This window comes from Streptomyces sp. NPDC088197 (genome assembly GCF_044741185.1).
GTDB lineage: Bacteria > Actinomycetota > Actinomycetes > Streptomycetales > Streptomycetaceae > Actinacidiphila.
In genome coordinates this window covers 1-53,529 of the sequence record NZ_JBIUSD010000025.1, presented here as the reverse complement: position 1 = coordinate 53,529, position 53,529 = coordinate 1, and the positions used below count along the sequence as shown (strand labels likewise).

Sequence of the window (53,529 nt, the reverse complement as noted above, 5' to 3'; positions counted from 1 at the left end):
CACGGTTCAACCCGGCTCGAAGCGTCTATAGCGTCCGATACGAGCGAAAGGAATGTCGGATGCGCACCTCTTTAGCAGCCCGCGCGCTCGCTGCTGCGGGTATCAGCACAACGCTGCTCATGTTGTCGGTGCCGCAGGCGCACGCTGAAGGCTATGTAAAGACCTACTGGAACAACGCGTGGGCTGGGAACGAGAGCCGGACGTGGACAGACAAGAACACTGATGGGACCTGGACTACCCTGCGGTTCACTTCTTGCAGGGTGAAGTATGCCACCAGCGTCACGGTCGTCGTGAAGCTGATGAAAGAACGCATCGGGCCAGATCAAAATCGCGGCAAGCGCACTTTCCACTGCGCCAGTTCATCCACGCAGAATTGGGGGCGCCAGCCGAAGGGCAAGTATCACTACACGATCGACAGCGTCAACGGCCGCGCTGATGTGACCCTGCGAAGCAGCACCGTGCAGTTTTGGTACTGATCTCACCCCGGAGGAGTCGGCAAGCCTAGATGCCTGCCCAGCGGGCGGAGACATACTGGGCAGGCATCGCCCGGCCGGTGCGTCATCCCCTCGGGCGTGATCGGCACGATGTCCAAGTCCGCGAGATCCAGCACCTCGAACAGCGCCGCCGCCACCCGGCTCTCACCCATGGGGTTGTCGCCCCAGTCCGCATCCGGGCTGATCTCCAGGAAGCCCGGAGTCTCGACGAAGACACGCTTCCGGCTCGCCTGGCCTTTGAGCTCGCTGAGGAGCCCGACCTTCCCACGTGTCACGACGTAGTCGAACGGCAGCGCCTCTTCGGGCACGTTGTCGGCCCAGTCCTCGATGCTGCCCTGAGGGCAGATGCCGGCCGCGACGACCGCGGCGTCCTCGAGCCGCGCGGCCGACAGCCAGGCACTTGATCACCTGCCCGACCGTCTGCGGGACATGGTGCAGACGTTCCTGCCGCACTGCGGACTTTCACGGGACAGCGAGTAGGCAGGGGCCGTACGGGACGTCAGAACCGTCGTCCTGCCCGGTGCTTCCTGGGGCAGGACGACGGTCTCGTCCGGCGGTCCTTCCAGGTATCGGGGTGTAAGAGCGGGTGAACGTCGGTGTGGGGCGGGCAACCCTCGTCCACTACCTAGTAATGTTTGGCCACATGAGCATCCCGAACCCGCGAGGGGACCGAGAGAAGCTAATCACCTCTCTCACACCCCAGTTGCGCAGGCATCTGAAGATCCGTGCCTTCGAGCACGGCATGGACATCCAGGACGCCACCGAGCATGCAATCAAGGCGTGGTACGCGGCTGATGGTCTTCCCGAAGCCGAGACTGCCGGGGCGAAGACCTGGGGCACTTTCCTGCCTCCAGGCGAGCCGGACCAATTCAAGGCGGTGTGCGCGGACCGGGGCGTGACGTATGTACAGGGGCTCGCACAGGCGTTGACGCTCTGGCTCGACAACCACCCCTCCCCCACTGCGCCTTTGGTGGCTCAGCCGGTGGTGCGGGTGATAATTGCGAATCAGAAGGGCGGCGTCGGCAAGACGTTCCTGGCCTCCGGGATGGCGCAGGCTCTCGCGGAAGGCGGCCACCGGGTCCTGTTGGTCGACTACGACCCGCAGGGGCACCTCACCGCGGAGCTCGGCTTCGAAGACCTCATGTACGAGGACGACGTCGAAACGCTGATGATGCACATGGACGGCACCGCGAAGGGCGACATCCGCGACCTCCTGGTCGCGCTGGACGGGGACGTTTTCGGCGGCCGGCTTCACCTGCTGCCTGCATCCGACGACGCGTTCATGCGGGACGTCGCCCTGTCCAAAGTCAGCTTCAGCGAGGCCGCGCTCGAGCGAGCACTGGAACCACTCGAAGCGGACTACGACATCATCCTCATTGACGGGCCGCCCAGCCTCGGACTGAACATGGACACCGCGCTGTACTACGTGCGCCGGCGCGAAGGCGAGCTGGCGGACCGGTCCGGCGTCATCACGCCGGTGTGGGCGAACCGGGCCTCACACCGCGCGGTGAGGCTGCTGAAGAAGCAGAAGGACGACTTGTGCGCCAAGGGGCGGATCCAGGTCGACTACCTGGGCCTGATCATCAACGCCTACGACAGCCGCCGCGGGAAGCTCGTGCAGGAGAACCGTGAGCAGTGGGAGAAGAGCACCACTCCCAGCGTGCTCGCCGTGATCGGGGACTTGAAGGAGGGGCGTGAGGCGGCCGACGGGGAGATCCCGCTGCTGGAGTACGCGCCGGACAGTGAACACGCGCAGGCGATGCGCGATCTCGCGAGGGAGCTTGCCGTATGACTGACCGCCGACGCATCACCCGGGGCTTCGAGATCAGCGAAGAGGGCGAGGGTGGTACTCCCCCGCCGCGCAAAATCCGTACCCGTGAGCAGATCATGAAGGGCGAGGGGAAAAGGCCGCCGGCCTCGGTGAAACTGACCGTGTTGGCGCACAATCCGTTCAATCCGCGCGAGGAACTCACCGACGTCGAAGAGACCGCGGAGTCCCTGCGTGTTCGCGGACAGCTCCAGCCGGTGGCCGTGGTGCGCCGTGCCGCTTTCCTGTCCGTTCACCCGGATCAGGAGAAGGCGATCGGCGCGGTGGAGTACGTCGTCATCGACGGCAACCGACGCCTCGCAGCAGCAGCCTTGGCGGGCCTGCCGGAACTTCGGATCGACGTCAACGACGACCTCGCGACCAGCGCGGCAGACATGCTGGAATCGGCGCTGATCGCGAATATTCACCGTGTGGACGTGCCGCCGCTGGATCAGGCCCGTGCCATACAGGAGCTGCTGGCCAAGCACGGTTCGCAGGAGGAAGTGGCGCGTCGGCTGGGCAAGTCCGGGGCGTGGGTGTCACAGCGGCTGGCTCTCTTGTCTCTGCAAGGCGACTTGCAGGACAAGGTCGCGAGCGGGGAGCTGACGGTCAAGGACGGTCGGCGTATTGGACGGCTGCCCGCTGAAAAGCAGCGGACCGAGGCAGATGCGGCTCTTAACCGGGTTAAGGCTCCGCGGAAGCCGCGAACACGCATCGCTCCGCAGGAGGCGGTCGAGGCAGCGCCGTCCTCGGGTACCGGTCCCGCCACGAGCGTCGAGGTCGCGGATGTATCCGTGCCGACCCAGACGAGCGGAACGGATCGTGCTGGAGGCAGCAAAGCGTCGGGGCTTAACCCGGTTAACGGTGCCACTGTCGACGAGGCCGTGCCGGACCTTCCCTGGGACAACCCGGCATGGTTCGACCGCATGCTTCGTCTGTACATGGCTCCAGAACAGCGGGAGGCTCTGGCCTGGCTGCTCCAGGCCGACAGATAGGTCAGAACGGAGCACGGCACCGGACTCCCGACGCATCCGCCCCTGTCGCCAGCCTTAACCCGGTTAAGGCTGGCGTGCTTCCGGAAGGCCGTCCGTATCAAGGCCATCGGGGCCAGGCTTCGCGCTCCACACAAAGAGGCCCCGTCCTCAGCGATTTCGCGTCGCTGGGGACGGGGCCTTCGATGTGGTGCTCGTGTGATCAGGTTGCCCAGACTGCGGGTGCACCTGTGTCGGGGGCAGGGATGCCAGCCGCGGTACTCGGGGCGGCGGGGCGGCGCATGGCGCTGATCGGCACGGCGCCGGTGTCGGTCGTCTTGCCCATACTTCGCGGGCTGATGTTGGCGATGAGCACGGCGGGGACTCTCCTCATACGGTAACTACCTTCCGCATGTTGTTGGCAAGTCTCCCGCTTCCCGAGGACGGGCACCATGTCACAAGTTGCAACCGCGCAGCACCAAACCGGTCCTGAACGCACGAAAGGCCCCGGACCGCAGCGGAGTTGCTGCGGCCCGGGGCCTCGTCAGTGCCGACGTCGGACGCCGTAGAGCTTCTGCAGGGCGGTGGCGAGAGCTCGCGGCTTGCGGGCGATGTCGCCGACGTTGATCGCATCCGGGCGTACGGGGTCGGCTTGCTGTGGGATGTTGACAGGCGGCCCGGGGGCGGGGGCGCTGTCCGAGGGGTCGTCGGCGGCGCGCCTGATGGGGATCAAGGGTGTGCACTCCTTGGATCAGATGTCGCCGTAGGCGCGGCGCTGGTGGGTGTGGATGAGCGTGGTGGCAGTGTCGGGATAGACGGCTGTGCCGAGCAGGTCGCCGGCCTCGGTCCACACTGTGTCGGCGCACAGGTCGGGGTCGGACCAGACGACGTAGGGCCCGTACCGCTCGAGTCGACCGACGTCGGAGAGGGTGTCTCTGTCGACCGGGACCGCCGGGTCGGCGGCCGTCGTGGTGCAATCGTCGTCGGCCTGGTCGTCGCGGGCGTCGTCGTCCGGGAAGTCCAGGGGCGGGGTGTCCAGCAGTTCGAGGGTGAGCACCTGGAGCCACATCGGATGGTCGCTGATGCGCGGCAACCCGAGGTGTCCGGTGACGCGGACGTGGTCGCCCGGGCGCAGCTCGTGCAGGACGGCGGCGGTCAGTTCGGAGGCGCTGACGCTGCACGGCAGCAGCATCTCGTCAACGAGTTCGTCGGTGGGGGAGACGATCAACCGGAAGCGGGCGCGGGTGCCGGTCTTGTCGTCGGCAGCGACCTCTTCGTCCAGGTAGCCGTCAAGGACTATCGCGTCTGCCGTCATCGCTCAGCCCGCCTTCGCCAGTGTGGCCGGCTGCGGGTGGGCGGCGTCGTATGCCTCCACGATCGATGCTTTGATGACGCCGGCGACGCCGACGTGGTGGCCGTTGGCCCGGGCCCACGTGCGGATCGCGGTGAGTTCCTCGCGGGAGCGCTTGGCGGGCTGAGGGCGGATCGGGGTGGGTACCTCGATCGCCGCGGCGCGGCTGCTGGCCTTGAGCTGCCGCAAGTGCTCCTCTTCGGCCTGGAGGTCCGCCCGGAGTTTGGCGATACGGGCCTCGACCTCAGTGGTGGCCTTGTCAGCGGCGCGGCGCTGGTCCAGGTCGGCGAGGTCCTGGCGGATGCGGCTGGCTGTGGCGCGGACGCTGGCAAGCGTGTGCTGCTCCGCCCACAGCAGCAGCACGTCGACGTCGGTGACGTCCGGCACAGTAGGCGTGGGCTTCGAGGACGGGGACTCCGGGGTGGGGGAGACCGCGTCATACGTGGCGGTGTCGTGGGCGGGTTCGGTCGGCTTCCCGGCCGGGGCGGCGTCGACGTCGTCGGTGGCCGGTTCGGAGGTGCCGGTGAAGGCGACGATGAGGTTCTCGACTTCCTGGCAGGTCATGCCGGTTGCCTCGGTGATGGCGAAAACGTCGGCGCCGGCGTTGTGCATCGAGATCGCCATCGCCTCAAAGGCGTCGAGGCCGGTAGTCGGGGGCTGGTCGGGCATTGCGGGCTCGTCTCCTGTCGGTTCGGGGTCTGCCGGGGAGTCGTCGGCCGGGGCGGGGATGAGGGGGAGCAGGGCGGTGACGGTGTCGATGTCGTCGGGCAGGGCGAGGGCGGCCAGGAGGTCGGCCAGGTCGTCCTTGTCACGGGCGTGGCGGGCGGTCATGTGGGCGGCGGCGCCTTCCTCGGTGGCTCCGAACACGGTCAGGGGGATGGATTCGGCTGCTGCGTGGATGTCGAAGTTGTCGTACATCTCGCCTCCTACGCGCCCGGCTTGCGGCGGGCGCGGGGCGGGTCGGACACGAACCGGGTCTCACCCGGGTGTGCGGCGTTCCACGCTTCGGCGCAGACCTTGTGGACGTCTTCGCCGGAGTGGGACTGCAGGACGGTGTAGTGGCCGCACAGGACGCAGCGGCCGCCACCGGTGAAGTGACGGCCGTCATGCCAGTCCAGGAGCGCTCGCTGCTGGACCGGCCTGGTCATGCGGCCTTCTTCAGCCCTAGGGCTCGGGCGAGGGTTTGCCGGTTGGCCGCGGCGCGTTCGGGGGTGATCGGGGCCCGCCAGGGCTCGTACGGTGCGGGCCGGGTGGGGATGAGCTCGAGGGCCAGGCGCTCCAGGGCTTCGCTGCGTATCGGCGGCGGGTCGACCCGGGCGCGCTGCCGGCGCTCGGCACGGCGGCGGTCGGCGGCGGCGACCTTGGCGACCCAGTCCGGTCCGAGGCGCTCCACCTGACGCTTGCGCAGTGTGGTGCGTTCGCGCGGGGTGGTGGCCGCCCACACGCCGACCGGGGTCAGCGCCGGGTTGGCCAGCGCCCATTTCAGGCAGTCGTTCACCAGCGGGCACTGCGCGCAGTCCCGCTTGGCGCGGCGGATGTCGACCGCGGTGTCGGACGACCCGGTGGTGCTGCCCTTCTCGTGGGAGAAGCGGCCGGGGTTGCTCTGGCAGGCGGTCGGGCTGTCGCTGCGGGGGAAGGGGATCTCCGTCGCCGCCTCGGTGATGTCGCTGCTGCTCACGAGGTCGCCTCCCGGGTGGGGACGCGGAGGCGGGCGAGTAGCTGCAGGGCGCTGGTGCGGGAGGTGTACTCGGTGACGGCGGGCCGGTTGCAGACCCAGCAGTCGGTGTGCGGGCCTGCCCAGGTGACGGCGCAGTGGGCGCAGGCGTAGTGCCGGGCGCCGGGACGGCGGCGGCCCAGGGCGCGGATCTGCGCGGCGGCCAGCAGGCGGGCGGTGGTCGGCTTCGTCATGCCGCGACCTGCCCGCTGGTGTGGGTGCCGGGGCGGTCGGCGCGGCGGCCGTTGACGGTGGGGACGTCGCGGTGGCCGGGGCCGGCCAGGACGGTGCGGCCGCTGTGCTTGCCCGCGTACATCGCGGCGTCGGCGGCGCGCAGCAGGCCGGACAGGTCGCGGGTGCCGACCAGGTCGGGTGCGGCGGCGCCGACCGAGACGCCCGGGGTGAGGTGCGTGCCCTCCAGCGGCAGGGGGGCGGTCAGCATCGTGTCGAGCTGGTCGACGCGGATCTGGCGGCGACCGGCGCCGATGTAGGCGGCGACGGCGAACTCGTCTCCACCGAGGCGGCCGACGACACCGCGGGAGCCGGCCCACTGGGTGAGCCGGTCGGCGACGGAGGCCAGGAGCTGGTCGCCGCTGGCGTGCCCGAAGCGGTCGTTGACGGTCTTGAAGTCGTCGACGTCGGCGAGCAGCACCAGGACGTCGTTGCCGTAGGCGCGCACGAGCCGGTCGGCGCGGGTGGTGAAGTCGTCGCGGCGCAGCAACCCGGTGAGCGGGTCACGGCGGGCGGCGGCGAAGCGGCGGTGCCAGATGACGGAGTGGACGGTCCATCCGGCCAGCGGGACGGCCGCCGCGGTGACGGCGGCGGCCGCAGCCGGAATGTGGGCCATGCGGCCCGTGACGTGCACGGTGGAGGCCATACTGAGGCTCCCTCTCGTGTCGGTGATGCGGGGTGGGTGCCCGGGGCGGCCGGTGAGGTTGACGGCCGCGGCGGCCGTCCCGGAGCGCAGAGGATCTGGGAGCGGTCAGGAGCCGGCGGTGGCCAGGTGCTCCGAGAACCGCGGGGCGTCGGCGGTCGTCGTCCACTCGCCGTCGGTGATGAGCCGGCCCCTGGAACCGAAGCCGCGGCTGGGGGACTTGGCGGCGCCGTGGAACAGGTGGAGGACCGGGACGCCGCCGGACCAGTGGTCGAAGTGCTGCCAGGTGAACCCCGGGTGCTCCGGGTCGTCGTGGTAGAACTCGCCGGCGGGGACGTACGCCGCGGTGAGGTCGAAGACGGCACCGGTGTCGGGGTGGGTCCACTGGGTGCGGCCGATCTCGGTCTCGGGGACCGGGTGGCCGGCGGCGTCGACGCGGCGGTCCACCCACGTGACGGTGACCAGGCAGCCGGGGTGGTCCCAGGTGTTCGGGTAGGGCTTGCCGGGGTTGTAGTAGTCGATGTGGACGTCCCGGTCGGTCAGCGCCTGGCGGCCGCGCAGCTCGCTGCGGACCAGCCGGGCGCGGCCGGCCGGGACGGGCTCGGTGTACCGGTCGGTGACCGTGCCGGTGCCGGTGCCGTTGGCGAGCCAGCCGCGGATCGAGGCGTAGATCCGGCCGTCGGTGTCGGGGGCGTTCTCGGTGACCTGCCAGTCGGCGAGCACCATCGGCAGGTAGCCGGCGAAGACGAGCGTGCCGTGGTCGGTGTCGGCGATGTGGTGGTCGGGGGTGTTCCAGTCCTTCATGCCGATGTCCCTTCCGTCGTGCGGGCCGGGCTGTCCGGTCCTCCGCACCGCCCCGGCCGTGCAGGCCGGGGCGGCACAGGGGTCAGGCAGTTCGGGCGGTGACGGCGTCGGCGAGGATCGCGGCGTGATCGAACGCGAGGTCCGGGAGGTCGGCCAGGGGCCACCAGCGGGCGGCGGCCGCGTCGTCTCCGGCCGTCGGCTCGGCGAGGGCGGGCAGGGTCGCGGTGTAGGCGGCGGTGACGTACCGGCCGCGGGGGTCACGGCCGGGGGTGTCGTAGGTGCCGACCGGCCGGAGGTCGGCCGCCGGGACGGCGATGCCGACTTCTTCCTCCAGCTCGCGGACGGCGGCGGCCAGGGCGCTCTCGCCGATCGAGACGTGCCCGCCGGGCAGGGCCCACTGGCCCTTGTGCGGGTCCCAGCCGCGTTCGATCAGCAGGACGTGGTCGGCGGCGAGCAGGACGACGTCGGCGGTGTACCGGATCGTCTCGTCGGGGTCGGTGTACGGGGCGGTGATCCGGTCCAGGGAGAAGCGGATGCGCTCCGCGGCTGCCAGCACGTAGTCGCGGTGCCGGTTCTCGGTGTCGGTGCCGTCGTACCCGGCGGCTTCCGCCTGCGGGGTGCCGGCGTTGAGGGCGAGGCGCTCGAGGTGGAAGGCGGCGGCCGTCATCTCGGTGAGCATCGGCGTTTCAACGGCGGCGACCCGTGCGGCCAGGGCGCATTCGGGGCGGGTGCTGCGGGCCCGGCGGGCGGCGCGGCGGGCGGTCTGATCGCTGGTGGCGCTGGTCACGGAGGGGGTGTCCCTTCATCGTGCGGGCCGGGCTGTCCGGCCCCTGCGCACCGCCCCGGCCGGGAGAGTCGGGGCGGCACGCGGGGGTCGTCAGTCCCGGGTGGCGAACTGCCCGAGCAGCTGCTCGGCTTCGTCCTCTTCGGCGCGGGCCTGCTTGAGGAGGTCGTCGTGGGCGCGCTTGGACAGCCGCCGGTGGTGCATCTCGTGGCGGACCAGGGCGATGCGTCGCTCGCGGGCGCCGTGGCGGATGAGCTGGTCGACCTCGATGAACGCGTAGACGAGCGTGGCGTCGGTCGCGGATGTGCGGCGCAGCCGGCTGCCGTTGAGGAGGATCCGCACCATGCCCTTGGGTGCGATCACGACGGCCGCGTACAGGTCGGACGGGCGGCGGGTGATGCTCAGGGGGTGTTGGTGCCACAGGTTCTTCGGGACTCCGGCGGCGGCGCCCTGCGCGGCGGCGGCGAGGTCGGGCAGGGCCTTGGGCTTGGCGATGACGAGGTGGATGCCGGCCAGGGGGCGGCGTTGGAAGTGGTTCTGCACGAGCCGGGCGGCGCCGGGCGCGCGGTCGGTGACGGTGCGCTGGGTTCGGCGGGAGGCGCCGACACGCTGGATCGTCATCCGGGAGCTGAGGGAGGCGGGCGGCATGGTGCGGGCTCCTGTCTGGTGGGCTGACGGGCGGCCGCGCCGTCCCGGCCGGAGGGGCCGGGGCGGCACGGTCACCGGTCAGGCCGCCTTGAGCGCGGTGTCGGTGTCGTCCTCGCTGTTGGTGGCACGGTCGGCGTAGTCCGCCATCAGGCGCTGGAGCTGCTGGACGTCGGTGACGGGGACGGGGTTGTCGGCCTCGCCGGTGACGAAGGTGAAGACCATGCCGGGGGTGATGCCGTCGGCGTTGCTGTCCCGCCAGTAGCGCAGGTACGCGCCGGGCGCGAGGTGGAAGGACGCGGTGCCGTCGGGGTATCCCTGCCACCGGTCGACGTCGGTCAGCAGCACCTGGCCGCGGTCGACGCGGTAGGCGTCGGCCGCCGCCCGGGACGCGGCGTCGGCGCAGGCCGCCTCCCGGAGCTGGATGAGTCCCTCGTGCGCGGTGGCCGCGGCGGTGGCCGGCTCCGTGCTGTACCGGCTCCCGGTCGGGCGGGTGTCGGCCAGGCGGCGCAGCGGTGCGACGACGTCGTCCAGGAGGTCCTCGAAGCCGACGGCGAAGGCGAGGGCGCCGATGCCGGCGAGGGCGGCCTTCCAGCCGGTCGCCCACGAGTCGGGGGCGGCGCCGAATCCGATGTAGCCGCCCACGCCGGCGCCGATCCAGGTGAGGGCGTTGATGCCGAGTTCGGTGAGTGAGGCGCCGATCGCGCGGGCGATGCGGCGCGTGAGGCTGGTCTTGGTCATGATGGGGCGTACTCCTTCTGCTGGTTGGGGGAGTGGAACCCCGCGGGCTGGCCGGGTTTGGTGACCAGGCGGCCGGCCCGCGGGAGTTGAGGGTGAGCCGGTCACCAGGCCGCGCAGGCGGCGGCCAGGGCGAGCAGGGCGAGCGCGGCCAGGCTGACGTCGACGGCGCGCCGGAGCCGGGTGTACTTGCGCAGCGCGATCCCGGACAGTGCCCGCAGCCGGGTCTCCTTGGAACTGCTGGTGACGGCCGCGCGGACCTGGTCGTCACCGGTGAGCGTCGACCAGTAGGGGAAGCTGCCGTGGTCGTCGTCGCGCAGGTGCGGGCGGACCACCAGGAGCAGCAGCACGGCGGAGACGGACAGGGCGCCGATCGCCGCGGCGCCGGCCAGCGTGCCGAGGGCCGGCAGCGGGGTGTCGGCGACGGAGGCGAGGCCGGCCAGGGCGGCCCCGTCGAAGGCCAGCAGCAGCGATGCCTTGTTGTCGGTGCGGCTGACCTGCGCGTCAGTGTCGGCGATCGCACGGTCCAGGGCGGCTTCGAGGTCCGGCGCGAGAGCGCTCGGGGAGGCTGCGGTCACGTCAGCGGGATGGCGCGGCAGGCGGCGGCGTGCGCGTTGGCCTTCTCGCGGATGCTCGAGAGGGCCTCCTGCTCCGGAAAGCGCGAGTTGACGTACCGGATCTGGAGGTTGGCGGGGCGGTGGGGCTCGGTGAAAGCGGTGCGGACAGCGGTGTCCATGGCGGAAGTCCTCTCGGATGAGGTCAGCGGTGGACGACGGGGAGCGCGAGGTCGCGGTGGACCACGTCGACGGGCCAGTCCTGCTCGAGCAGGTCCCGGTAGACCTGGTCGGCGATGACGGGCGCGCGGTGCCGGCCGCCGGAGCAGCCGATGGCGATGGTGATGTCGGTGTCGCCGGTGATGAGCTCGAACGCGGCGGCGCGGGTCACGCTCTCGATGACCTCGGCGATGCCGGGCGTGGCCAGCACGGTGTCGACCACGATCTGGTCGTGGGCAGTGAGCTCGCGCAGCTCGGGGCTGACGTGCGGGTCGCGGTAGGGCCGTAAGTCGAAGGTCAGGTCGGCGATCGGCGGGGCGCCGTGCAGGAAGCCGAAGCTGACGAGCGTGATGTCGGGCACGGGGTTCCTTCCTCCAGGGCCGGGCTGTCCGGCTCTCCTCACCGCCCGGCTGGGCCGGGCGGATCGGGCAGCCGCCAGTGGGCGCGGTGTGGTCAGGCCGCCAGTCCGGGGGCAGGGCCGGGGGCGGCGAACATGACCAGGCGAGGGTCGAGGGGGATGCCGGAGTCGCACTCCAGGCAGCTGCCGAGGGTCTTGAGCGGCAGACAGCAGATGAAGCGGCGCTGGCACTTCGGGCAGGTCTGCCGCTTGGCCATCGCGGCGTCGAGTGCGATTTCCTTGGCGAGCGTCATCGGCCGTATCGGCAGGGCGAGGTCGACGCGGTACAGCCACGCCCACCGTGTGCCGCCGCGGCACTCGATCCGGGCGACGGGGGCCTGGCCGCCGGGGCGCAGCCGCTTGGCGCGTAACTGGCGGCGGGTCGCGAGGCCCTTGTAGCCGGCCTGTTTCCAGGGGAAGACCGGCAGGGAGCCGTCGCCGGGGTCGTACGGGTCGACGTCGACGACGGGACTGTCCGGCGGCTGGGCCGGGACGGGTTCAGCGGCGGCCACGGTTGTGGCCGCGGCCGGTGTGGATCTGGACGTTCGCGCGGCCGCGGGCGTTGACGCTGACGCGGGTGCCGCTGCTGCGACCGGCGCGGCTGACCGCGGACAGCACGGCGATGACGGCGGCACCGCCGGCCACGACCGCGATGAGCATGGTGAGCGCCGCGATGAGGGTGGCCAGCGCCATGGCGAGGAAGTAGATGCCGACACCGCCGGCGGCGAGGATGAACGCGGCGAGTGCCATCTTGGCCATCAGCGGGGAGATCAGCGGCTCGCTGGGGGAGGGGGCGGACTGGGAGTAGTAGGCGACGGGCCGCCCGTACTGGTCCGGCATGACGGTGACGCCGTCGATGCCCGAGGACGGCGGGTAGACCATCGTCGGCTGGGGGAGGGGGCGCTGCCCGTACGGCTGGACCGGGTCGTGGACGTACGGGGCCTGGACGGGCATCGGCTGGTAGTAGGCGGGCTGTGCGTCGTCGCCGTAGGACGGCATGATGGGGTCTCCTCTGTTGAGGGAGCCAGGCGACCCACTCGAATGCGACGCCTGGTTGAGGCTCCGGCCTCTTCACCGGCCTCCCGAGGTGCTTCATTCATCTCGGGGGGCCAGTGGAGCCGCCGGAACAGCTGCTCGGTGGGCTGCGTGCTCAGTCGGTCAGGGACCGGAAGCGGGTGGCGAGCATCGCCGGGTGCTCCGGGTCGCGGCGCAGGATCGTCGTCGGGTGGCCGGGGCTGGTGTCCGCCAGGAGCAGCGGCGGCCGGTCGCCGGGGACGAACCCGAACGTGAACGTGGGCGCGGTGTCGTCGGTCTCGAAACCCATGTCGTCGTCTTCTTCCGTCTCGCGCGGCCGGCCGCTCATGCGGCGCCGGCCGCGTCGTCGTTGGTGAACCCGTCCAGGGCGTTGGCGGCGCGGACGGCTGCCTCGAAGCCGGGCTCTTCCGACAGGCGCCGGCGGGCGGCACGCTGCCGGTCGCCGCACCAGGTGTCGGCCTTGCCGTAGAACTTCGCGAGTCCCTCGAGGTCGGGGGTGACGCTGTCCAGGAGGCACTTCGCGACGTACCGCTCGGCTTCGTCGCGCTGTTGCTCGCGCACATCGCGAGGCACCCGGCCACTTTCCGAGGTGGCCGTCTCGCGAACCGCGATGAGCGCGGCCCCACTTTGCGAGGCACTTTCCGAGGCGGCACCGCCAGAAATCGAGGTGCGGCGACCGCCACTTTGCGAGGCGCTTTCCGAGATGGCCCGGGTGCGGTTCGCGGCCCGCTCCAGGGCGCGCTGCTGCCGGGCCCGCTCTGCTTCCTCCAGGGCGCGGGCCTCGGCTGCTGCCTTCTCCCGCAGGGCCTGGGCTTCGGCTTCCGCCCTGATCAGCTCCGCCTGCCGGGCCGCCTCACGGTCCCGTTCGGCCTGTGCGATCTCGGCGTCGGTGCGGCGCCGGGCCGCCTCGATCTCTGCCGCGCGCCGCTCGCGCCCGGCCTCGATTTCTGCCGTCTGCGCGGCCAGGGCGACCCTCTCGCGTTCTGCCTCGATTTCTGCGGCGAGCCGCTCGCGTTCGCGCTGCGCCTCGCGTTCTGCCGCCTCGTTTTCTGCGATGCGCGCCGCCTCGCGTTCTGCTGCGGCTCGCTTTTCGGCGTCCTCGCGGTCGCGCAGTTCGCGGGCGCGGCGGACCTCGCTGTCCTTCTTCTCGGCTTCCGCGGCCGCGAACCAGTCGATGATGTCGGCCAGTTCGACGCGGCGGGCGGAGACGTAGCGGCGGTAGCCGGCGGCGGCCTCGCTCAGCAGGATGAGCAGGGCCGGTGCGACGGAGTGGAGCAGGATGCCGCCGGCGTCGGGATGCTGGGGGATCGGGTGGAAGCGGCCGTCGGGGTACAGCGACGTCCAGCAGTTCATGATCCAGGTGGACAAACCCGCAGCCCAGCGCAGCATGAACGGCCAGCCGGACGGCTTGTAGGTGCCGCCGTGCTCCACCAGGACGCCGTCGACGTACAGGACGGTGATCAGGGCGACGCTGGCCAGGGGGTCCAGCATCCAGGCGATGTACGCCGGGATGTCGTGGCTGGTGGCGAAGCGGGTGACGTTGACGCAGGTGAAGACCAGTGCGCCGCCGCCAAGGGCGAGCAGGGCCTTGGTGACCAGGGCGCCGACGCGCTTGAGGTGGTCGATCGAGACGCGGGCGGCTTCGGCGTCCTGCTGGGTGACGGGGGCTCGGGGAGTGGACTGGCCGGGCGGGCCGGCCACGTGCGGCGCAGCCATGGCAGTTACCTTCCGTAGTGTTCGCGGGGAGTGTTCGGCGAACAGTTCGCCGGGGGCAAATCAGGATGTTCACGACTTTTAGGCGCAGTGTTCTGGGGATTTCCTTAGGGACCCCCGGGGGCGGACAGTTCGGCGGTCGCGAACTGTCCGCCCCGGCTTCCGCTACTTTCCGTCACCGTCGAGCGGGGAGCGGAGCAGGTCGTAGCGGCCGTACCCGTCCTCGGAGTCGTCCTTGGAGATGACCCCGTCGTCCAGGAGCTGGGCCTTGAGGCGGTTCCACCAGGAGCGCTGGCCGGCCAGGTCGACCGCCATCCACAGGTCGTTGAGCTCCTTGGGCTCGAAGCCGTCCTTGCCCTCGCGGTGCCACTGGTCCAGGCGGGCCAGGATGGCGTCCCGGCAGGCGTCCGGGGACATGCGCTGGGTGTCGGCGACCAGGCCGGGCAGTTCGAAGACCGGGCTGTCGTCCGCGGGGGCGGCGACCTCCTGGTCCACGTCCAGGTCCTGGTACTCGCCGGGCTCGGGGTCCTCTTCGGTGAGGATCCGGCGCAGTTCCTCGTCCAAGTCCTCGGTCTCCTTCGCGAGCAGTTCCTCGTCGACCTCGATGTCCATGTCGTCGTCCTCCTCGTACTCGCCGGCCTGGGTGGCGCTGTACTGGGAGGCCGTGCCCATGGTGGGCGGGTGGGTGGGCTTCTGGGGGAAGGCGCCGGTGCCGGCGGCGTCGTCGGCCTCGAGCAGCGGGGTGGTGTAGAAGGTGCGGTTGGTCCACAGCGGGCCGAACGCTTCCGCGGTCGTGGCGTCCATGGGGGTGCGGACGTTCAGTCCCGCGGTGACGGCGGCCGCCAGGGTCGGGCGGTCGACGTCGAAGGTGCGGGCGGTGACCGCCCACCGCTCCTGGTCGATGCCCATGCCGGCCGCGTACAGGTAGCCGGGCTTGCGGTTGCTCCAGCCCGGGAACGCCCCGGCCTCGATCGCCTCGGGCGGCAGCACGTACTGAGCTTCCGCGCCGTCGGACAGGCCGTAGGCCATGCCGGCGGGGTGGTTGGAGCGCGCCGTGGTGTCGATCTGGTCGTGCGTGGCGCGCTGGATCGAGGACAGGAACCAGCCTCCGGTGGAGCGCAGGGTGCGCAGCACCTTGGCGTAGGCGTCGCCGTCGGCGAAGTCGGCGGCCTCCTCTCCGATGATCAGGAGGAAGTTCAGGCCGCAGCCCGGCTTCCACTTCGACAGGCCCTTGGCGGCCAGGTACTCGCCGCGGGCCTTGATGACCGGGGCCATCTGCTTGAAGAACCGGCGGGCGTCCTTCTCGGTGTCGATCACCATGTCCGCGACGTGCCGGATGTGCCCGTAGTCCTGCATGAACTTCGAGCAGTTGATGATGATGACGCTGACCTCGGTGCGGGTGCCGGCCTCGGTGGCGATCAGCGCGTTGCCGACGGTCTTTCCGGCGCCGTTGACGCCCTGCGCGATGCAGTGCTCGACGTTGCCACCGCCGGCGACCTCCTGCGGGTCGTTCAGGACGCCGGGGAGGTTGAGCTTGAGCGTCTCGCCGTCCTCGTAGCGGCCGATCTGGATCGGCATGTCGCCGAAGCCCGCGCCGAACGCGGACGGACCCGGCCACCGGGTGCCTTCCTTGAGGAGGTCGGCGACCTGGACGCGCATGGTGATCTGCGAGGCGTCGTCGTCATCGACGGTGTGGGTGATCCGGCCGGTGCCGAGCTTGAGCGCGGACGTCATCGCGGGGATGCGGCGGGCGAGTTCGTCGGCGGTCGCGCCGTCCTTCGCCTCGATCTTGGCGAAGACCGTGCCCTTGCCGTTGGACTTGGCCTCCTGCAGTTCGTGCTTGGCCAGGCCGATCTCCGCCTCCAGCGTGGCCCACTTGCCGCCGGTCTTCTCGCCTGCGGCCTTCTTGTGGAGCTTGGACCACAGGTTGTTGCCGATGGACAGGCCCGCCCCGACCAGCAGCCAGCAGCCGATCGTGGTGCTGGACTCCAGCCCCACGACCGTGCCGAGCGTCGCGCCGGCGGTGACGGCGGTGGTGTTGACCAAGTGCAGGACCCGGGTGTCCTTGTCGCGCTTGGCGACCTCATCCATCCGGGCCACCAGCTTGGTCAGCCCCGTGCCCATTCCCGCGACCCCGAGGGCCGCCAGGGCGAGCGAGGTGGGCTGCTGCGCGAGCACGGCGTGGGCGGTCTCCACCAGGAGCGGGCCGCCCACGGTGACGGCCCACGGGCCGCCGTAGGTGAGGTAGAGCTGCCGGTCGCTGACCTGCTCATCCTCGGTACGGACGTCGATCTTCTTCGACGCGGAAGCGCGGCGGGGCATCAGGCGACCCTCCCGCCGGCCTCGCCCGGACGCCCGGCGGAGCCGGTGCTGGGCTTGTCACCGATGGAGAAGCCGGGCTTCTTGCCCTTGCCCTCGCGGGCCTTCTTCTCCGCGTCCAGCTCGGGCTGGATGAAGTGCTTGACGAAGCTGGCGTACATCTTGATGCCGCTCAGCCCGAGCACCTTCGCCGCGGACGCGCCGGTCTTCAGGTGCGCGCCGACCAGCTTGCTGCGGACCTTGGACTGCACGCCGAAGGTGAACCACTTGCCCTTGTACTGCGCGAGGATCGCGGACACCATGTCGGCGTCCATCGCGACCCGCATGTGCAGCTCCAGGCCGATCGCGCGCAGGATCCGCGCGTACTGGTAGAGGTCCCGGTCGGTCCGGAACTCGATCTTCTCCAACTGCTGTACGAGCTGGGCCAGGTTGCTGGCCAGCTTCTCGCCGTCGCTGTCGCTGTCGCTCATTGCGGTCCTTCCAGAAGGGGGCGGGACGGAATTCCGGGGGCTGTCACCTCCCCGCGGCGCCGGGCCGGGGCCCGGCACCACAGGCAGGCGGCAGGTTCACCGGTGGCTGCGGGTGTAGCTGGCCGGCTGCGTCGTGCCGGACTGGGTGTGCGAACTGGCGTCGTGGATCGCGTTGCTGACGCCGGAGCCGAAGGCGTTGATGCCGCTCGCCAGGGGCGAGGCGGCCAGCGCGTAGCCGAGCACGACGGTGCAGATCGCCAGCGGCATCCGGACGTCCATGCGCCAGGACACGAACACGCCGACGGCGGCGAACACCACGATGGGCAGAGTGATCATCGAGTCCTCCAGGACTTCGGGGAGGGCCGAGCAGAACGAGGGAGGCTCCCTGCGTTCTCCGCGCCACCGCCCGGGAAGGGGCCGGCCGGTGGCACGGGCAGCGCAGGGCTGCGGAACAGCGGTTCAGGCGGCGGCGACGTGGTCGGCCTGGCGGCTGCGGCCGTCGGCGCCGGCCGGCCGGTGCGGGGCGACGATCTGGCCGTCGGGCAGCAGCTCGCCGGTGTCCTCGAAGACCAGGACCGAGTTGCACAACAAGCTCCAGCCCTGCCCGGGGTGCGCGGCGATGGTCTGCGCGGCCTCGCGGTCGGGGCTGTCGGCGGTCGGACAGGTCGGGGTGTGCGTGCACAGGGAACTGGCCATGGGTGAACTCCCTCGGGCGGTGGCGGTGTTGAGGTGCGGACCGAGCGGCTGGTGCGGGCTGCGGTCCCTGCGTTCTCCACCGCGGCCGCGCCCCGTGGGGCCGGCCGCGACTGGGCAGCGCAGGGCGGCGGTGGTTCAGCCGGTGCGGAAGCCGGCGTAGGTGCCGGGCGCGGCCTTCGGCACGTGCATCACGGTGTCGACCGCCGCGAACAACGCCCCGCCGACGGCGGCCGCCGCGGCCAGGCCCGGGTGTCCGATCTCGGCGACGATGCGGGCGGCGCCCTGCGCGGCGTACGACGCCTTGAGCGTGGCGGTGTCGCCGTCGGTGACGGTCATGATCCGGTCGTACAAGCTCATCCGGACTCCTGGGATTCAGGTCAGCGGCGCGGCTGCTGGCGCCGCTGCTCAGCGAGGTAGGCGTCCTGCAGACGGCAGAACCGCTCGTAGATCGGGGCGCCGACCTCGCACGGCTGGTCCGGCTCGCAGGCCGAACAGGTGCTGGTGTGGGCGGTGTTGGCCTTGTCGGCGGCCATGTAGCGCCGGTAGAGGTCACCGGGCTTGGGCTGGGGCACTGGATTCCTTGTGGTCGGTGCGCCGAGGCGCGCGGTGGACATCCGCGACCAGGTGGCCGGCCTCCCACGCCTTGGCGGCCGCCGCGGCGGCGACGGCGAGCAGGGCGCGGACTGCCGGATGGGCGGGTCCGAGAGCGGTGAGGGCCCGTGCCGCGCGGTGCTGGGCGGCGCGGGCCCTGGATATGCGGCTCAGCGTCAGGAGCCGTTCTGCCGACAGGCGGGGCAGATCCCGCCGTTCCAGTCGTCGAACCAGCCCTGGCAGACGCTGCACTGGCCGTCGCCGTCGACCGGCGCCAGGACGACCAGGACTGCGACGGCCGCCCCGGACAGGCACTGGCACCTCCAGAACCCGCAGATGCCGCAGGCGTCGTTGAGCGCCGCCTGGACGATGGATCCGAACGCCGCGTCTTCGGCGTCCTCGTAGCCGTCCCGGTCGTCCTCGCGCTCGATGTCGTCGATGACGCCCGCGACCGGGACCGGGAGACGCAAGTGCAAGCGCCGGGGCTGTGCGAAGGAGATCGCGGCGGCCGGAGGCGCCGCTAACATCGTGGTCAAGGTCGTACCTCGCTCTGTGTCAGGAAACGGGTCCGCGACCTGTGACGACCCCGGGGGGCTACCCGGGGTCGTCGTCGCGTTCGGGCCCTGTGGCCCTCTGCCGCCGCCGCCCGGTTGGCTCGGGGCGGGCGGCGGCGACAGGCAGTCCCAGGACGGACGTACGGGCGGGTCAGGACTCCTGGAACTCGAAGACGTAGAAGACGCCGACGCTGCCGTGCAGCGTCGCGATCGACATCGGCCGGCCCTCACGGTCGGTCAGCCGCTCACCACGGGCGTCCTCGGTGTAGACGACCGGGGTGAAGCCGGTGAACGTGTTCGCACCGAGCGTGCGCAGCGCGTCGGCCTCGCTGATCGGGTGCGAGCTGCGCTGCTCCGGGAACGGGCTGAGGTAGTGGCTGGTGATGCTGCTGTAGTCGGGCTTGGCCAGGGACTTCATGTGCTCTCCTGCCAGATCGGATGAAAGGCTGGAGCGCGGTTGCTTCCTCCGGGCTCCCCACCGCCCACCGGACCACGCGAGGCGGTACGGCGGGCGACTGGGCAGCGCGTGGCTGCGGATGGATGATTGGCACATGGCCAAGAGGCGTGTGCCGAAGTTCGTTCGCGAGCGGATCGCCCGCGCGAACCTTGCGAAGTTGCAGGCGGCAGAAACTGCCCGCCAAGAACGGATCTCCAGCACTGGCGATGAGGTTCCGCCAGGGCCGGACAGGCCTTCGCAATCGGTGCGCGCCGTGCCAAGCAGTGTCGAATCCAACAGACGACGGCACTGACGGGTCACGAACGCGGTTGGTGCTCGTGCTGTGCTGGCGTGGCCAGCACGTCGCCCCGCTTGCGGGCGGCAATGTGCGTGCATGTCATTCATGGGCCGCGCCGTGCGGCTGACCAGGCGGTCATGCGGCGCGGGCAAGGACCTAAAGGCCCACGTCAGTGGGCAGTTCGAACTAGCCAGGGACATACCTGGGGTTCCACCGGGCCGGATTACGGAAATCCCGGCTTCAGTCCTTGCTCCTCTGTGGAGTTGTGAAGGAACGAGCGCTCCCCGTCCGGCCCTGGTGGGGGCTTTCCGGGCGCTAGGCAACCTGTGGGATCTGGCCGCTTCTACCGCCGCCACCCGCGGGTGGCGGCGAGGGGAGAGGTCAGGACCGAGTGAGCTGAGCGGGAGAGGCGGCCGCCGCGAGGCACAGCAGGAGCTGGCCGACACCGATGAACTCCGCGGTGAGCATCAGGAGCGCCATCACGCCGGTGAGCACGGCCACGCCCAGGGCGGCGACTCGCGGGCTCGGTGCGGGGTTCACGCCGCGACCGCCGTCTCGATCGCGACCGACGCGGCCGGACGGGCGGGGAGCAGCAGCGGGGCGAAGGGGATGAGCGCGTCGACCAGGAGCTCCCGGACGCGCTGCGCGATGGTCGGGTCGTCCGCGGCGATGTCGGCGGCGGCGAGCAGCCGGTCGTGGCGGGCCTGGATCGCGTCGGCGGCCGCGAGGTCGTCCAGGCCCGCGAGCTTCTCGTGCTCCAGCAGGCCGGCCTCGTACATCTCCAGCGGCGTTCCGAAGACGACGTCCAGGTCGACGGTGAAGGCCGGCACCGGGACGTCGATCGCGTCCAGCAGCGCCAGCGTTTCGGCGTCCAGTTCAGCGGCGGGGGAGGTGCGGTTCATGAGGTGGATCTCCTCTCGGAGGGACTGGTCTCGGGAGGCGTCCCGATCGCGGTGAGGCACGGCGAGGCCGTCCCGAGGCGGCGCCTCAGTCACCTCGTTAACGAGGTTGGCACCAGTACAACCATCCTCGTTAGTGATGTCAAGTAGTTCGTTAACGATGTACGCTCGGGGGGCGATTTTGAGGCATGCCGCCGCGTCCCTGCTCAGGCCGCGATAATCAACCGCCGTAGGATCGCTAACGAGGTAGGGAGACACATGGCGGGTGAGACGGGTGCTGTGGCGCCCAAGTACCGACGAATCGCTGACGACCTGAAGGCGGCTATCGAACGGGGCGACTACGCCGCCGGCGACCGGCTTCCCGGTGAGACCGCGCTCGCTGCGCAGTACGGCGTCGCATCCCTCACTGCGCGTCAGGCACTCAAGGTGCTGAGGAACGAAGGGCTGGTGGAGACGAAGAAGGGCTCGGCTCCCCGCGTGCGCTCGTTCCAGCCGATCCGTCGGCGCGGCATTCACCGGCTGGCTCGCGATCAATGGGGCGTCGGGAAGTCGATCTGGTCCGCCGACGACAGCCGGCCTGTCACTGTCGACGTCAGCGTGGACAGCATCGCGGCCCCGGAGTACATCGCTCGGGTGCTGGAGATCGCCGATGGCGGCCTTGTTTGTGCTCGCTCCCGGCGCTTCGTGCTGGAGCGCCGGCCGGTCATGCTGGCGACGTCGTACCTGGACCTGGAGCTGGTCGCAGGGTCGGCTATCACCAGTGTCGACACCGGTGAGGGTGGCATCTACGCCCGACTCGGAGAGCTCGGCTACGCACCTGTTCGGTTCCGCGAAGAGATCCGCACCCGACTGCCTACGACGGAGGAGGCCGCCGCCCTGGAGATGCCTGTCGAACGCCCCGTGATCAAGCTGGTCCGCACCGCCTTCGCCGACGGCGGCCGGGTGGTCGAAGTGAACGAGATGACGTTGGACTCCGCCTCGTACGTCCTGGACTACGAGTTCGATGCCTAGTGACCTCTGCTCACCCACCGTTGCTCCCTCCTGACAGATCGTCTGTGGGAGCAATCACAAGGGGCGCGGCCAAAAACCAACATCACGAAGGCGTGTCCAAGCTCGTTCGCATCTCCGTTCACACGTTTTCAACATCCGCATACACACGGGATTTTGTGATGTGGATCTAAGCTCCCGGGCATGTCGATGGAGGCTCAGAGGGTGGGAAAGCACCACGTGGGGTGGCGGCCGGAGCGGCTGCGGGAGATCCGCGAAGCCCATGGTTTGACCTTGGAAGAGGCTGGCGAGCAGCTGCGCGAGGTCGCCGAACGGGCGGCGCTCAAGGGCGTGCCGGCAGCGAATCCACAGACGCTGTGGCAGCACGAGCAGGGCGAGGTATACCCCGGTCCGCACTACCGGCGGGCGTACGCGTTGCTGTACCGCGCCACGGACAGTGAGCTCGGCTTCCGCAATGCGCTGCCCGGCGAGGACATCCGGTACCCGCTGACGCCGATGGACGACCAGCGCAATGGCGCTCACGTCCTGGCAGTGGAGCGGGCTGTCCATCGGATCGCGCCCGGCAGCGGGGACGCCGATGGCCACATGGCGCTGCAGCAACGGATCATCGACGCCTGGCGGCGGCGACACACCGGTGGCGATCCTCACCGCCCGTCAGTGGTGCTGGTCGGCGGCTACGCCGGCAGCGGGAAGACGGAGTTCGCACGGTTCGTCACGCAGCTGACGGGGTGGCCGCTGCTGGACAAGGATCCGCTGACCCGCCCGCTGGTGGAGCAGCTGCTGATAGCGCTCGGGGGAGATGCCAACGACCGGCACACCGACCTGTACCGCGAGCGCGTGCGGCCGGTGGAGTACGACTGCCTGATGCAGGCGGCGTGGGCGAACATCAACTGCGGGATCTCCACGGTGCTCACCGCGCCGTTCATCGCGGAAATGACCGATGAAGCGTGGATGCAGCGCCTGGTCAACAAGTGCGCCGCAGTCGGCGTGGACGTCGCGCCGATCTGGGTGCAGTGCGACGTCGACTCAATGCGCGAGTACATCAACTTCCGGTCCGCGGCACGGGACGCCTGGAAGCTGCAGCGGTGGGAGGAGTACATCGCCACCGTCGACCTGGAGCTGCGGCCGGCGGTGCCCCACATGGTGGTCGACAACCGCCTCGGCACGGCCATCTCGCTTGCTGACCAGGCGCGGCATGCGATCGGGACGGTGCACTCGTGAGCGGGAAGCAGGGCGTGATCCTGTACGGACCGCCGGCGGCGGGCAAGGACACCGTCACGCGGGAGCTGACCAAGCTGGCGGCGCGCTACAGCCAGTTCGCCCGGCTGAAGGTCGGCGCGGGCAAGGCCGAGGGCTACCGCATGGGCAATCCCGAGCAGCTGCACGAGCTGGAGACGGCGGGCGACGTCGTCTACGCCAACGCCCGGTACGGCAACACCTACGTCATCGACCGGCCCGGCCTGGACGAAGCGTTCGCGGCCGGGGTGCCCGTGGTGCACCTCGGACAGGTTGACGGCATCCGCGCCCTGGTCGACGGGTACCCGGCCGCCTGGGTCCGAGTGCTGCTGTGGTGCCCGAAGGACATCACCGAGCAGCGGTCGCGGGGTCGCGGCGACGCCGACACCGAGCAGCGCTTGGCGGCGTGGGACGCCACCCAAGAGGACGTCGACGCGCACCCGGAAGTGGATTGGGATCTGCGGGTAGAGACGGTGGAGACGTCGCCGGCTGCTGCCGCGCGGCTCATCGATGAGTGGCTGCGGGCGGGGGCGGCGTCGGCATGAGCGGCTACGGGTGGGCGAGTTGGTCCAGGGCGTCGTTGAGCGTGAGCTCGGCGTCGTCCTTGGCGTCGTCCCACCGGGCCAGGGTGGCCGCTGCCGCACGCAGCATTTCCGGCGGCAAGCCGGCGGCCGAAAGCATGTCGGCGACTTCCTCCATCTCCGGCCCCCACCGCCAGGCCCGCGCCGCCGCCTTCGCGACGTACTCCGGCTCGGCGAGGTACGAGTCGGAGCGCCGGGAGGCGATGTCGCGCAGCTCCTGGTCCACGCCGTGCTCGCGGGCCAGGGCGTACGACAGCGCCACCAGCACCCGCGACGTCTTCTGGAAGCTGGCGTACGCGAGCTTGAGCGCGGACGCCTGCCCCACCTGGTCGCCCAGCACCTTCGTACGCACCGCAGTTCCGTCGAAGAGGTCCTCGATCTGTGCGGCCGCGGCGGCCGGGCCGGACAGGTACAGCGTCGGCGTCTTCCCGCGGACCGGCGGCGAGCCGACCACGCCGCCGTCGACGACGGCCCGGGCCCGGGTGAGCAGGGCGGCGATGCGCTGCGCCCGCTCGGAGCTGATGGCGTTGGCCTCTACGTACACCCCGGCGAAGCCGTGCCCGGCGACCTCGCGCGCGAGGTCTTCGGCAGCCGCCGGCGGGCACAAGCTGATCACCGTGTCAGCCCGCTGCAGCAGTTGCTGCAGCGTATCCACCGGTTCCAGGCCGAAGCGGGCGGCGCGCGCGGCACTGGCAGCGCTGCGGCCTTCTGCGCACCACAGGACGCTGGTGGCGTTGGTCGCGGCGCACGCCGCGACGGCGGCGCCCATGCTGCCGGGGTGGAGGATGCCGACGGTCTCTTCCACAGGGCTACTCCGGGCTGGTGGTGAGCAGGAAGTCGATGGCACCGATGACGTCGTCCACGGTCTGGTGCGGGGCGGGGACCTCGGGAGGCCATGGGCGGCCGCGCAGCCAGATGGTGCGCAGGCCAGCCTGGTGGCCGCCGCCGATGTCCGCGCTGGGGTTGTCGCCGATCATCCAGCCGCCGTCCGTCAGCCGTGTTCGGCAGCGCGTGGCAGCCAGGCGGAACAAGCGGCTGTCTGGTTTGCGGACTTCAAGGTCGCCGGAGACTGCGATGCCGTCGGCCAGTTTGGTAATGCCGGTGGCAGCGAGTTTGGCGCGCTGGATATCCGAGGCGCCGTTGGTGACGATGCCGATCGTCCAGTCGTCGGCGCGCAGGCGGGTCAGGCCCTCGAGCACGGCCGGGCGGCAGGTGACGGAAGCGGCCATCCGGTCGACGTAGTCCTGCCAGAGCTGGCCTGCGGATTCACTCAGCGCGAAGGTGCTGCAGAGTCGCGCGAAGTCGTCGGCGTAGGCCCGGTCTGCCAGTTCGGCCAGCAGCCAGTTCCGGATGTCCGGTCCGTACCGGTGATGAGCGCACAGACCCGTGACGGCGTCACCGAACGCCGCGCGGCGGTCGACCAGTGTGCCGTCCAGATCGAAGAGGGCAAGTCTCTGCACGCTGCGACCCTAGCGATCGCACCTTTTCGCTGGGCATCGTCGCTGCTCAGAGGGCCGATCGGTAGGGGTTTGCAAAGTAAATGCTTTGTATCCACCGCGGGCGTCTTGGGCTACGGTCCGGGCCTGCGGCCGCCCACCCACCTCGAGGTGTGTAGGCGAGCTGAAGCCCGGCGGCGTACGGTCGCCGTTCCCGGACGCGGAAGGGAGGCAGCAGACATGTTCGGCAACTTCGTCCCGTGTGGCGGAACGTGGCGGAAGGTCAGTGCGCGCCTGGCGGGATGGCAGGCGGGTGTTTGGCGCGGGCGGCCCATCGTGCCAGCTGCAGCCCCGAGGATGATCCGTATGTCTGCATGCCTGGTGACGACACGTCATGCCCCCGTGCACGCTGAGTGGTCGCCAACCGATAGGGTGACCCCGAACGTTGATCCACAGGAGAGTGGCCCCGTCGACCGGCTTGGGCAAGCCGGGAGGGGCCACAACGGCCAAGGACCTTTTGCGACGGGGTCCGAGGCCAGTGCCGAGCACCCTTATCCAGAGGAGGGCGCCGACGTGATCAGGGTACCCGTACCCGGCGCCGACGACACCGCACCCCGCCGTGGGGTCAGCAGCGATGCGCTGCTGACCCTTCGCCGGGGCGTTCGTGTTGCCCACACGCACGTCATCCCGGTCCGCACCTCTGCTGAGGGGGCCGGGATGACGTAGGTCTCGGGCGGCCTTGCGCCGCCGGGGTTCTGGCCTGCAAGACGATCCCCATCGTCTTGGGCTGAGCGCCCCATCTGCCACCGAAGGGTTGGGAAGCCCTCCGAAGGAATGTCCGTCCGGTTGCCGCCGGTCAGACGTTCGATCTTGGTTCTCACCGAACCGCACCACCCGCTGAGGCGGTGCCATTTTGCGTAGCCGTCTCCGTGAAGGAAGGCCGCTGCCATTTTGCACGTGCACGAGCAGGTGCGCCAGTTCTGGCGTGCGTGGAGTCCTCCGTTTCAGCCATCCGAGCGGCCCGAGCGGCCCGGGCACGGCTACACCGTGGCGTACATCACACGGCGTTGTGTCCCCGGGTCGGCCTGTGGAACTGATCGAAAGTCGTTCCTCCCTGCCGTCACACGGTCGGCGATTCCGGCACCTGTAGAAGACGTGAGCACCCCTTCGTCCACAGGCGGCCCCTGCGGGGCCTGCGTTCCGCGTCCTCTATCCACAGGTGACCTGGTCCACGGTCGCCGAATGACCTGTGTCCCGACGCCGGCCCGGGTGGACCGATGAGCACCGCGGCGGCGACGGCCGCTGTGCCGTCGCCGCGCTGTCCCGGCCTGCCGGTCGACGACGCGGTCGACGCGCTGCCGGAGCTCACGGAGCTGTTCGTACCGGAGGCTTCCCACTGGCTGTCGACGACGTCGTCGCGGCTGGCGATGGACGGCTACAGCTGGATGCAGGCGGTGCACTGGGTGGCGGGCAGCGGCCTGTACCAGCCGCGGCGTCACCACCGGTCCGGGCCGCGCTCGTTCGGTCCCACGACGGTGCGGGTTGCCCAGGAGCTGGCGAAGTTCGTCCAGTGCCGTCCCGGGATCGAGTTGCTGATGGCGCGCACGGGTCTGTGCAAGCGGTCGGTGGAGAACCACCTGCGGATGCTGCGGGAGACGGGCCTGCTGGTGTGGGTGTTCCAGGGGACCCGGGAGAAGGGCGGGGACCGGAAGGCGTCGGAGTTCGTGCTGATGATCCCGCCGGAGTTCGACGCGGCGCTGGGGATCCGCACGGTGCAGCGGTACGAGGCGGCGCCGGACTACACGCGGGCGATGGCCGGGATCGGCGAGGCGGGGCGCGAGCTGGTGGGGGCGCTGGGGAAGAAAGCGGCCCGGAAGGTCCGCAAGCCGAGGAAGAAGCCGTCCTCGAGGCGGTCGGCGAAGGCCGCGTCGGCGGCGTCGGCGCGGGGTGCGGTGGAGCGCGGGGAGCGGGGCCAGGAGCAGGTCGCCGAACGGGATTTGGGCCAGGGCCGTTGCACCCCAATGCAGGGTGGTACCTCAACTGTCTCCACTGCCGGTACTACCACTGATCCCTCTGAGAACAAGCTCGCCAGCGGGCAGCACAAGTCGTCTCACCCGAAGAAGGCCACGCGCGCGCCGAAGAAGCGCAACCGGGTCGGGCAGCGGTTCGTGCTGGCCGGGGAGCTGATGCGGCGGGTGCCGTGGCTGCGTACGGCCTCGAAGGCCCGGATCGCGTGGGTGGTCGGCGAGGTCTCCGACGCGGGCTGGACCGCCGATGACGTCCTGGCCGCCCTGGACCTGCGCCAGGAGCCGCCCGGCGGCGTGAAGCGCGCATCCGGGTTCCTCGCGGCCCGGATGCGCGGCATGGCCACCATGCCCGGCTGGACCACCAAGCAACAGCGCCAGGTACAGGTCGACCACCGCACCGCCGCCGTCGACGCCGCCCGCAAGGACCGCATCCAGCAGCTCCGTGACCAGCAAGAACGCACCGAGAACGCCTGGCAGAAGCCGCGCAGCGCCGCCGTGCAGCGTGAAGTCGACCAGCTGATCGAGCAGGCAGTGAGGCGACCCTCGTTGCCGGCCGACAACGAGCCGGGGCTGCCGGAGCTGACAGGGCTGGAAGACATGACCGCAACCGAGGCCGCGGGCATGCGCAAGGCGGCGGCCACGGAGCTGATGACCGGCAAGACGACGCTGATCGGCGCCGCCGTCCGGTACTGGGGGCCGGCGGTCGCGGAGAGCATCTACGGCAGTGACCTGGTCCAGCGGGCCCGGCAACTGGCCTTCATCACGTCGCTGAGCACCGTCGGCACCATCAGGGGGCACCAGTGACCAGCACCGGGCCCGGCAGCCAGGGCAGCGGATCTGCCGCATGCCTGCATCGGCAACGGCCCGGCGCGTACCGTGAGACGACGCCCCTCAAGGAGGCCCGGATGAGCGCGCAGCCCGACCACGCACCCGTTACGCCCTACGCCCCCGCCCCCGGGGCGCCAGCGGAGCTGCTTGCCCAACTGCGCGCGGACCGGCGCGCGGACCGATGGGTGCCGGCGTTCGAGCGGCAGTGGGCGGCCGCACTGGAGGAATCCCGCGCCACGTTCTCCCTGGCACCTCTGTACGAGGTCGTCCAGGACTGGCAGGCCCGCCTGGCCCACGCTCCGGCCGTCGACGCGTTCATCGCCTCCGGCTACGACGACAGCGACGCCATCGACATGGCGGAGCTGCGGGGAAGGCGCCGGTGACCCCACAGCCGTACGCGGTCCGCTTCTCAGCGCCGGCCGCGAAGGTTCTCGACAGCCTGCCCGAGCACGTCGAAGACACCGTGTGGGACGTCCTCGATGCCGCCGCCGGCGACCCGTGGGGCTTCCAGCAGTGGAACCGCGACGACCCCGAGGGCGACGACGTCCGCTACGCGGCTGTCGGCCAGCTCTCCCTCATCTACTGGGTCAACCGACCCCTACGCCGACTGACCGTCCTGAACATCGTCTGGCTCGGCTGACCCGGCCCGGCAGCATCCTGGCCAAGGGGGCCCTACCGGCTGCTGTCCTGCTCGGCGGCGGTCTGACGCTTGGCCGCGGCCAGCACCCGGTGGACGAGTTGGACGCGCTCGCGGTGCGGCACGGCCGACGTCGTCCCCTTGCGGATCACGCACCGCTTCTCCGGCGCGGCCTTGCAGCGCGGGCACGTCACCTTCGCCCACAGCTCAGCGTCTTCCTCGCCCGGCTGCCCGGGCCGGGCGGGGCTGGGCTCCGGCTTCGGGCAGTCGCCCGCGAGGTGCGCGGGCTTCCCACGTTCCGAGCGGCGCCGGACGTCTTTGTCGATCGGGTACCCGCACATCGCGCAGATGAGGGGGCCGCGTCGGCGCGCGGGCCGCCGGGAGGGCTGCGGCCTCTGTGCGGGAACCGTACTGCTGGTACCGTCGACGCGGGTGACCGTCACCTCCGACGCCGGCGGGACGTCGTAGGACGGCAGGCGCGGAGTCGCTGTGTGCGTCTGGCCCTTGCGGCCTCCGCGGCCGGGGCGGGTGGTCATGGCGGCAGCGTAGCGGCGGGGGGCCGCCAGACGGCGAGGCTGCGGCGCCGTACCGCCCGTACGGGCGACACCGCCCCGGGTGCCGCCCGCTGAGACTGCCGGTCAGCCCTCGTCCAGCTCGTCCAGGCCGCCGACGACGCCGACCACGGCCGCGTAGTGCACGGCGAGTTCGTCCGACACGATCTCGTCCAGCAGCTCGTCGTACTTCCCGTCGTCCTGCTCCGATCTTGCCGCACGCCTCCGGTCCGATCAGGGAGGCAGGCACTCACGGGCGCGGAGATCCGCCATCTGCCTCATCAGGCAGACCTGCTGCTTTTCGGGCATGGCGCAGGGCCTCCTCGATCAGGTCGGCCGCTTCGGTCCACTGCTCGTCGTTCCCGGTGCGCGGCACCCGTGCCGCACCGGCCAGTGCCCGCACCGCGGCCCGGGCCTCCTGCGCCCACAGGGTGGCCGGGCCGGTGAGGTCGGCGTCCATCGCCTCGCACTCGCAGCCTGGGAACGAGCACGCGTGGCCGGAGAGCGACCGGCCGGGGCAGCGCACCCAGTCGGAGAGCACATAGGGATCGTCCTGGCCGAGCACCACGGCGACCGCGGCGGCCAGCGGGCGGCCGTCGGGCAGTTCGCCGGCGCGAGCGAGAGCCGTTCCTGCCACCCACAGCACTTCCCGCGACTCGTCCCACGGATCACCGTCGTAGGCGCCGGCCAGCGCCCACGCTCTGTCAGCCTGTGCACGCAGGGCCTGCCGCTCGGCCTCGGAGAGGCGGTCGTGCTGGTACCAGATCAGCCCTTCCAGCCGCTCCGCCTCGTCGAGGTGGGGCGCTCGCCAACGCTCGGCGCGGAAGATGTCGTCCAGGCGGCTGGCCGCCCATCCGAACCCCGCGGTGCGGACCGCTGCGTAGAGCACTTCGGAGGGCCGCTGCGAGCGCCGTAGCGCGGCGGTGTAGTTCACGCCGGTGGCCTGCTGGATCTCACGGGCCCGCTGGGCGGCGGTGGAACGCTTGGGCATCGTCTGCCTTCCCGGACAACCCGCGCCTGTCCGTAGGCGATACTGCCGGTACGGAAGAGGCACGGATCTCGGAAGACCTTGGCCGAAGGGCTGACCCGGCGCGGGCGGGGTTCAGCACGGCGAGTGGCGTGCGTGGCTGCCGCATGAAACCTAGCAGGCCAGATGACCCCCTGCCGGGAGGGGAGTTGCGGCGTGTCGCCCGCTACCGCGCTGCGCACGATCGTGGTCGTGGCGTACATCGAGGTCTGATCCTCGTCTCCTCATCGGACGACCTGCTGTTCTATGCGGGATAGGCCGTGGACGAGGGCGGCGCGCCAGACCTCGCCGGGGGTGATGATCCTGGCGGCGAGGCGGTGGTATTCGGCGAGCGCGTCGGTGTCGCATCCGGGGCGGTGGGGCCGGTTGGGCCGGGCGTCGGGGTAGCGGTCTCTCCAGTCCGAGAGCAGTCCGACCTCCTTCCCGCATGCGGCCCAGCAGCCGGCCCGCACGGTCAGCACAAGATCAACGGGTAACCGGACACTGATCGCCGCGGGGCCCGCAGGATTCGGAGAGCCCGGCCACCGGCCTCGGGACTGCCGCGGCTGCGTCGGCCAGTCCTTGTTCCAGCCTCGGGTCTCGATCTCCTGGACGACCCCGCCGGTCACCAGGGCCTCGATGCTGTCCGCCAGCTCACCCGCTCGCCGCAGCCGGGCCTTTTCCTCCTCCCACAAGTCCCGGCGCGCCCTCGCCTCTCGTCCGGTGAGGCCGCGGGTGTTGGCGAGCTCGTGCGCACGGACCCGCTCGCGTTCCTTGGCGAAGTACGGCTTGAGCGCCGTGAGCGTGGTCCTCGTGGTGCTCGGCACCGAGATGGTCACGGGGATCTTGCCGACGTTGTTCCCCAGCGTGGTCATGTCGTCGGCCGCCGGCTACGCCTCGTCGGCGGCCGACGCCGCGTTGCCGTACATGCCGCGCAGGTTCGCAACGGCGAGGGCGGCGGTCTTGCGTACCGCGTCCGGGGTCAGGCCCAGCTCGGCGCCGACGTCGCTGGAGGTCCTGTTCTCCAGGTAGACCATGGTGATCACCTGGCGCTGACGGCGGGGAAGACCGGTGATCTTGATCAACAGCTCTTTGATGTTCTCGTTGCGGAGGACCACGGTCTCGGCAGACTCCGCCACGGCGTCCGTCGGCTCGAAAAGCTCGGGCGTGCTGACCGGCGTCTCCCGGCTGCGGGCCTGCCGACGCCACGAGTCGAACAGGGCGTTCCGGGCGCTGGTCAGCAGGAGGGCGCGAACGTTGCCGACCTCGTGGCCCCGGGCGTACTGCACGTACTTCCAGCCGACGTCGGCCAGCACGTCGTCGGCCTCGTGGTCGTTCAGGCCGCGGGAGCGCAGGTACTTCCGGATGACCCCCTGATGCAGGACGAACTCCCACCAACGGCGGTCGATCTGCTCGTTGCTGTCCGGCCCGGATGCGGACAGGGCTGTTGCCCCGTCCGCATCCGCAGACGGGGCAACAGGCCGGGCACCGGTGGGCACGGTTACCAGCCGAACGAGAGCTTGCGCTTGCCGTTCTTCCGCTTCAGCACCATCTTCTCGGGCATCAGCCCACGGAGCGCGCCCGCGAAGCGGTACGCCACGCCGTAGACCATCTCCGCGGCCAGCAGTGCGATCGCGACGGCGAGCGCGCGCTCCAGGGAGTTCTGCCAGTGCGCGTCACCGTGCACCACGCGCGTGACCTCGACCACGATGATCGTGATCTTGACCGTCCTTCGGCCGTGGCGCCGCCACGGGGTCGGCCGCTCCACACATTGCGCCACCTGCAAGGTGTGCGGACGCACCTTTTTCGCCATTACGTCTCCTATGTTGCGAATCACCCCTGCTGATCGGCGCCTTGCTGACACTGGGAAGAGCCGTTGCCGAGACCCGAGGGGTGTTGAGTGTCCGTCATAGTGCTCCACCGCCAGCGCTCCGTCACCTCGGGTGAGGGCAGCTGCCGGATGAGAGGCAAGTTTGAACCGTGCAGGCAGAGGAGCCGACGACTGGCAGGACAGCCGTACCGCGAGCGCCGGATCGTGACGTAGATGACACGACCGTGCTTCGCGAATCTGAACCGGGGTCCGCCGCCTTCGGCTCTTCCCAAAGCGGCAGCGGCGGACCCGGTAGGAGACGTATGGCGATACGTCTTCACTCCCATAGCCGTGCGCGGGGCCAAAATCAGGACATGCGTGTGGCGCACGTCACACCGCTGAACGAGGGCCTGTAGGGCCGCCTCCCGGGGCCATGCCGGAAAGGCTGCTGAAGCGGTACGGGGGCAGTCTGTACACGGCGGTGCGCCCGTGAGAGGAAGGTGCGGCGGAACAAATCTCTGGGCCGGGCTGCGGGGCCAGGCCTGCTGTCGCTCGGCGCAACCGGCGCCGGTCTACCGCTGTCTGGTGGTCAGCCGTACCGGAGCCAAGGTCGCCTCTTCCACAGGGAGACCGTGGCTACGGAGCATGCACCAGGTGTCCTCGAGCCGGGCGATGCCCACCCATATCTCAGGCGTCACGTGATGGACGTCCAGCTCGTAGCGACCCCAGCTGGCGGTCACCTCATGCGTGGTCCAGACGTCGGGACGCGTCTGTGTGAGCGCTGCCGCCACGGCACTCTCGAAATCCTCCCCGCCTGTGGTCAGGCCTCCGGCGGGAGATGTTCCGTGCGTATCGACCAAGATGTGGCGCACGGTGTTTTCCAGGGACTGTTGCCGGAACATCGCGAGGTCCGTCGTGTACTGGCGAGGCTGGCTGGCGACGACAAGCCGACGGCCGCTCTCGTCGGTATGGCTGATCGTGTAAGGAGGCGTCAGATGCTTCCAGAGGACAACGCCCCCGCGGCGGCTTCGTACGCGCTGGTTGAGGTGGCGTCGGCCGCTAAAGCCAGGTCCGAGTCCATAGACCACAGCCGGTTCATCCGAGTACGGCTTGCCGGTCATTGCCTGTTGTAACTGGCGGCGTCGTACCCACTTCGCGAAGACCATGAGATAACCGTAGCCCGCTCCCCCGTACCGGGGAAGCGGGCCGAATCCACCAGGCTAGACCGCGCACGCCAGTTCAGCTATGGACGGTAATGCAGGGCGTTCCGCCCTCGGAGCCGCCCCAGTAGTTGCACAGTTTGGTGCCGTCCTTCCATGAACGCGGCAAGTCGTCGAACCTTGATTGGTAACGGCCAGCGCCGTACCACGGCTGGTAAAGGACCTCCAGCACGGTCGTATTGACGATGTAGCTGGCTGGCACTGTCCCGGCGGCGCAGGAACAGAAATAGGCGTCCGTGGTCCAGTTGCTGACTGTGAGACCGGAGCCGGTGACTTCGATGCAGGTGGCGAAGGCGCTGCCTGTTGGATTGCATTTGCTGGCGCTGTTGGGCGAAACCGACGATTTGACGGCCGACTGAGAGACGCCGGGGAGGTCCTTGACGTGACCGACCAGGACGTACTCCGGGTAGTGCGTCCCCTGGGGCGGCTTGGGCAGAGACGGTGAGTCTCCCGGCACACGTGTGAGCGTCACCTGCTGGTTCCCTTCAATGTGGGTTCCAAGCTTGACGGAGGAGATCCACGAAAAGTCATCGGGCGAGGCATGGGCCGATGCCGGCCCACTCCATGCGAGAACAACCGCGAACGCGATCGTTAGCGCACCGAGGAGCTTCGAAATCCGAAAGCGTAAAGTCATGCGACTCCCTTCGGTCTATGGTGTCGAACAATAATATTCGCCCGACTTGGAGAGACGATTCTTGTCGAGCCGTCGGAACAGGAAAGCCAAGAACGCCACCTTGGCTGATTCTTTACTGCATATGACTCAAATCATCGCGGAATATTGCACTCCGAATGAAATGGGAATATTTCAGTCCGAGCGGAATTTTATATTTCGCTTCAGGTGACGTCTGCGCCGACCGGCATAACTGCAGGCCGGGGCCCAAGGCAGACCACACGCCGACGTTATGGAGCAGACGACGGGCGGGCGGCGTCGTGGGCCGACCGGCTCGCCGACGCTGCGGAGCAGGTGAGGGGCTGGAAGTGCGGGTGAAGGCGGTACGGGGCGCCGTGGTCTTCTCGGCCGGTGGCGCTGCCCCGCGTCCGGATTCGGTCCGTGAGGCGATCGGCGGGTCCGGCGAGTCGGGGTGGCCGGGACGGGTGCTGAACGGCCCCCGCCCGGACGGAGGCCGGGGCGGGAGCCGTGTGCGCCCGTTCCAGGATCTCGGCACGGTTCGGGCGCTGGTGCCCTTCCGAACCAGAAAGGGCGGCGGCTGTGGGGCCGTCGGGTCCATTGACGCGTGCCAGCGGGGGTGGTGCGGCGGGATCGGGCGTTTCTGCCCTCAAACGGGTACAAGGTGGCATCATCGGCGCCCGCCGACAGGGGAGTTGGGGTAGGGCCGCGGAACGTCGCCCCCTAATGTTCCGTGATCATGGATCTACGTGGAGTTATCGACCGGGCCCGGCCATGCTGGCGTCTGGTCCTCCGCCAGGCGATTCGGCACCGCCGCAGGAGGGACCCTCCGAACCGTCAGAAAGGCCCCTACCCCGATGCCCAGAAGGATGTGGTGGACCGTCGTCGCGACGACGACGGTCCTGGCGTGGAGTGTGGTGATGACCGCTCTCGGGCAGGGCGCCGCGCTCGTCGCGGTGATCCCTCCCCTGAGCCTGCTCCTGCAGCAGGTTCTCGCGAGCGGCGGCCGGGAGCCGGGGGCCCCGCCGGAGCCGCCCCCGCCCGGTGCGCCCGCGGCGGCCGGCGAGCCGCCCGCGGTCCCGCCCGCTCCGGCGGGCGGGACCGCCCCGCTCGAGCCGACCCTGCTGGCCCCGGTTCCCGGGCGCCGGTCCGTTCCGCGGGCCGGCGCTGACCGGGACGTGTGGTGACCGGCGGAAGGCCGGGGCCTAGCCTGGGGCCGATCGCCGGCCACGTCCGCGGGGCTCACCGCGCCTGGCTGGAGCCCGTCCGTACCCAGTTCGCCGCCAGCGGCCTGGCGGTCGGCGACGTCGCCCGGCAGGCCGGATACGCCAAGAGCAAGGTCAGCGAGCTCCTGCGGGGCGAAGGCCTGTATCCGACGTGGCTGTTAACGTCCAGCGTCGTGACCGTCCTGAGAATGCCCAGGACCCCGATGATGCGCCTGTGGCAGCAGGCCGCGGTCGAGGCGCACAAGGACCTCGCGTGGATCGAGAACTGCGTCAAGCAGGTCATGCGGATACCCGGCGAGGACGTCGCCCCGGTCGACCAGGCCGGCTTCATCGCCGACAGCGAACCGTCCTACATCCGCTACGGCTCGGTGTTCCTCGGCACGCCGATGGCCACGCTCGCGGTCCGCGAGACGAGCAACCTGCTGTGGCTGCGCTGGGACGAGATCCTCGGCAGCCCCGACCTGCACCGCACGGCCTGGCAGATCCTCCGGCACCGGGTGATGGCCCGCACCCCGCACACGGACGACCGTCCCGTGCTGAAGTCGGCCGCCCGGTACACCCGCGCCCTGCGGGAGGCGCGCGCCGCCTCCGACACCGCCGCCCAGCGCCGCCAGCTCGAGGAGTCCCTGGCCCTGTTCGAGGCGATCAGCCACCTGCCCGACGCCCAGATGGACGTCATCATCCTGCTCCACGCCTGCGGCATCGACGTTTCCACCACAGCCGACGTGCTCGGCGTCCCGCCCGCGATCGTCCGTTCCGACGAACTGCACGCCAAAAGGGCCCTGGCCTCGATGCTCGCCCTGCTCGCGCCCTCCAGCCCCGTCACACCCGGCGGTCCGGCCGGACCGGCCGGGCTGCTCGGGCGGACCTGGCCCCCGCCCCCGCCTCTGTTCGCCACCCAGACCCCGAACCACCCGGAAGGGACCTCCCTGTGAGCCCGACCCCCATCGACCGCATGCTCTCCCGCGCCCTGCTCGTTCCCGACCCCGACTTCCTCCCGTGCGACGTCACCGACCTGTTCGACACCGGATTCGACGAGACCGCCGCCGCCATCGACGCGGTCGACGGCATCATCAGCGAGCAGTCCGGCGGCAGCGAGGCCGACCCGCAGAGCCCCGCCGCCCTCCTGACGCAACTGTGCGAGGCCGTCGTCGCCCAGGACGCCGCGAACCTCGGCGAATGGGTCACCGAGCAACTGCCCGACAACGCCGCGGCCCGCGTCCTGGGCTGCATCCTCCACCTCGCTGACGCCACCTACGACGCCCGCCTGTGGTGGCAGTACGCCGCCGGTGACGACCGTGCCGCCTCCCACTGCCTGTACCTGTACCACCTGGCACGCGGCGAGAACGCCACGGCCGCGTCATGGCTCGGGCAGTACAAGCCGCACCCCGTCCCGGTACCCCGCCTCGAGCGGGCGGTGTCCCGCACAGCGGGCAAACTGCTCGCCGAAGACGCTGACACGAGCCTCCACACCCTGCTCCGGGTCCTGCGCGGTCTGCGCTCCGCCGGCGCGCTCGGCTACGGCTACGAACAGACCGCCGCCGTACTCGAGTTCGTGCCCGCCACCCTCGGAACCGGCCACCGGAGACCTGCCGACGACATCGGGCTGCCCCTGCCCAGCCCCTACTTCGCCGACCAGTTCATCTCACTGCTCGCCGCAGTCGGCGGAACCCGCCCCAGGACCCCGACCACCTCTATGCCCTCCGCGCGTCGGCACCCAGGCGCCCACCTGGATTCCACACTGGAGTCGGAGGGAATCGAGACGACCAGGACCTCTGCCCTGGAGGTGGAGCTACGGCCCCCGCCCGCGTGTGTGTCGCTCCCCTGACCGGCTCATTGGGTGAGAACCGACGTCTGCACGGTGGCTCCGGAAGGACTTCTGAGCGCCGTGCGCGCCGTACTCAACGGCCGTGGCGAGCACGGGGACCGGGCGTTACCCGGTGCCGGACGACCGGGGCGGTACGCCGCCAGCTTTACAGCTGGTCGTCGCAATCTGCTCGTTCGACGGCCCCAATCGTGCGGCCACCGCCGTACGGTTGGGGCGTCACACGTAAACGAGCTTTTAGGCGGATACTGGTTGGCGCCCAAATAGTAGTGTGTAATCTCCTTCTCTCCGGACGCAGTAAACGCCTACGGCATATGGTTCCTCGACAGATCTGAAGAACAATTCGCCGATATCAAAATTATCGGGCCACTGTGTTCCTTCCAGCGTCCAGCGGAGCCCAGTGAGGTCGGCACCAAAAAATTCGGCCCGCGTGAGATCGGCTTCTGTGAAGTCATTGAGTGTGCTTTCAATTACCAACCCGACCTCAGTATGAGACGCCTCCAGCCCAAATGGTCCTCCGGTTGTGTTGTCGAGGATTCGGGCAAAGAGCAAGCCGAGGGTTTGCGTATCGCGCACAGCCGCTTCTCGAAGCTTCTCAAGCACCGAAAGCCTAATATTTTCAAGATCGGAAACGATGCGGTCAGAGGTTTTCTGAGCACGCACGAGCGCCCTAGCCGCTTCAGAGAGTTCTTGTTTGCCAGGGGTCTTCGACCAGTTTTCCAGGGCGACATGAGCAACGGCGATGCAATTCGCGAGCTTCCTGATTTTCCCCTGAGTTTTCCGGAGGGCCGAATTTTTGCTTTCGCACATCTGGGCTGCGATGGCTTTAGCTGCCACCGTAGATTCACTGCAGGACGCAGGGCACGAATTCAGGCTCCGGAACGTGACAAATTTACGCACATTCTTGAGCGCTAATGGAATAGGGGCGTGCAGATCGCCCTTTATTCTGTTCAAGACACCTCCAGTCTTCTGTTCGAAAATCTCACAGAGATTCAACCGATTGCTATTTTCCCGATGGGGGCGAGTTTCGATTTCGTGAAGGGTTGAGGCGATCCAATTTCTGCTCTCCAGTACGAGATCAAGAGCGCGTACAACCTGAAAATTCAGAGACAGGGCGAAATCCAGGGATTCGGAGATATCGCTTGCCAGATCCAGTGCACGATGGATCTCAGGCCCGCTCGCGTCTGCCTGGCGCGCACTTTCGTCGGACATAACCGCGGTCACAACGCCGAGCGCGGAGTCGCGAGCCAAGGCGACGTTCTGGTAAACGTCGCCAATCTCATTTGCGCTTGCCAGGATCGTTCCCAAATTTGCTGAATGAGCCAAGCCGTGCACGGCCGGATGACAGCGCATTTCCAATCGATACTCGGGCGGGATCGCGTAGATGGTTTCCGCAGCCTCAAGGTTACGGAATACCGGATGAAACTCTGAAGGAGGCAGCCTGCCCGGGATTGGAATAGCAAGAATGGCCGCCAAACCCGCTTTGACGTCTAGTATCGCGCCCAGTTCGTGCATTGAGCTGTTAAATTTTGACTCAAGAAGGCGGTCTAGAATGTCTGTTTCGGCATCCGGCGAATTAATCGGAGACTCTACGAGTGGCCGCATTGAGTCATCTTCTACCCGCTGCTTAGAGGGGTCTCGTTCCTCTGTCACCGATCCTCCTCTTCCACCCCAAAGAAAAGCTTCGCGTGCTGTCGAGCCTTAAATAATCCCCTGCGGGCTGCGTCAGGGCTAATCCCCAGCTCCTTAGCTATCTCCAGGGGGCGGTATCCGAGGATACTCAAAGTGAGCACCTGGCGTTGACGCGCTGGCAAACTGTCGAGCAGTTCCTGTACCTCCAGCTTTTTCTCCAATTTTTGAATTACATCATTTGAGCTGACGAGGAGATTGGAGATGTGCCCAGTTGGGACTTCTCTGGTACTGCTCAGATGACGGGCAAATTTTCGAGATGCCACGCGGTGAACCCATCGAAACGGATGATTGATTGTGGGCCACGCTTTATAGGCTTCAAGCATTGCCTCTTGTGAAAAATCAATAGCCTGTGCGACAGGAATTCCATTGCAGACCATAGCGGTGGTAAGCTTACGAAAATTCGCTTCATAAAACGCGCTGAACTCTGCTTCGCATTGCCGGGCGTAATCTTCCTTAAACGTGACGCCAGATTGTGCGCCCGGTGCTGCGCCTGGATTGCTATTTAATGGGTCCGGACTAGTCAACTCTGCGTCCGCTTCCGATCTGTTCCTGGCGCGGTCCTACGGTCATCCGTAGCCAGCGGTTCTGCGAGAGCTGAATCTCCAGAACGCTGTCGGCGGGCAGAGTGCGAGCCAGAGGCTGGATGCGACGCCAGAGTGCGTCAGATTCGCGCGTCCGCCACCGCGTACGCACACATTGCGCGACCTGGACGGTGATCTGTGCTATCAGCCCAGCAACGACTGCGGGGCCGGCCGTCGGATCCATCGGACCTCTTTCTGGAGCCGCGAAGTGCGGCCGTCAGTCATTAAGTGGCGATCAAGGCCCCTGCCGTGACCCGCAACTTCCAAGATCTTTTCCGTGTCTCCTTCAGGCGTGCTGTCGATGTGTGATCGATGAGCGATTCAAAGAGCGATTCGTGCTTTAGGGTGGAGTGTGGAGGTGAGTTCTGTGCCCACGGAGAAGGAACTGTTCAGCGCTGTTGACGCGCTGCTGGAACAGGTCCCGGCCGGTGACCTGCCGCCCCCTGCTGAACGTAGGCGGCTGAGGGAGGCGGCAGGGCTGAGCCAGACCCAGATCGCCACCGCCCTCGGCACCCGCCGGGAGGCGGTCGGGAACTGGGAGGCAGGCCGCACCGAGCCGCGGCCGCCGCAGCGCGCCGCCTACGCCCGGCTGCTGGAGGGCCTGGCTGCACAGTTCCCCACCCCGGAGACTCCGCCGGCGCCGACTCCGCAGGCGCAACCGGCAGCTACGGCCCGGGAGACGTTCACCGGACCGGCCGCTGCGACGCCGGCCGCCGAAGCATCGGCTGCGGCGACCACACCGGCCCGTTCGGCGACGTCGGCCCCGAGCACGGCGCCGCGTACGGCGGCCGCCGTCAGGAGCACGGCGACGTCGCGCCGTCCTGCGGCGAAGAAGGCCGCCGCGAAGCCCGCTCCGGCCGCGCCGTCGACGGCGGCCGCGGTCGATCCGCGGTTCGCGTACGGCCCGCTCGGCGTGCTGGGCGGCGACGGCTCCCTGTACTGCGCGGGCGGCCTGGTGCTGGAGTGCCCCGCGGCGTCGGTGCCGGAACTGGTGGCATGGACGCTGGCCGAAGCGAAGCTCGGTGCGAGCCGGCTGCACCGGTCGGGCAAGAACTCCGACCCGCTGATCGTGCTGACCGCCGCGGCCGCCGACCGGATCGGGCTGCCGGAGCACCTCGAGGACCGCCGGACGATGCGGCTGCCGGAGGACCACAAGGTCGTGAAGCAGGTCGCCCGGGCGAAGTGGCAGCTCACCAAGCGGGGGTTCGGGCCGTGGGCCAGGATCTACCGGCCGGCCAAGGGCAGCGAGCGGCAGTGCGTGCAGCTGGCCGTGCTGGCGTGGGGCGCGCTGGACTCCCGGGCGTGGGGCGACGCGGACCAGCTGCCGCCGGCGGAACTCGCCCGGGTGCTCACCGCCTACGCCTCAAGGGTGCTGACCCCGCGCGGCTCCACCGCGGTCGCCGGCCTGGAACTGATGACGGCGCTGCGGCCGCCGACCCGCGCCGTCCGAGACGAGGCCACCGACACGTGGGTGTCCGGGCCGGTGCCCGGCTCGCTCACCGAGCCGGTCGACCCGGCCTACGTCGAAGCCCCGGACGAACACCCCGTCGTGGCCGCGCTGTTCCCCCGTACCCACGAGCGGACGCCGGCCGAGGTCCTCGATGAGGAGGCGTTCGACTGGATCCGCGAGCCGGAGCTGCTCACCGATGCCGAGTGCGCGAAGCCGTTCGCGGTCGGCGTCGACGTGAACACCGCGTTCCTCGCGGCCGCCAACCGGCTCATGGTCGGCCTGGCCGGCCCGGAGCACGTCAAGGCACCGCGGTTCGACAAGACCGTGCCCGGCTCCTGGCTGGTCGACCTGTCCGAGATCGAGCTGGACCCGCGGCTGCCGTCGCCGTTCACGCCGCACGGCCGCCGCCCCGACGGCCCGGCCTGGTACGCCACCCCGACCGTTGCCTACGCGGCTGAGCTGATCGAGACCTTCCGGCTGCCGGTGGAGCTCCGCCCGCTCGAGGCGTACCTGCGGCGTGACGCGGGTCCGTATCTGGACCCCTGGTACAAGCACCTCGCGGAGGCGTACAAGGCGACCATGGCCGACCTCGGGGTGACCGCCGACCTGTCCCCGGCCGCGTTCCTGGCCGCGATGGAGACCCACAAGGACGGCGACCCGGGCATGGCGGCGGTGCTGTCTGCGATCAAGTCCACCGTGAAGGGCGGCATCGGCAAGCTGCGCGAGCGCCCGCAGGGCACCAGGTACCGGCCGGGCGAGCGGTGGCCGGCCCTGGAGCGGCCGACCTGGCGCCCGGACATCCGCGCCGCGGTGATCTCGGCGGCCCGGGTCAACATGCACCGCAAACTGGTGAAGACCGCCCTGGCCACGCAGGCCGGCCCCGCGCCGACCGGTGCGGTGGTGTTCGACCAGGACGCGCTGCTGCCGATCGCGCTGCTGTCGGACTGCGCGGTCTACCCGGCCGCCGGGCCTTCCCCGCTGGACGTCCTGCCGTACGGGCCGGACGGGAAGCCGGCACCGGGCACGTTCCGGCTCGGCGTCTCGCCCGGCATGGTCAAACACGAAGGGACCAGGGAGCTGTTCTGGGCGGTGGAGCTCCTGGAGGCCCAGCACAACCCGGCCCGGCACATCAAAGGCGACGACACCGAAGACGACGGGGAGTAGACCATGGGCGACACCATCATCGCGGTGACCGGCACCCTGCTCGGCGGCCTGTTAACCGCGCTCCTGCAGTCCCGCCACTCCCGTACCGCCCGCCGCGACGACCGCGCGGAACGGCGCGCGGCCGACCTGCGGGCCGCCCTCGGATCGCTGGTCGCGGCGATAGGCGACCACCGCCGCACCATGTGGTACCGCGAGCACCTGCGCCTGACCGGCGCCCCGCAGGCCCACTACGACTCTGCCCGGGCTGCCAGCCACGCCACTCGCTCCGCCGTCACCGCACCCCTGGTCGCGGTCTCCATCCTCGAGCCCGACCTCGCAACCGCGGCCCGCACCGCCGCCCGGGCCGCGTTCGACATGCGCGGCGCCGCCGATCTGGACGCACTGACCGCCATGCGCGAGCACGCCATCACCGCCACCGACGACCTGGTCGCCGCCGCCGGCCGCGCCCTGAGCCAAGGAGATTGAGACGTGGGCGAGATCGAAGACGCACTGACCCGGGCGGCCGCGAACACCGCGACCCGCCCGATCCCGAAGAACGCCGGCGCGCAGATGCGGTTCCTCCTCAAGGCGGAGAAGGGCTCCACCCGCGCCCTGGCCGCCCGGCTCGGGGTCACCCAGCGCACGGTGGAGCGCTACCTCAAGGGCACCCTGCGCCGCCCCCGCAAGGACCTGGCGGCCCGCCTGGAGCGCGAGGTCCGCAAGGACTGGCAGCCCCGGGTCCAGCAGCGCGCGAAGAAGCACGCCGCCTCGCTCGGCGGCATCGTGATCGAGACCCGGGCCCGCTTCGGGTTCACCGCCGCGCCCGGTTCCACCGACGACGGCCGGATCCGGCGGATCACCCAGCACCTGCCCCCCACCTACGCCGCGAGGCTGTTCGACGCGCAAGCCGCCGGCGCCACCGAACAGCAGCTCCAGGCCATCGCCGCCCAAGGCCTCCAAGAGATCTACTTCAAAGACCGCGGCCGCCGCGCCCAAGACCTCGAGGTGGAGTTCACCGACATCGACTACATCGAACTGGACTTCTGATCGCAGCGAAGTGCGGCTGGGGGCGCCGTAACGGAACGACTGCTCAGGGAGAATCGACGGCCGCGCTGTCTACCCAGCGGGCCAGAACGCTCAGGGCCGCGAGCTGTTCCAGGGCCTCTTGCTCCGGCAATTCCGGCAGTCCGTCCTCGTGGCTGTTGGGGTTCCGGATACCGGCGAAGCAGCCCTCAGCGAAGGACATTGCGCCGCGGTGCACACTGCGGAAGGTGTCGCTGTTGTCGTCCGGCATCAGGCGAAGTCGGGGTTGGCCCGGTTTGGCCGCATCCTTGGAGAACACGCTCTGGAAGAGGGGAGTCTCGCTTACGTCGCGGCGGCCGACCTTGTTCTGAGTCTCGGCGTTGATCTTCCGAGCTGCGGCGGTGACCGCTTCACGGAAGTGTCCGCTGCGCCACAGAGACCTGGCGCCATCCCAGACCCAGCGGTGCATGGCCGCAGCGCTGAGCTGGGGCGCGTCGTCCCCGAGTCGCTCGCGTACTTCGGCGTCCCGCAGCAACACCGCGTCGGCACGCTGGGCTGCTTCTCGGTGCTGGCACCAGCGGTTGACGGACTTGTTGCGGTCGTCTGGCACTTCTGTACGCCACCGCGGCAGGACCCGATCCAGGATCTGCTCCACGACTTGGGCGCTGGCCACGATCTCGGCGCCGCCACCACGATTGGACAGCCTGCTGGTGAAGTTGACGACGTTGGGCGGGTCCGGCGGCCTGTACAGCTCAGTCAGTTCCAGGAAGCTGGCCAGCTCTCCCCGTGCCCATTCGATGTCGATGCTCATCAGAGCATCATCCCAGCGGCCACCGACACCCCCGGGACAGCGCCCCTTCCGGCATTGCAGCTGCCGGGAAAGGGGGCGCTGTTCATCGTAGATGCGCCCGCCTACGGCAGGGCGCGACGTTAGTACCAGCGGTCCTCGACTCTCCGCGCACCAGGCCGATCCCGGCCTCACCCGCGTGGAAGGACCGCCCGTGTACCGCTCATCCTCTTGGCGCCGCCGCGTCGTCGCCGTGCTGGCCGTGACCGCCTTGGCCGTGGTCGTCTGGCCTCATGCCCTGGCGGTCGTGCAAGCTCACCCCGCCCGGACGGTGCGCATCGTCAGGCGCACTCTGCAGCTCGCCGTACGTCGCTTCGCGCCCGCCGGTCAGGAGGTCCCGCGTCGGCCGAGGCCTCGATCAGCTCAACGCCTGGCACGCCTGTCATCAGCAGCAACTTCCCTTACGCGATTGGTGATTTGGGCCTGCCGCGGTCAACAATCGCTGTCCATGAGCGAAGTGCACTGGACCGAAGTGTCCGCGGCCGCGACCGCGGTGACCGCCCTGATCTCGCTGGCGGCACTGCTTGCGGTTGCCTGGCAGTCGCTCCTGACCCGTTCCGGGGTCGACGTCTCCCAGGCCGTCCTTCTGGCCGGTGACCGCGCCCGCCTGGACGACCGCGCCCCGGAGGTCTCGGTCCGGCTGGAGACGCCGCACTGGCCGCTGCTGGCCTGGTCCCAGTTCGGGATGCCGTGCAATGAGTGGCCGGCCGGCCACGAGTGGCACTTCCCCGACCGGGAGTGGGAACGGAGCGTCTTCCAGGCCGTGGTGGTGCTGGAGAACCTCAGCGGCCGGGCGATCGAGGCCAGGTTCGAGGGGGACCTGGTCGTGGCGCCGGAGGACAACCTCGTGCGGCCGGCGCCCTCGCCGATCGTCGTGCCCGCCCGTGGCGACGGCAGCACTGACAACAAGATCCAGGTGTTCCTCCAGGCGAACTTCACCGCCAAGGAACTGTCAGAAAACTACGAGGCCCGCCAACAGGGCCTTCCGCTGCCTCACAGGGCCGCCGGGACGATCAGCGTCCAGGACGACCGGGACAACGGCGTCACCGACACCTGGAACCTCAGCCTGACCGGCTGCCCGATCCAGCCCCACGACCGGCTCGGCAGCGTCTGGGTAACCGTGCCGCACCACGCCATGGAAGGGTCAGGTCTGCGCAGCCTGGACTACGACCTGCTGCCCGCGCGCCGCCGTACGTACTGGATCTCCCGCCGGGAGGGCATCGAATTGCCGGCCCCGACGTTCACTGCGCCTACCACCTGGTGGCGGCGACTGCTCGGCAGGTGAGGGTGCGAACGGCCCCGGCCGCCCGCGTGGGGAGGCCGGGGCCGCGGTGCCCAGGAGGCCCGTGCGACAACCGTAGCGAGCACGCCGCTGTTGCCACCCCCTGCGGGACAACGGCGGTCGTCAGGCGGCCGTGCGGGCCCCCAACGCGGGGTGTTCGTCTCGCAGTTGTTCCAGGGTGGCGTGGACGTCGCCGTGGTCGTCCTGGTCGGTCAGGAGGCCGGTGATGAAGCGCAGGAGGGTGCGGGCCAGGCCGATGCACCCGGTAGTGGGGGAGTCGCGCTGCCAGTCCCGCAGCGCGGACAGCAGGACGTCCCCGACGCGCTCCAGGATGAACGAGTCGGCGGTGGGGTCTTCGTCGTCCGGCACGGTGGTCACGGGCAGGACCAGGTCCTCGGTGAGCCGCAGCATGAGGAACGGCAGCTCGGGGTCGGCTTCCTCGCGGCCGGCGACGCCTCCGCCGCCGCCGGCCTCCAGCGCCATGAGGTAGGCGAAGGCGCGGTGCACCTGCTCGGGCGTCAGCGGGGTTCGGGGCGGCACCAGGTACGGCATCAGCGTCTCCTGCTCGCTCGCGGTCGCCGTGCCGGTCACGGCGACCTTCCCGGACAGGCTCCGGCTGCGGGCCTGTGGACAGACGACGGGGAACCAGCGGTCCGCCGCCCGGCCATACGGTCGCGGTAGGGGGCTGCCCCTGGAACACTCCGATGCGAAGTTCCCCTCACCGAGCAGGAGTTGCCTCCCATGCCGTCGGCTGTGTGGCCCGCATCTGGAGACGGCGGCCCCGGGGCCGCCGTACGGCCCGGCGTCCGTATTGCTCGGGGGATGTCGCCCGAGCTCGTTGAGCGCGTTCTCACCGCCAAGGCGGTCGTCGACGACCGGCGCTCCGGGCGATGCCGGGGCAGCGCCGGGTACTCCTGTCGGAACGCGGCCGTGCACGGCGCGCCCGCCTGCTTACGGCACCTGACCCGCGAAGAACTGGATGCTGTGGCCCTGGCCCGGCGGTGGGCTCAGCCGCTCGTTGACCGATGGTTGTTCCAGCTGCCCCCGGCGTGCTGGTTCTGGCCGGTGCCCGACCTGAGCACCCTGCCGTTCCTGGACGACGCCACCGTTCCGGCGGCCTGGCAACGGGACCGCTGCGCGATCTGCTCGGTTCCGGGTCGACGCGGTGGGCAGCAGGGCACTCTCGTACTCGATCATGATCACGTAACCGGCTTGAGCAGGGGCTATCTCTGCCACCGGTGCAACAAGCGGGAGAGCCACAGCACGCCGGTCGACGGGCGCTACCCCAACTACCGGCGCCTGCCTCCCACCGCGCTTCTGGGGTTGAACTTCCGCTACGGACCTGCGGGACCCCAGGTGCCGGCTGCGCGCCCGGCTCCCGCCGCTCCTGCCCACGACGACGTCCTGCGCCGGTTGAGGCAGTTGCGCAAGCAGGCCGAGCAGTTCCAGGCGAGCGGCAGCGTTGCCCGCGACGCCAAAGGCCGGGCGTACGCAGCCGAGGAAGCAGAGGAAGCCTGGCGCACCCTCGAAGCCCTGCTCCCCATGCTTCGGGCCGCAGTCGGAGCGCCGGCTGACAGCGTTGCCGGACAGCGGCTGCACGACCTGGCCGTCTGGCTGGAGCAGTACCCGCCCCGCCCCCCTGAGTGGGCATGACCATGCACGGCTCGGGGCGACCCCGGAGCCCGGACTGTATCCACAGGCAGCGAGCAGCACCGTACGGGTATGACGAGCGATCACGACGACAGCGCCCTGACCGCCCCCCGCCCGCCAGCGCCGCCCCGGGGACAGTTCCACGACGGCCTGGAGGCGGCGGAGCGGGCGGAGTTCACCCGGCCGGTACCGAAGGGCGCGGCCGCGCAGTTCCGGTTCCTGCTGGCCCGCAAGGCGGACAGAGCAGCGCTTTGCAGCGACAGGGCTGGACGCGTTCACCCGCCCCCTGGTGGCCTTCGGCTGGCTGCCGACTCCGACTCTGTCGACGTCGCACCCGCAGCTAGCCCTCCTCGCCGCTGTCGACGGTTCCGGCCATGGGAGGCAAAACGTTGTACGTCATGATCACAACGGCGTCGTAGCCGTTGGCACCATTTGTTCGATGATAGGGACTGCTTGACGTCAGCATGACGGTGGTGTGCACCTGGTGGCCGATGTTTTGCTCAGTGACCTCCCACGTCAGGTCGACGTCGTTGCCTTGAACGGGGTCGGTCACACCGCCCAGGTGCCGGATCGTCCAAGAGAGCGTCCGGCCCTGGGGGTCGGTGCCGCGGCAGCAAAAGCTGACACGGTCTCCGGGGCGCAGGCTGGTGGCAGTAGGGACAACCCATGCGCCCTCACTGGGCTTCTGGGCGTTCTCGGTGTTGTTGCCAAGGTTGTCCGTCACCCACTCGATGCGCGGGAAGTACTCACCGACCGGGTCCATGCTGCTCACGTAGATCGTCACCCTGTTTCGAATCTCTCCGGCGATGGCGCTCAGCAACTCCTCCTCGAAGACTAGGAGCTCCCGGCTGTGTGCCACGGCGTTCCGCAGAGCCTCGAACCGGTCCAAGAGGACTTCGATCTCCCTCTTCCTCCCCAGGGCCGGGGCTACGTCGTCCCAGTAGGCCCGCACCCACTTGATGAGGTTCGTGAACTCGGCGTAGCTGATCAAGTTAACCGGCACAGCAATAGCGCCACGTGTCGTGCGCCGCTTCTGTTCGACCTCGCGCTTCTCCTCCAGGCGGGCAATCTCCTCCGGAGCGCAGACCCGGCTCATCCAGGTCGGACCGAATTTCTTGCTGAGCGCGATGGTGAGCAGCTCGCGCAGCGCCTGTTCACAGCTGCTCAGAGCCTGCGAGGGATTCATCGTAGGCATGTTGCTCCTGAGAGGTCGCATGGAGGAGTTCACCGCGGTGGGGGCCCAGCGCGCTAAGGCATATTCTTCCCGGTCCCGGCCGGGATCGGTGCGGGCTCATGCGCCGGGGCCCTTCACCTCGGCAGGCGGCCGTTGGCGCCGTCCATCGCGGCGGCCTCCCGTAGGGCGGCGGCCAGGCCGCGCCTGCCCGACCCCCCCGTTACATGCTGACCCGCAGGCCTGCTGATCCCGTCGACGTCGAAGGTGTCCAGGATCCGGCCCCAACCGCCTCGCCCAGTCACAAGGAGAACGCCCTCGACCGAAACGCTCACCCGCCAACTAGAACGCTCAGTCACACTGGCTCACCGAATTACCGAGCGGACCCGTTCCCGTGTGAAAGAGAGCCGCCAATGCGAACGCCCCGGCACGCAGTCCACCGTCCTCCCGGCCCGCGCGAACCGGTCGACCCCGCCCGTATCGGCCGGCGCGTGGTGCACCGCCGCGCCACCGGCATGACCGCCGACGCCGTCGCGGCCACCCTCGAGGAAGCGCGCTTCTTCGCCCGGCAGGCCTCCCGGCACGAGGACCTGGCCGACGACTCGCGCGGCCGCGCGGAACTCGCGGTGTGGGAACGCATCGACCAGCTGCTCGCCGCCGCGGGGCCGGGCGCGGTCTACGGCCCGCAGAGCGACGACGGCGCGCGGGCGGAGCTGGCGGCCTACGCCGCGCGGGAAGCTGAGCTTGCGCGAAGCCGCGCAGATCGAGGCCCGCGCGGATGAGCTCCAGGCGCTGCGCGAGCTCGGCACCCTGGCACAGGCCGAACCCCGGCAGGGTGACGAAGCGGTGCGGGACCTACTCACCCGCCGCGCCGACCACTACGTCCAGGCCGACATCGACGCCTGGTTCGCGCACGCCCTGGCCACCGGCCGCGGCCACTACGCCGACCCAGCCGCCCGCCAGGCCGCCACCGACCTCCTGCCGCGCCCGATCCACACCCACGCCGCGCTGCTGGCCGCCCTGGCCCGCCTTCAGCCCGGCACGGGCGTCGACGTCGACCAGCTGGCGTTCGCTGGCTGCCTCGCGGCCGCCGATCCCGACCGAACTGCCCGCCCACACGGTGGAGATGCTGCGTGACGTCCTGGACATCGCCGGCCGCGATCCGTGGACCTGGCCGGTGATGACGCCGGCGACATCGAGGGCGAGGACGTCCGCGCGGCCGCCGTCGGGCAGCTGACCGCCGTGTACTGGGTCAACCGCGCCGCAGGGCGCCTGTACGTGGTCTCCGTCGTCTGGCTCGGCTGACGGGCTAACAGAGCAGCAGCAACCCGCCCGAAGTGCAGCTCAGTGCGGTGTGATGAACCGCCAGGTCGACAGCCGCTATAGGCGGGCCTGCGTTGCGTCACCCAGGCGCCTACTCACACCTGAACCGCAGTTCCCAGAAGTTTGCCCTCCCAAGTGAGCCTCGCGCTAACGTGGCTACGCACTTCCTTCTTATCTGGGGGGGGGGCGGTTGCACGCATCAGCACAGACGATGCGCGCAGTCAGCTCCGGGAGGGACCCGCCGTAGTGGGGGTTCCGCCCACGGCACGGGAACCGCGGCGAGTCCACTGGGCCCACCGTCGGTAGCCGCGCCGGTGAAAAAAGAAGGAGGTGAAGCAGGTGGGTCCCAAAACCCCCAGCAGGTTGACACGCGTCGTTAGCAGGTTGGCCCTAGCCCTGGTTGCGCGAGCAATCTGGGCAACGGTGACCGATGTGTGGAGCCACATCTGAGCGCTCGCGCTCAAGCGAGGCCTGTGCCCCCCGGCGGGTCTCGCACCTTGCGTTTCCTAGCTTGCCATTCTCGCCGCTGAACCACAGGCAGCACAGCATCGTGCTGCATCGTCGGCCACAGGAGCCACAGCCGGGTGGTGAGGGCGTCGACCAGGACCCGCAGTTGCAGCACGACGCCCTCGCCGCCGGCGGCCTGGTCCAGGATGTCGGCGGCCGGCGCCAGGATGTCGATCAGCCGCCCGGCCCGCACCTCGGGGGCCGCCTCCCGCAGGGCGGTGCGCATGAAGTGCGCGTTCCACCGGCCGCGGGCGAGGGCTTCGGCAAGGTCGCGTTCGGCCGGGTCCGGCACCCAGGTGCCGGACCGGTAACTCTCCAGCAGCACCGCCGCGTCGCGGCGCAACGCCTCACCCAGCGCACTCGTGGTCGTCACGCACCTCCAACGACCACCCGGCCGTCCATGGCACGGGCCAGGCGCGGTAACCGTTGCCCCGCCACCGGACAACGGTTGAGCACCGGGAGAACCACTAGGAGCAGCAGCAACCCGCAGCATTGTGCAGCAAGGTGGCGTACTGCTCGTGCAGCGCGGAGCTTTGGTACATGCTCGCGACCCGGGACACACGGGTGCTGCTCGTGCAGCACGCGGGTTGCTGCACCACCGTTTCCCTGGAGGGGAACGATGCACGCCCCGCGCTGCAGCGCCGCTGAAGGCCTAGATCCTCGCAATTCGGACGCGGCGAACGACGGAGTCAGATACGGTCCTGGCCATGCTGTATCGCTCACGACGCTTGGAAGCGCTTCTTGGCGGCCCGCTGGAGGCCGTCACCTACTCCGACTTGGTGGCTCTGGTTGACAATACCGAGGCATCCGAAGCCGAGGACTTGGACTACAAAACGGAACTGTCAGCCAACACAGACAAGGGAAAAGAGGAATTCGCGAAGGATGTGGCTGGCTTCGCCAACCACATCGGCGGAGTCATTGTCGTTGGCATGGCCGAGGTGAAGGGCATCCCGTCGAAAGTGGTGGACGCTGATGTCTCTGACGCTCTCCGGCGCCATCTCCAGCAGGTCGTGGCCTCCAACACCGCGCCCCCGGTCCGCTTCGATATGCGCGCAGTGCCGAATCCCGATCCGGCGGCCGATGGGCGTGGGTTCCTGCTCATCGCCGTGCAGCGCAGCGCTCACGGCCCCCATGCCGTCACCGCACCACCGACGAAAGCAACGGAAAAAGCGTTGCGGTACCCGCGGCGCGCGGCCAGCAAGACTGACTGGCTCACTGAGACGGATGTGGCTACGGCCTACCAGCGCCGTTTCAGTGAGGGAACTGAACGTAGCCAACGCCTCAAATCGGTAGAACGGAGTGCTGTCTACCGCCTACCACGCAACGGCCTGCCATGCCTGCTCGTCACTGTGGTACCGGAGACTCCCGGTGACATGACAATTAATCAAGAGATTTTCCGCCAGCATCAGGCGGAGCTCCTGACGGCATCCCTCCTGGGAGAGAACGATCACGTATTCGATGAGGTTCGCATCGGTTCTCGGCGTCTGATCGCTACAGGCGGAGATCCTCATGGCACCTGGTACAGCCAGTGCAATCTCTACCGTGACGGGTCCGGAGTATGGGCCATGCGACCAGCAACTCACACTGATTCCGAATCGGAAGAAGAGGAACCTTCCTTCCGTTGGACCGAACCCGACACTGTGGTGTGGTTGTTGCTGTCCGCTCTGCATCTGCTTGGCGTTCATGCCCGCGACCGGGCTGGGGCAACGGGCACAGCGTTGACCAGAGCTGTGGTGATCGAAAGCCGCTACTCCTACCCGGGCGGGCCGGACCGTCCCGGCCCGCTGGCCTTCATGGGCAACCGTCCCGAATATCAACTTCTGTACCCGCTACGGATCGACGGGGTGCACGCAAGCTTCGGTACTCGTACTCATCTGAGTACGCAGACCAGCAGCTTCGCTGAGAGTGAGGCTGTCGTCTTTTTGGACGAACTCGCGGACCCAGGGCCGGGTCTGACACAGGCTGCATCGTTCCTCGCCGATGAGCTCGTGCAGGCCTTCGGCATCCCGGAGGCCCCACCGCTAACCCGAGCTGGACAGCTCCGGCAATCCGGCTGGTCACGGCAGCTGCGACCCGGGATGGTTCGGTGGGCTGAAGCCCACGGAATCGAAATTCTGTCCAGCTAGCTGCTGCGGTCGAGCTGCCTCAGCTCGCACTATCGCACCACCGGCACACCAACCGCGATGTGAACCAGGTGGCGCTGCCCCTGCCCTGACAGACCGCCGGGGCAGGGGCAGCAGAGCTTTGGAACAACAGTCGGCGATCCATGGCAACGGCGCTGCACCTCGGGAGTGCAGCGCCGTGAGGTCAAGCTAAGCGCCGCTGACGGCCTTGAGGTCGCGGTGGTGGCGCTTGGGTGGGGGAGTGTCGTACAGCGGGATGGACGGCTCGAGGAGTTCGCCGGCGGCGATCCGTTCGGAGGCGGCCTGGATCGCGGCCTCCAGGTCCTCGGTGCTCTCGTAGCCGGCGATGTACGGGTGGAGAATGTAGAGCCGGTAGCTGCCCTCGGGTCGCAGCACCAGGTGCCGGTCGACCAGCAGCGCCATCGCGGTGCTAGCCGCGTTCTTGCTCAGCCCCACACGGGCCGCCAGCTCGCTCTGGGAGACACGGACCTCGCCACCGGGCTCCTGGAGGTCCGCCAGGGCGCTGAGGAGGTCGTAAGCGCCCTTGGTGAGGTCCATCTGGTGCAGCATCGTGTAGCCGGCGTTCGCGGTGATCAGCACGCCTGCTCCCCCTCTTCGTCGTCACCGAGCTCCAGCTGCACGCTGCGCGGCGGCGGTGGGGCGTTGAGGACCGGGAAGGCGCCCTCGGGCTGGACGCCGGTCCGCAGCACCGCCAGGACCTCCTGCTGCCGGTCTCCGTTGCCGCGGAACCCGATCAGCGGGTTGACGAACAGCACGCCGTTCTCCACCTGCTGGAGCATGTGCCACTCCTCCAGTCTGCCCATCGCCCGGGTCACATTCGACCGCTCGACACCGAGGTGCTTGGCGATCTTCGCATGCGTGGTCTTCACCCAGCCCTCGCGCTGCCGGCCGATGCAGAACACCAGCACCGCCGACTGGATGGGCGACATGCCGTGCTGCGCGATCAGCACGGCGAGGACGTCGGACAGGAACTCGTTGCTGACCGCGCTGAAGCCGTCGTAGCCGTACATCTCATGCGGCGCACGGTAAGTGATCTCGACCTTGACCTGCTGCGGCGTCCGCGTGCCCGTCGGCGTCTTCTTGATCACGCCGACGAACTTCTCGGTCAGGGTCTGCTGGTAGGCCGGGCTCCCGCCCTTGGGCACCGAGGACAGGCCGGGCTTGGCCCCGGATGCGGGGCGGCGGTCGGGCTGGCGGCGAACCATCGGTCCTGTCCGCTCCTTCTGTCGATCTTGCCGGTCGCAGCGGACTCTATCGGTTGTCCCACTGGACTTGGAGGATTTGTACCTGTCGGCGTGGCCCTTTGGTGCTGTAGACGACACAACGATTGGGCTGCACGCGCTACAGCACCATTCTGACCAGCAGCGTTGAACTTTTGTCCCTGTCAACTGGGAGAACTGCCGCCGATTGTGGTGTCCGCTGACACATTTCCGCAGGTCAGATGTGTCAGCGCCAACACATCGAATCTTGGGAAACCGCAGGTCAAACGGGGTATCGCGCGGCTGCTCTCTTTTCCTTAAGACACGCGCGCGGGCGGGCGCGCGAGGAGCCGCCGGAGCACGCCTCGCCTCGCGTGCGGCTCCATGGACCAACTGCAGGTCGTGGACAGCACCAACGGTTCTGAGTCTCGGGTGGTGGCGGGCCGCAACGTACAAACGCCAGCAGCGAGGTCGGCCAGCGTGGGAGTTCCGCCACACGGCCTGGCGGTCTCACAGCTCCTGCACCTCCGCACGCCGAATTCCAGCAGAATTCCCGGAAGGGGTTCCGTTCTTCGGCTGAGGCATTTACGGGCCGCAGTAATTGGTTTCGCAATCGCATTTCCTCAGCCTCAATCACGGGATTTCTGGCGGCCTGCCTTTCGGTACTGTCGGTGAGGTAAGACGCCAAGATGCACCGGGTGGGTGTGCTCCGGGGACGGTGTCTGAGTCCAGAGGTTAGCTCACGCTCACAGTTGACGCACAACCGATCGGCCCCCACGACCGGAACTGTCCGAAACCGATCCGCCCCCACAACCCCCCGACCGACCCCGACCCCCGCCGCGCCCCCTCCCCTCCTTGCCAGTCTGCTTGTCACCCACCCCCACTGGCCGCACCGAACCCGTGTTCCCGCACGGCCTACGGGGCGCGGAGCGCTCCGCCAGGACCCGAGCGGAGCGAGGGGCCACGGGCCGCCAGGGCGCGGGCTCCGCCCGCCTCCTGGCGGCCCGTCAACCCTGGAGCGAAGCGGAGGGGTTGGCCCGGCTCTGCCGGGCAGACCACGCGGAGCGTGGTCACGCAGAGCGAAGCGCTGCGTCTCGCTGCACATCGCGCAGCGATGTGGTACCCGCTCCGCGGG

Annotated in this window: 66 protein-coding genes; 20 read left to right on the top strand and 46 right to left on the bottom strand. The window is 69.4% G+C overall.

Annotation, left to right across the window (positions count from 1 at the left end):
• The first annotated feature begins 59 nt into the window (after positions 1-59).
• Positions 60-476 carry a hypothetical protein gene (locus ACIOC1_RS34285; RefSeq protein WP_391049352.1) on the top strand — a complete coding sequence of 139 codons (417 nt, stop codon included), beginning with the start codon at positions 60-62 and terminating at the stop codon, positions 474-476.
• Between the two features lie 2 nt (positions 477-478).
• On the opposite strand, the gene ACIOC1_RS34280 is transcribed toward ACIOC1_RS34285, so the two are convergent.
• Entirely contained in the window at positions 479-802 is a 324-nt protein-coding gene (locus ACIOC1_RS34280; protein WP_401858313.1) for a hypothetical protein, read from the bottom strand.
• A gap of 335 nt (positions 803-1,137) precedes the next feature.
• Here ACIOC1_RS34280 and ACIOC1_RS34275 point away from each other — a divergent pair, with 335 nt between their 5' ends.
• Positions 1,138-2,286, top strand: a complete 1,149-nt coding sequence (locus tag ACIOC1_RS34275) for an AAA family ATPase (protein ID WP_391049350.1) — start codon at positions 1,138-1,140, stop codon at positions 2,284-2,286.
• Complete coding sequence (locus tag ACIOC1_RS34270; RefSeq protein WP_391049348.1) at positions 2,283-3,296, top strand: ParB/RepB/Spo0J family partition protein; 1,014 nt, start codon at positions 2,283-2,285, stop codon at positions 3,294-3,296. The genes ACIOC1_RS34275 and ACIOC1_RS34270 overlap by 4 nt, the downstream gene beginning before the upstream one ends.
• A gap of 520 nt (positions 3,297-3,816) precedes the next feature.
• On the opposite strand, the gene ACIOC1_RS34265 is transcribed toward ACIOC1_RS34270, so the two are convergent.
• From ACIOC1_RS34265 to ACIOC1_RS34130, 28 genes are all read right to left on the bottom strand, one after another.
• Positions 3,817-4,005, bottom strand: coding sequence for a hypothetical protein (locus ACIOC1_RS34265; protein ID WP_391049346.1), 189 nt, complete (start codon positions 4,003-4,005; stop codon positions 3,817-3,819).
• Between the two features lie 18 nt (positions 4,006-4,023).
• The gene (locus ACIOC1_RS34260; protein ID WP_401858308.1) at positions 4,024-4,587 is read right to left on the bottom strand and encodes a hypothetical protein; all 564 of its coding nucleotides are present in this window, start codon (positions 4,585-4,587) and stop codon (positions 4,024-4,026) included.
• A 3-nt stretch (positions 4,588-4,590) separates the two neighbouring features.
• Complete coding sequence (locus ACIOC1_RS34255) at positions 4,591-5,541, bottom strand: histone-like nucleoid-structuring protein Lsr2 (RefSeq protein WP_391049342.1); 951 nt, start codon at positions 5,539-5,541, stop codon at positions 4,591-4,593.
• 8 nt (positions 5,542-5,549) lie between these two features.
• Positions 5,550-5,771 (bottom strand): hypothetical protein, encoded by a 222-nt coding sequence (locus ACIOC1_RS34250; RefSeq protein WP_391049340.1) that lies wholly within the window; start codon positions 5,769-5,771, stop codon positions 5,550-5,552.
• The gene (locus ACIOC1_RS34245) at positions 5,768-6,301 is read right to left on the bottom strand and encodes a WhiB family transcriptional regulator (RefSeq protein ID WP_391049338.1); all 534 of its coding nucleotides are present in this window, start codon (positions 6,299-6,301) and stop codon (positions 5,768-5,770) included. Before ACIOC1_RS34245 ends, ACIOC1_RS34250 begins: the two co-directional genes overlap by 4 nt.
• Positions 6,298-6,531 (bottom strand): hypothetical protein, encoded by a 234-nt coding sequence (locus ACIOC1_RS34240; protein ID WP_391049336.1) that lies wholly within the window; start codon positions 6,529-6,531, stop codon positions 6,298-6,300. Before ACIOC1_RS34240 ends, ACIOC1_RS34245 begins: the two co-directional genes overlap by 4 nt.
• The gene (locus tag ACIOC1_RS34235) at positions 6,528-7,214 is read right to left on the bottom strand and encodes a diguanylate cyclase domain-containing protein (RefSeq protein ID WP_391049334.1); all 687 of its coding nucleotides are present in this window, start codon (positions 7,212-7,214) and stop codon (positions 6,528-6,530) included. The genes ACIOC1_RS34240 and ACIOC1_RS34235 overlap by 4 nt, the downstream gene beginning before the upstream one ends.
• A 105-nt stretch (positions 7,215-7,319) precedes the next feature.
• Positions 7,320-8,015, bottom strand: a complete 696-nt coding sequence (locus tag ACIOC1_RS34230) for a hypothetical protein (RefSeq protein WP_391049332.1) — start codon at positions 8,013-8,015, stop codon at positions 7,320-7,322.
• Between the two features lie 82 nt (positions 8,016-8,097).
• Entirely contained in the window at positions 8,098-8,802 is a 705-nt protein-coding gene (locus tag ACIOC1_RS34225; protein WP_401858301.1) for an NUDIX domain-containing protein, read from the bottom strand.
• Between the two features lie 90 nt (positions 8,803-8,892).
• The gene (locus ACIOC1_RS34220; RefSeq protein WP_401858298.1) at positions 8,893-9,447 is read right to left on the bottom strand and encodes a hypothetical protein; all 555 of its coding nucleotides are present in this window, start codon (positions 9,445-9,447) and stop codon (positions 8,893-8,895) included.
• A 78-nt stretch (positions 9,448-9,525) separates the two neighbouring features.
• Positions 9,526-10,185: a hypothetical protein gene (locus ACIOC1_RS34215; protein ID WP_401858295.1), complete on the bottom strand. Its 660-nt coding sequence runs from the start codon at positions 10,183-10,185 to the stop codon at positions 9,526-9,528.
• Positions 10,186-10,286: 101 nt separating this feature from the next.
• Positions 10,287-10,760, bottom strand: coding sequence for a Pycsar system effector family protein (locus ACIOC1_RS34210; protein ID WP_401858292.1), 474 nt, complete (start codon positions 10,758-10,760; stop codon positions 10,287-10,289).
• Positions 10,757-10,918 (bottom strand): hypothetical protein, encoded by a 162-nt coding sequence (locus ACIOC1_RS34205; protein ID WP_401858289.1) that lies wholly within the window; start codon positions 10,916-10,918, stop codon positions 10,757-10,759. The genes ACIOC1_RS34210 and ACIOC1_RS34205 overlap by 4 nt, the downstream gene beginning before the upstream one ends.
• Positions 10,919-10,941: 23 nt before the next feature.
• Positions 10,942-11,316 (bottom strand): ATPase, encoded by a 375-nt coding sequence (locus ACIOC1_RS34200; RefSeq protein ID WP_401858286.1) that lies wholly within the window; start codon positions 11,314-11,316, stop codon positions 10,942-10,944.
• A 92-nt stretch (positions 11,317-11,408) separates the two neighbouring features.
• A complete protein-coding gene (locus ACIOC1_RS34195) occupies positions 11,409-11,864 on the bottom strand; it encodes an RRQRL motif-containing zinc-binding protein (RefSeq protein ID WP_391049321.1) in 456 nt (151 codons plus the stop codon).
• The gene (locus ACIOC1_RS34190) at positions 11,851-12,351 is read right to left on the bottom strand and encodes a phage holin family protein (protein WP_401858283.1); all 501 of its coding nucleotides are present in this window, start codon (positions 12,349-12,351) and stop codon (positions 11,851-11,853) included. Before ACIOC1_RS34190 ends, ACIOC1_RS34195 begins: the two co-directional genes overlap by 14 nt.
• Positions 12,352-12,502: 151 nt before the next feature.
• On the bottom strand, positions 12,503-12,676 hold the full coding sequence (locus ACIOC1_RS34185) for a hypothetical protein (RefSeq protein WP_391049317.1): 174 nt from the start codon (positions 12,674-12,676) through the stop codon (positions 12,503-12,505).
• Positions 12,677-12,711: 35 nt separating this feature from the next.
• The gene (locus ACIOC1_RS34180; protein WP_401858280.1) at positions 12,712-14,103 is read right to left on the bottom strand and encodes a hypothetical protein; all 1,392 of its coding nucleotides are present in this window, start codon (positions 14,101-14,103) and stop codon (positions 12,712-12,714) included.
• Positions 14,104-14,265: 162 nt separating this feature from the next.
• Positions 14,266-16,422, bottom strand: coding sequence for a hypothetical protein (locus tag ACIOC1_RS34175; RefSeq protein WP_391052686.1), 2,157 nt, complete (start codon positions 16,420-16,422; stop codon positions 14,266-14,268).
• Positions 16,422-16,889 (bottom strand): hypothetical protein, encoded by a 468-nt coding sequence (locus ACIOC1_RS34170; protein ID WP_391052683.1) that lies wholly within the window; start codon positions 16,887-16,889, stop codon positions 16,422-16,424. The genes ACIOC1_RS34175 and ACIOC1_RS34170 overlap by 1 nt, the downstream gene beginning before the upstream one ends.
• Before the next feature lie 96 nt (positions 16,890-16,985).
• Positions 16,986-17,225: a hypothetical protein gene (locus ACIOC1_RS34165; protein WP_391052680.1), complete on the bottom strand. Its 240-nt coding sequence runs from the start codon at positions 17,223-17,225 to the stop codon at positions 16,986-16,988.
• Between the two features lie 123 nt (positions 17,226-17,348).
• Positions 17,349-17,573, bottom strand: coding sequence for a DUF5999 family protein (locus tag ACIOC1_RS34160; RefSeq protein ID WP_391052692.1), 225 nt, complete (start codon positions 17,571-17,573; stop codon positions 17,349-17,351).
• A 147-nt stretch (positions 17,574-17,720) separates the two neighbouring features.
• Positions 17,721-17,942: a hypothetical protein gene (locus ACIOC1_RS34155; protein ID WP_391052677.1), complete on the bottom strand. Its 222-nt coding sequence runs from the start codon at positions 17,940-17,942 to the stop codon at positions 17,721-17,723.
• A 20-nt stretch (positions 17,943-17,962) separates the two neighbouring features.
• Entirely contained in the window at positions 17,963-18,157 is a 195-nt protein-coding gene (locus ACIOC1_RS34150; protein WP_391052674.1) for a hypothetical protein, read from the bottom strand.
• 195 nt (positions 18,158-18,352) lie between these two features.
• A complete protein-coding gene (locus tag ACIOC1_RS34145) occupies positions 18,353-18,712 on the bottom strand; it encodes a hypothetical protein (RefSeq protein ID WP_391052671.1) in 360 nt (119 codons plus the stop codon).
• 169 nt (positions 18,713-18,881) lie between these two features.
• Complete coding sequence (locus ACIOC1_RS34140; RefSeq protein ID WP_391052669.1) at positions 18,882-19,148, bottom strand: hypothetical protein; 267 nt, start codon at positions 19,146-19,148, stop codon at positions 18,882-18,884.
• A gap of 697 nt (positions 19,149-19,845) precedes the next feature.
• The gene (locus tag ACIOC1_RS34135; protein WP_391052666.1) at positions 19,846-20,004 is read right to left on the bottom strand and encodes a hypothetical protein; all 159 of its coding nucleotides are present in this window, start codon (positions 20,002-20,004) and stop codon (positions 19,846-19,848) included.
• Positions 20,001-20,366 carry a hypothetical protein gene (locus tag ACIOC1_RS34130; RefSeq protein WP_391052663.1) on the bottom strand — a complete coding sequence of 122 codons (366 nt, stop codon included), beginning with the start codon at positions 20,364-20,366 and terminating at the stop codon, positions 20,001-20,003. The genes ACIOC1_RS34135 and ACIOC1_RS34130 overlap by 4 nt, the downstream gene beginning before the upstream one ends.
• Positions 20,367-20,621: 255 nt before the next feature.
• Between ACIOC1_RS34130 and ACIOC1_RS34125 the strand changes: the two genes are divergently transcribed.
• From ACIOC1_RS34125 to ACIOC1_RS34115, 3 genes are all read left to right on the top strand, one after another.
• Positions 20,622-21,374 (top strand): UTRA domain-containing protein, encoded by a 753-nt coding sequence (locus tag ACIOC1_RS34125; RefSeq protein ID WP_391052662.1) that lies wholly within the window; start codon positions 20,622-20,624, stop codon positions 21,372-21,374.
• Between the two features lie 180 nt (positions 21,375-21,554).
• Positions 21,555-22,592, top strand: coding sequence for an AAA family ATPase (locus ACIOC1_RS34120; protein WP_391052659.1), 1,038 nt, complete (start codon positions 21,555-21,557; stop codon positions 22,590-22,592).
• Positions 22,589-23,152 carry a guanylate kinase gene (locus ACIOC1_RS34115; RefSeq protein ID WP_391052656.1) on the top strand — a complete coding sequence of 188 codons (564 nt, stop codon included), beginning with the start codon at positions 22,589-22,591 and terminating at the stop codon, positions 23,150-23,152. Before ACIOC1_RS34120 ends, ACIOC1_RS34115 begins: the two co-directional genes overlap by 4 nt.
• Positions 23,153-23,156: 4 nt before the next feature.
• Here the strand turns inward: ACIOC1_RS34115 and ACIOC1_RS34110 are convergent, their stop codons facing one another.
• Complete coding sequence (locus ACIOC1_RS34110) at positions 23,157-23,993, bottom strand: DUF1932 domain-containing protein (RefSeq protein WP_391052653.1); 837 nt, start codon at positions 23,991-23,993, stop codon at positions 23,157-23,159.
• Positions 23,994-23,997: 4 nt separating this feature from the next.
• Entirely contained in the window at positions 23,998-24,648 is a 651-nt protein-coding gene (locus tag ACIOC1_RS34105; RefSeq protein WP_391052650.1) for an HAD hydrolase-like protein, read from the bottom strand.
• Positions 24,649-25,901: 1,253 nt separating this feature from the next.
• Between ACIOC1_RS34105 and ACIOC1_RS34100 the strand changes: the two genes are divergently transcribed.
• The 3 genes from ACIOC1_RS34100 (at position 25,902) to ACIOC1_RS34090 (ending at position 28,119) form a co-directional block, all read left to right on the top strand.
• Positions 25,902-27,455: a transcriptional regulator gene (locus ACIOC1_RS34100; RefSeq protein WP_401858270.1), complete on the top strand. Its 1,554-nt coding sequence runs from the start codon at positions 25,902-25,904 to the stop codon at positions 27,453-27,455.
• Positions 27,456-27,556: 101 nt separating this feature from the next.
• Positions 27,557-27,862 (top strand): DUF6247 family protein, encoded by a 306-nt coding sequence (locus tag ACIOC1_RS34095; protein WP_391052645.1) that lies wholly within the window; start codon positions 27,557-27,559, stop codon positions 27,860-27,862.
• The gene (locus tag ACIOC1_RS34090) at positions 27,859-28,119 is read left to right on the top strand and encodes a hypothetical protein (RefSeq protein WP_401858267.1); all 261 of its coding nucleotides are present in this window, start codon (positions 27,859-27,861) and stop codon (positions 28,117-28,119) included. The genes ACIOC1_RS34095 and ACIOC1_RS34090 overlap by 4 nt, the downstream gene beginning before the upstream one ends.
• Positions 28,120-28,151: 32 nt before the next feature.
• Here ACIOC1_RS34090 and ACIOC1_RS34085 read toward each other — a convergent pair whose 3' ends face one another.
• From ACIOC1_RS34085 to ACIOC1_RS34055, 7 genes are all read right to left on the bottom strand, one after another.
• The gene (locus ACIOC1_RS34085; protein ID WP_391052640.1) at positions 28,152-28,652 is read right to left on the bottom strand and encodes a hypothetical protein; all 501 of its coding nucleotides are present in this window, start codon (positions 28,650-28,652) and stop codon (positions 28,152-28,154) included.
• A 265-nt stretch (positions 28,653-28,917) separates the two neighbouring features.
• Entirely contained in the window at positions 28,918-29,658 is a 741-nt protein-coding gene (locus ACIOC1_RS34080; protein ID WP_391052638.1) for a hypothetical protein, read from the bottom strand.
• A 260-nt stretch (positions 29,659-29,918) separates the two neighbouring features.
• Positions 29,919-30,548, bottom strand: coding sequence for a hypothetical protein (locus ACIOC1_RS34075; RefSeq protein ID WP_391052635.1), 630 nt, complete (start codon positions 30,546-30,548; stop codon positions 29,919-29,921).
• 15 nt (positions 30,549-30,563) lie between these two features.
• Positions 30,564-31,172 (bottom strand): sigma-70 family RNA polymerase sigma factor, encoded by a 609-nt coding sequence (locus ACIOC1_RS34070; protein WP_391052633.1) that lies wholly within the window; start codon positions 31,170-31,172, stop codon positions 30,564-30,566.
• Positions 31,173-31,174: 2 nt separating this feature from the next.
• Complete coding sequence (locus tag ACIOC1_RS34065; RefSeq protein ID WP_391052630.1) at positions 31,175-31,486, bottom strand: hypothetical protein; 312 nt, start codon at positions 31,484-31,486, stop codon at positions 31,175-31,177.
• Positions 31,487-32,055: 569 nt separating this feature from the next.
• Positions 32,056-32,649 (bottom strand): hypothetical protein, encoded by a 594-nt coding sequence (locus ACIOC1_RS34060; RefSeq protein WP_391052627.1) that lies wholly within the window; start codon positions 32,647-32,649, stop codon positions 32,056-32,058.
• A 73-nt stretch (positions 32,650-32,722) separates the two neighbouring features.
• Positions 32,723-33,337 carry a hypothetical protein gene (locus tag ACIOC1_RS34055; RefSeq protein ID WP_391052624.1) on the bottom strand — a complete coding sequence of 205 codons (615 nt, stop codon included), beginning with the start codon at positions 33,335-33,337 and terminating at the stop codon, positions 32,723-32,725.
• Positions 33,338-34,514: 1,177 nt separating this feature from the next.
• Here ACIOC1_RS34055 and ACIOC1_RS34050 point away from each other — a divergent pair.
• Positions 34,515-35,492 carry a hypothetical protein gene (locus ACIOC1_RS34050; protein WP_391052622.1) on the top strand — a complete coding sequence of 326 codons (978 nt, stop codon included), beginning with the start codon at positions 34,515-34,517 and terminating at the stop codon, positions 35,490-35,492.
• Positions 35,489-36,385 (top strand): hypothetical protein, encoded by an 897-nt coding sequence (locus ACIOC1_RS34045; protein WP_391052620.1) that lies wholly within the window; start codon positions 35,489-35,491, stop codon positions 36,383-36,385. The genes ACIOC1_RS34050 and ACIOC1_RS34045 overlap by 4 nt, the downstream gene beginning before the upstream one ends.
• Positions 36,386-36,619: 234 nt before the next feature.
• Here the strand turns inward: ACIOC1_RS34045 and ACIOC1_RS34040 are convergent, their stop codons facing one another.
• Together ACIOC1_RS34040 and ACIOC1_RS34035 are read right to left on the bottom strand one after the other, a co-directional pair.
• Complete coding sequence (locus ACIOC1_RS34040) at positions 36,620-38,035, bottom strand: hypothetical protein (protein ID WP_391052617.1); 1,416 nt, start codon at positions 38,033-38,035, stop codon at positions 36,620-36,622.
• Positions 38,032-38,598, bottom strand: coding sequence for a sigma-70 family RNA polymerase sigma factor (locus ACIOC1_RS34035; RefSeq protein WP_391052614.1), 567 nt, complete (start codon positions 38,596-38,598; stop codon positions 38,032-38,034). The genes ACIOC1_RS34040 and ACIOC1_RS34035 overlap by 4 nt, the downstream gene beginning before the upstream one ends.
• 424 nt (positions 38,599-39,022) lie before the next feature.
• Here ACIOC1_RS34035 and tap point away from each other — a divergent pair, with 424 nt between their 5' ends.
• The 3 genes from tap to tpg are packed head-to-tail and all read left to right on the top strand — an operon-like array spanning position 39,023 to position 42,295.
• Positions 39,023-41,269: a telomere-associated protein Tap gene (gene tap / locus ACIOC1_RS34030; RefSeq protein WP_391052689.1), complete on the top strand. Its 2,247-nt coding sequence runs from the start codon at positions 39,023-39,025 to the stop codon at positions 41,267-41,269.
• A gap of 3 nt (positions 41,270-41,272) precedes the next feature.
• On the top strand, positions 41,273-41,734 hold the full coding sequence (locus tag ACIOC1_RS34025) for a protein kilB (protein ID WP_391052611.1): 462 nt from the start codon (positions 41,273-41,275) through the stop codon (positions 41,732-41,734).
• 3 nt (positions 41,735-41,737) lie between these two features.
• Positions 41,738-42,295: a telomere-protecting terminal protein Tpg gene (gene tpg / locus ACIOC1_RS34020; protein ID WP_391052608.1), complete on the top strand. Its 558-nt coding sequence runs from the start codon at positions 41,738-41,740 to the stop codon at positions 42,293-42,295.
• 43 nt (positions 42,296-42,338) lie between these two features.
• On the opposite strand, the gene ACIOC1_RS34015 is transcribed toward tpg, so the two are convergent.
• Positions 42,339-43,082 carry a TIGR02391 family protein gene (locus ACIOC1_RS34015; RefSeq protein WP_391052605.1) on the bottom strand — a complete coding sequence of 248 codons (744 nt, stop codon included), beginning with the start codon at positions 43,080-43,082 and terminating at the stop codon, positions 42,339-42,341.
• A gap of 484 nt (positions 43,083-43,566) precedes the next feature.
• Here ACIOC1_RS34015 and ACIOC1_RS34010 point away from each other — a divergent pair, with 484 nt between their 5' ends.
• The gene (locus ACIOC1_RS34010; protein WP_391052602.1) at positions 43,567-44,403 is read left to right on the top strand and encodes a hypothetical protein; all 837 of its coding nucleotides are present in this window, start codon (positions 43,567-43,569) and stop codon (positions 44,401-44,403) included.
• Positions 44,404-44,523: 120 nt separating this feature from the next.
• Here ACIOC1_RS34010 and ACIOC1_RS34005 read toward each other — a convergent pair whose 3' ends face one another.
• Entirely contained in the window at positions 44,524-44,991 is a 468-nt protein-coding gene (locus ACIOC1_RS34005; RefSeq protein ID WP_391052600.1) for a hypothetical protein, read from the bottom strand.
• Between the two features lie 231 nt (positions 44,992-45,222).
• Here ACIOC1_RS34005 and ACIOC1_RS34000 point away from each other — a divergent pair, with 231 nt between their 5' ends.
• Positions 45,223-46,053: an endonuclease domain-containing protein gene (locus tag ACIOC1_RS34000; protein WP_401858255.1), complete on the top strand. Its 831-nt coding sequence runs from the start codon at positions 45,223-45,225 to the stop codon at positions 46,051-46,053.
• 337 nt (positions 46,054-46,390) lie between these two features.
• On the opposite strand, the gene ACIOC1_RS33995 is transcribed toward ACIOC1_RS34000, so the two are convergent.
• The gene (locus ACIOC1_RS33995) at positions 46,391-47,236 is read right to left on the bottom strand and encodes a hypothetical protein (protein ID WP_391052594.1); all 846 of its coding nucleotides are present in this window, start codon (positions 47,234-47,236) and stop codon (positions 46,391-46,393) included.
• A 476-nt stretch (positions 47,237-47,712) separates the two neighbouring features.
• Here ACIOC1_RS33995 and ACIOC1_RS33990 point away from each other — a divergent pair, with 476 nt between their 5' ends.
• Genes ACIOC1_RS33990 through ACIOC1_RS33980 form a run of 3 tightly spaced genes read left to right on the top strand, consistent with a single transcriptional unit; the run spans position 47,713 to position 48,526 of the window.
• Positions 47,713-48,003, top strand: a complete 291-nt coding sequence (locus tag ACIOC1_RS33990; RefSeq protein WP_401858252.1) for a hypothetical protein — start codon at positions 47,713-47,715, stop codon at positions 48,001-48,003.
• Complete coding sequence (locus ACIOC1_RS33985) at positions 47,966-48,358, top strand: hypothetical protein (RefSeq protein WP_391052590.1); 393 nt, start codon at positions 47,966-47,968, stop codon at positions 48,356-48,358. Before ACIOC1_RS33990 ends, ACIOC1_RS33985 begins: the two co-directional genes overlap by 38 nt.
• 27 nt (positions 48,359-48,385) lie before the next feature.
• Complete coding sequence (locus ACIOC1_RS33980) at positions 48,386-48,526, top strand: hypothetical protein (protein ID WP_391052588.1); 141 nt, start codon at positions 48,386-48,388, stop codon at positions 48,524-48,526.
• Between the two features lie 478 nt (positions 48,527-49,004).
• Here ACIOC1_RS33980 and ACIOC1_RS33975 read toward each other — a convergent pair whose 3' ends face one another.
• Positions 49,005-49,424 carry a hypothetical protein gene (locus ACIOC1_RS33975; RefSeq protein ID WP_391052585.1) on the bottom strand — a complete coding sequence of 140 codons (420 nt, stop codon included), beginning with the start codon at positions 49,422-49,424 and terminating at the stop codon, positions 49,005-49,007.
• Between the two features lie 334 nt (positions 49,425-49,758).
• On the opposite strand from ACIOC1_RS33975, the gene ACIOC1_RS33970 reads away from it, so the two are divergent.
• Entirely contained in the window at positions 49,759-51,177 is a 1,419-nt protein-coding gene (locus ACIOC1_RS33970; RefSeq protein WP_391052582.1) for an RNA-binding domain-containing protein, read from the top strand.
• A 186-nt stretch (positions 51,178-51,363) separates the two neighbouring features.
• Here the strand turns inward: ACIOC1_RS33970 and ACIOC1_RS33965 are convergent, their stop codons facing one another.
• On the bottom strand, positions 51,364-51,774 hold the full coding sequence (locus tag ACIOC1_RS33965) for a hypothetical protein (RefSeq protein WP_391052581.1): 411 nt from the start codon (positions 51,772-51,774) through the stop codon (positions 51,364-51,366).
• Positions 51,768-52,400: a replication/maintenance protein RepL gene (locus ACIOC1_RS33960; RefSeq protein ID WP_391052579.1), complete on the bottom strand. Its 633-nt coding sequence runs from the start codon at positions 52,398-52,400 to the stop codon at positions 51,768-51,770. Before ACIOC1_RS33960 ends, ACIOC1_RS33965 begins: the two co-directional genes overlap by 7 nt.
• Positions 52,401-53,529: the final 1,129 nt, after the last annotated feature.

Coding starts and splice junctions, on each gene's coding strand:
- ACIOC1_RS34285 (WP_391049352.1), top strand. CDS start 60: ATGCGCACCTCTTTAGCAGCCCGCGCGCTCGCTGCTGCGGGTATCAGC.
- ACIOC1_RS34275 (WP_391049350.1), top strand. CDS start 1,138: ATGAGCATCCCGAACCCGCGAGGGGACCGAGAGAAGCTAATCACCTCT.
- ACIOC1_RS34270 (WP_391049348.1), top strand. CDS start 2,283: ATGACTGACCGCCGACGCATCACCCGGGGCTTCGAGATCAGCGAAGAG.
- ACIOC1_RS34260 (WP_401858308.1), bottom strand. CDS start 4,587: ATGACGGCAGACGCGATAGTCCTTGACGGCTACCTGGACGAAGAGGTC.
- ACIOC1_RS34255 (WP_391049342.1), bottom strand. CDS start 5,541: ATGTACGACAACTTCGACATCCACGCAGCAGCCGAATCCATCCCCCTG.
- ACIOC1_RS34250 (WP_391049340.1), bottom strand. CDS start 5,771: ATGACCAGGCCGGTCCAGCAGCGAGCGCTCCTGGACTGGCATGACGGC.
- ACIOC1_RS34240 (WP_391049336.1), bottom strand. CDS start 6,531: ATGACGAAGCCGACCACCGCCCGCCTGCTGGCCGCCGCGCAGATCCGC.
- ACIOC1_RS34235 (WP_391049334.1), bottom strand. CDS start 7,214: ATGGCCTCCACCGTGCACGTCACGGGCCGCATGGCCCACATTCCGGCT.
- ACIOC1_RS34230 (WP_391049332.1), bottom strand. CDS start 8,015: ATGAAGGACTGGAACACCCCCGACCACCACATCGCCGACACCGACCAC.
- ACIOC1_RS34220 (WP_401858298.1), bottom strand. CDS start 9,447: ATGCCGCCCGCCTCCCTCAGCTCCCGGATGACGATCCAGCGTGTCGGC.
- ACIOC1_RS34215 (WP_401858295.1), bottom strand. CDS start 10,185: ATGACCAAGACCAGCCTCACGCGCCGCATCGCCCGCGCGATCGGCGCC.
- ACIOC1_RS34205 (WP_401858289.1), bottom strand. CDS start 10,918: ATGGACACCGCTGTCCGCACCGCTTTCACCGAGCCCCACCGCCCCGCC.
- ACIOC1_RS34190 (WP_401858283.1), bottom strand. CDS start 12,351: ATGCCGTCCTACGGCGACGACGCACAGCCCGCCTACTACCAGCCGATG.
- ACIOC1_RS34185 (WP_391049317.1), bottom strand. CDS start 12,676: ATGGGTTTCGAGACCGACGACACCGCGCCCACGTTCACGTTCGGGTTC.
- ACIOC1_RS34180 (WP_401858280.1), bottom strand. CDS start 14,103: ATGGCTGCGCCGCACGTGGCCGGCCCGCCCGGCCAGTCCACTCCCCGA.
- ACIOC1_RS34175 (WP_391052686.1), bottom strand. CDS start 16,422: ATGCCCCGCCGCGCTTCCGCGTCGAAGAAGATCGACGTCCGTACCGAG.
- ACIOC1_RS34170 (WP_391052683.1), bottom strand. CDS start 16,889: ATGAGCGACAGCGACAGCGACGGCGAGAAGCTGGCCAGCAACCTGGCC.
- ACIOC1_RS34165 (WP_391052680.1), bottom strand. CDS start 17,225: ATGATCACTCTGCCCATCGTGGTGTTCGCCGCCGTCGGCGTGTTCGTG.
- ACIOC1_RS34155 (WP_391052677.1), bottom strand. CDS start 17,942: ATGAGCTTGTACGACCGGATCATGACCGTCACCGACGGCGACACCGCC.
- ACIOC1_RS34140 (WP_391052669.1), bottom strand. CDS start 19,148: ATGAAGTCCCTGGCCAAGCCCGACTACAGCAGCATCACCAGCCACTAC.
- ACIOC1_RS34130 (WP_391052663.1), bottom strand. CDS start 20,366: ATGAACCGCACCTCCCCCGCCGCTGAACTGGACGCCGAAACGCTGGCG.
- ACIOC1_RS34125 (WP_391052662.1), top strand. CDS start 20,622: ATGGCGGGTGAGACGGGTGCTGTGGCGCCCAAGTACCGACGAATCGCT.
- ACIOC1_RS34120 (WP_391052659.1), top strand. CDS start 21,555: ATGTCGATGGAGGCTCAGAGGGTGGGAAAGCACCACGTGGGGTGGCGG.
- ACIOC1_RS34100 (WP_401858270.1), top strand. CDS start 25,902: ATGAGCACCGCGGCGGCGACGGCCGCTGTGCCGTCGCCGCGCTGTCCC.
- ACIOC1_RS34095 (WP_391052645.1), top strand. CDS start 27,557: ATGAGCGCGCAGCCCGACCACGCACCCGTTACGCCCTACGCCCCCGCC.
- ACIOC1_RS34085 (WP_391052640.1), bottom strand. CDS start 28,652: ATGACCACCCGCCCCGGCCGCGGAGGCCGCAAGGGCCAGACGCACACA.
- ACIOC1_RS34080 (WP_391052638.1), bottom strand. CDS start 29,658: ATGCCCAAGCGTTCCACCGCCGCCCAGCGGGCCCGTGAGATCCAGCAG.
- ACIOC1_RS34075 (WP_391052635.1), bottom strand. CDS start 30,548: ATGACCACGCTGGGGAACAACGTCGGCAAGATCCCCGTGACCATCTCG.
- ACIOC1_RS34065 (WP_391052630.1), bottom strand. CDS start 31,486: ATGGCGAAAAAGGTGCGTCCGCACACCTTGCAGGTGGCGCAATGTGTG.
- ACIOC1_RS34060 (WP_391052627.1), bottom strand. CDS start 32,649: ATGGTCTTCGCGAAGTGGGTACGACGCCGCCAGTTACAACAGGCAATG.
- ACIOC1_RS34055 (WP_391052624.1), bottom strand. CDS start 33,337: ATGACTTTACGCTTTCGGATTTCGAAGCTCCTCGGTGCGCTAACGATC.
- ACIOC1_RS34025 (WP_391052611.1), top strand. CDS start 41,273: ATGGGCGACACCATCATCGCGGTGACCGGCACCCTGCTCGGCGGCCTG.
- ACIOC1_RS34015 (WP_391052605.1), bottom strand. CDS start 43,082: ATGAGCATCGACATCGAATGGGCACGGGGAGAGCTGGCCAGCTTCCTG.
- ACIOC1_RS34010 (WP_391052602.1), top strand. CDS start 43,567: ATGAGCGAAGTGCACTGGACCGAAGTGTCCGCGGCCGCGACCGCGGTG.
- ACIOC1_RS34000 (WP_401858255.1), top strand. CDS start 45,223: ATGTCGCCCGAGCTCGTTGAGCGCGTTCTCACCGCCAAGGCGGTCGTC.
- ACIOC1_RS33995 (WP_391052594.1), bottom strand. CDS start 47,236: ATGAATCCCTCGCAGGCTCTGAGCAGCTGTGAACAGGCGCTGCGCGAG.
- ACIOC1_RS33970 (WP_391052582.1), top strand. CDS start 49,759: ATGCTGTATCGCTCACGACGCTTGGAAGCGCTTCTTGGCGGCCCGCTG.
- ACIOC1_RS33960 (WP_391052579.1), bottom strand. CDS start 52,400: ATGGTTCGCCGCCAGCCCGACCGCCGCCCCGCATCCGGGGCCAAGCCC.